General features: G+C 66.2%; 43 protein-coding genes. 21 read left to right on the plus strand and 22 right to left on the minus strand.

Features of this window, described 5'->3' with window-relative positions:
• A partial coding sequence (lepB, locus tag IFR14_RS20200; RefSeq protein ID WP_191942166.1) for a signal peptidase I occupies positions 1-285 on the minus strand: 285 nt, incomplete at its 3' end.
• Between the two features lie 29 nt (positions 286-314).
• Entirely contained in the window at positions 315-695 is a 381-nt protein-coding gene (locus IFR14_RS20205) for a hypothetical protein (RefSeq protein WP_191942167.1), read from the minus strand.
• A 157-nt stretch (positions 696-852) separates the two neighbouring features.
• Here IFR14_RS20205 and IFR14_RS20210 point away from each other — a divergent pair, with 157 nt between their 5' ends.
• From IFR14_RS20210 to IFR14_RS20225, 4 genes are all read left to right on the plus strand, one after another.
• The gene (locus tag IFR14_RS20210; protein ID WP_191942168.1) at positions 853-1,596 is read left to right on the plus strand and encodes a YfbU family protein; all 744 of its coding nucleotides are present in this window, start codon (positions 853-855) and stop codon (positions 1,594-1,596) included.
• Between the two features lie 284 nt (positions 1,597-1,880).
• On the plus strand, positions 1,881-2,402 hold the full coding sequence (locus IFR14_RS20215; RefSeq protein ID WP_191942169.1) for a hypothetical protein: 522 nt from the start codon (positions 1,881-1,883) through the stop codon (positions 2,400-2,402).
• 26 nt (positions 2,403-2,428) lie between these two features.
• Positions 2,429-7,438 (plus strand): helicase-related protein, encoded by a 5,010-nt coding sequence (locus tag IFR14_RS21535; protein ID WP_191942170.1) that lies wholly within the window; start codon positions 2,429-2,431, stop codon positions 7,436-7,438.
• A 140-nt stretch (positions 7,439-7,578) separates the two neighbouring features.
• Positions 7,579-8,253 (plus strand): hypothetical protein, encoded by a 675-nt coding sequence (locus IFR14_RS20225; RefSeq protein ID WP_191942171.1) that lies wholly within the window; start codon positions 7,579-7,581, stop codon positions 8,251-8,253.
• Between the two features lie 356 nt (positions 8,254-8,609).
• On the opposite strand, the gene IFR14_RS20230 is transcribed toward IFR14_RS20225, so the two are convergent.
• The 4 genes from IFR14_RS20230 to IFR14_RS20245 all read right to left on the minus strand — a co-directional run bounded on the left by IFR14_RS20230 (position 8,610) and on the right by IFR14_RS20245 (position 10,590).
• Positions 8,610-9,254 carry a hypothetical protein gene (locus IFR14_RS20230; protein ID WP_191942172.1) on the minus strand — a complete coding sequence of 215 codons (645 nt, stop codon included), beginning with the start codon at positions 9,252-9,254 and terminating at the stop codon, positions 8,610-8,612.
• Positions 9,251-9,763, minus strand: a complete 513-nt coding sequence (locus tag IFR14_RS20235; protein WP_191942173.1) for a hypothetical protein — start codon at positions 9,761-9,763, stop codon at positions 9,251-9,253. The genes IFR14_RS20230 and IFR14_RS20235 overlap by 4 nt, the downstream gene beginning before the upstream one ends.
• 201 nt (positions 9,764-9,964) lie before the next feature.
• Positions 9,965-10,186 (minus strand): hypothetical protein, encoded by a 222-nt coding sequence (locus tag IFR14_RS20240; protein WP_191942174.1) that lies wholly within the window; start codon positions 10,184-10,186, stop codon positions 9,965-9,967.
• A gap of 17 nt (positions 10,187-10,203) precedes the next feature.
• Positions 10,204-10,590: a hypothetical protein gene (locus IFR14_RS20245; RefSeq protein ID WP_191942175.1), complete on the minus strand. Its 387-nt coding sequence runs from the start codon at positions 10,588-10,590 to the stop codon at positions 10,204-10,206.
• A 519-nt stretch (positions 10,591-11,109) separates the two neighbouring features.
• Here IFR14_RS20245 and IFR14_RS20250 point away from each other — a divergent pair.
• From IFR14_RS20250 to IFR14_RS20290, 9 genes are all read left to right on the plus strand, one after another.
• A complete protein-coding gene (locus IFR14_RS20250) occupies positions 11,110-11,469 on the plus strand; it encodes a hypothetical protein (protein ID WP_191942176.1) in 360 nt (119 codons plus the stop codon).
• Between the two features lie 89 nt (positions 11,470-11,558).
• Positions 11,559-11,996: a hypothetical protein gene (locus IFR14_RS20255; RefSeq protein ID WP_191942177.1), complete on the plus strand. Its 438-nt coding sequence runs from the start codon at positions 11,559-11,561 to the stop codon at positions 11,994-11,996.
• A gap of 42 nt (positions 11,997-12,038) precedes the next feature.
• Positions 12,039-13,418 (plus strand): ParB/RepB/Spo0J family partition protein, encoded by a 1,380-nt coding sequence (locus tag IFR14_RS20260; RefSeq protein ID WP_191942178.1) that lies wholly within the window; start codon positions 12,039-12,041, stop codon positions 13,416-13,418.
• 107 nt (positions 13,419-13,525) lie between these two features.
• On the plus strand, positions 13,526-13,726 hold the full coding sequence (locus IFR14_RS20265; protein WP_191942179.1) for a type II toxin-antitoxin system HicA family toxin: 201 nt from the start codon (positions 13,526-13,528) through the stop codon (positions 13,724-13,726).
• A 5-nt stretch (positions 13,727-13,731) separates the two neighbouring features.
• Positions 13,732-14,133, plus strand: coding sequence for a hypothetical protein (locus tag IFR14_RS20270; RefSeq protein ID WP_191942180.1), 402 nt, complete (start codon positions 13,732-13,734; stop codon positions 14,131-14,133).
• 87 nt (positions 14,134-14,220) lie between these two features.
• Positions 14,221-14,451: a hypothetical protein gene (locus tag IFR14_RS20275; RefSeq protein WP_191942181.1), complete on the plus strand. Its 231-nt coding sequence runs from the start codon at positions 14,221-14,223 to the stop codon at positions 14,449-14,451.
• 3 nt (positions 14,452-14,454) lie between these two features.
• Positions 14,455-14,760, plus strand: a complete 306-nt coding sequence (locus IFR14_RS20280; RefSeq protein WP_191942182.1) for an ArsR/SmtB family transcription factor — start codon at positions 14,455-14,457, stop codon at positions 14,758-14,760.
• A gap of 89 nt (positions 14,761-14,849) precedes the next feature.
• Positions 14,850-15,914: a M23 family metallopeptidase gene (locus tag IFR14_RS20285; protein WP_191942183.1), complete on the plus strand. Its 1,065-nt coding sequence runs from the start codon at positions 14,850-14,852 to the stop codon at positions 15,912-15,914.
• Entirely contained in the window at positions 15,914-16,399 is a 486-nt protein-coding gene (locus IFR14_RS20290; RefSeq protein WP_191942184.1) for a hypothetical protein, read from the plus strand. The genes IFR14_RS20285 and IFR14_RS20290 overlap by 1 nt, the downstream gene beginning before the upstream one ends.
• A 2-nt stretch (positions 16,400-16,401) precedes the next feature.
• On the opposite strand, the gene IFR14_RS20295 is transcribed toward IFR14_RS20290, so the two are convergent.
• Together IFR14_RS20295 and IFR14_RS20300 are read right to left on the minus strand one after the other, a co-directional pair.
• Complete coding sequence (locus tag IFR14_RS20295; RefSeq protein ID WP_191942185.1) at positions 16,402-16,839, minus strand: hypothetical protein; 438 nt, start codon at positions 16,837-16,839, stop codon at positions 16,402-16,404.
• A gap of 25 nt (positions 16,840-16,864) precedes the next feature.
• Positions 16,865-17,341 carry a hypothetical protein gene (locus tag IFR14_RS20300; RefSeq protein WP_191942186.1) on the minus strand — a complete coding sequence of 159 codons (477 nt, stop codon included), beginning with the start codon at positions 17,339-17,341 and terminating at the stop codon, positions 16,865-16,867.
• Between the two features lie 774 nt (positions 17,342-18,115).
• Between IFR14_RS20300 and mobF the strand changes: the two genes are divergently transcribed.
• Together mobF and IFR14_RS20310 are read left to right on the plus strand one after the other, a co-directional pair.
• The gene (mobF, locus tag IFR14_RS20305; protein ID WP_274598673.1) at positions 18,116-22,045 is read left to right on the plus strand and encodes a MobF family relaxase; all 3,930 of its coding nucleotides are present in this window, start codon (positions 18,116-18,118) and stop codon (positions 22,043-22,045) included.
• 19 nt (positions 22,046-22,064) lie between these two features.
• The gene (locus IFR14_RS20310) at positions 22,065-22,340 is read left to right on the plus strand and encodes a hypothetical protein (protein ID WP_191942188.1); all 276 of its coding nucleotides are present in this window, start codon (positions 22,065-22,067) and stop codon (positions 22,338-22,340) included.
• A 102-nt stretch (positions 22,341-22,442) separates the two neighbouring features.
• Here the strand turns inward: IFR14_RS20310 and IFR14_RS20315 are convergent, their stop codons facing one another.
• From IFR14_RS20315 to IFR14_RS20380, 14 genes are all read right to left on the minus strand, one after another.
• Positions 22,443-23,372 (minus strand): TIR domain-containing protein, encoded by a 930-nt coding sequence (locus IFR14_RS20315; protein ID WP_191942189.1) that lies wholly within the window; start codon positions 23,370-23,372, stop codon positions 22,443-22,445.
• A gap of 70 nt (positions 23,373-23,442) precedes the next feature.
• A complete protein-coding gene (locus IFR14_RS20320; protein WP_249407132.1) occupies positions 23,443-24,678 on the minus strand; it encodes an MBL fold metallo-hydrolase in 1,236 nt (411 codons plus the stop codon).
• Positions 24,679-24,870: 192 nt separating this feature from the next.
• Positions 24,871-25,449 carry a hypothetical protein gene (locus tag IFR14_RS20325; RefSeq protein ID WP_191942191.1) on the minus strand — a complete coding sequence of 193 codons (579 nt, stop codon included), beginning with the start codon at positions 25,447-25,449 and terminating at the stop codon, positions 24,871-24,873.
• Positions 25,446-27,047 (minus strand): TraM recognition domain-containing protein, encoded by a 1,602-nt coding sequence (locus IFR14_RS20330; RefSeq protein ID WP_191942192.1) that lies wholly within the window; start codon positions 27,045-27,047, stop codon positions 25,446-25,448. Before IFR14_RS20330 ends, IFR14_RS20325 begins: the two co-directional genes overlap by 4 nt.
• A 65-nt stretch (positions 27,048-27,112) precedes the next feature.
• Positions 27,113-27,532 (minus strand): hypothetical protein, encoded by a 420-nt coding sequence (locus IFR14_RS20335; protein ID WP_191942193.1) that lies wholly within the window; start codon positions 27,530-27,532, stop codon positions 27,113-27,115.
• Entirely contained in the window at positions 27,510-28,628 is a 1,119-nt protein-coding gene (locus tag IFR14_RS20340; protein ID WP_191942194.1) for an ATP/GTP-binding protein, read from the minus strand. The genes IFR14_RS20335 and IFR14_RS20340 overlap by 23 nt, the downstream gene beginning before the upstream one ends.
• Positions 28,629-29,056: 428 nt before the next feature.
• Positions 29,057-30,562, minus strand: coding sequence for an SCO6880 family protein (locus IFR14_RS20345; protein ID WP_191942195.1), 1,506 nt, complete (start codon positions 30,560-30,562; stop codon positions 29,057-29,059).
• Positions 30,562-31,824: a hypothetical protein gene (locus IFR14_RS20350; RefSeq protein WP_191942196.1), complete on the minus strand. Its 1,263-nt coding sequence runs from the start codon at positions 31,822-31,824 to the stop codon at positions 30,562-30,564. The genes IFR14_RS20345 and IFR14_RS20350 overlap by 1 nt, the downstream gene beginning before the upstream one ends.
• Before the next feature lie 5 nt (positions 31,825-31,829).
• Complete coding sequence (locus IFR14_RS20355) at positions 31,830-32,219, minus strand: hypothetical protein (RefSeq protein WP_191942197.1); 390 nt, start codon at positions 32,217-32,219, stop codon at positions 31,830-31,832.
• Between the two features lie 398 nt (positions 32,220-32,617).
• A complete protein-coding gene (locus IFR14_RS20360) occupies positions 32,618-33,160 on the minus strand; it encodes a hypothetical protein (protein WP_191942198.1) in 543 nt (180 codons plus the stop codon).
• Positions 33,161-33,177: 17 nt separating this feature from the next.
• Positions 33,178-33,381 (minus strand): hypothetical protein, encoded by a 204-nt coding sequence (locus IFR14_RS20365; RefSeq protein WP_191942199.1) that lies wholly within the window; start codon positions 33,379-33,381, stop codon positions 33,178-33,180.
• A 272-nt stretch (positions 33,382-33,653) separates the two neighbouring features.
• Positions 33,654-34,250: a hypothetical protein gene (locus IFR14_RS20370; RefSeq protein WP_191942200.1), complete on the minus strand. Its 597-nt coding sequence runs from the start codon at positions 34,248-34,250 to the stop codon at positions 33,654-33,656.
• Between the two features lie 21 nt (positions 34,251-34,271).
• Positions 34,272-34,808, minus strand: a complete 537-nt coding sequence (locus IFR14_RS20375) for a hypothetical protein (RefSeq protein ID WP_191942201.1) — start codon at positions 34,806-34,808, stop codon at positions 34,272-34,274.
• Positions 34,809-34,862: 54 nt separating this feature from the next.
• Positions 34,863-35,765, minus strand: a complete 903-nt coding sequence (locus IFR14_RS20380; protein ID WP_191942202.1) for a hypothetical protein — start codon at positions 35,763-35,765, stop codon at positions 34,863-34,865.
• Between the two features lie 750 nt (positions 35,766-36,515).
• Between IFR14_RS20380 and IFR14_RS20385 the strand changes: the two genes are divergently transcribed.
• From IFR14_RS20385 to IFR14_RS20410, 6 genes are all read left to right on the plus strand, one after another.
• Positions 36,516-36,737, plus strand: coding sequence for a hypothetical protein (locus tag IFR14_RS20385; protein ID WP_191942203.1), 222 nt, complete (start codon positions 36,516-36,518; stop codon positions 36,735-36,737).
• Positions 36,738-36,896: 159 nt separating this feature from the next.
• Entirely contained in the window at positions 36,897-37,601 is a 705-nt protein-coding gene (locus IFR14_RS20390; protein ID WP_191942204.1) for a hypothetical protein, read from the plus strand.
• A gap of 8 nt (positions 37,602-37,609) precedes the next feature.
• The gene (locus IFR14_RS20395; RefSeq protein ID WP_191942205.1) at positions 37,610-38,128 is read left to right on the plus strand and encodes a thermonuclease family protein; all 519 of its coding nucleotides are present in this window, start codon (positions 37,610-37,612) and stop codon (positions 38,126-38,128) included.
• 328 nt (positions 38,129-38,456) lie between these two features.
• The gene (gene nrdH / locus IFR14_RS20400; RefSeq protein ID WP_191942206.1) at positions 38,457-38,684 is read left to right on the plus strand and encodes a glutaredoxin-like protein NrdH; all 228 of its coding nucleotides are present in this window, start codon (positions 38,457-38,459) and stop codon (positions 38,682-38,684) included.
• A 68-nt stretch (positions 38,685-38,752) separates the two neighbouring features.
• Complete coding sequence (locus IFR14_RS20405) at positions 38,753-39,322, plus strand: hypothetical protein (RefSeq protein ID WP_191942207.1); 570 nt, start codon at positions 38,753-38,755, stop codon at positions 39,320-39,322.
• A 305-nt stretch (positions 39,323-39,627) separates the two neighbouring features.
• Positions 39,628-40,842 carry a hypothetical protein gene (locus IFR14_RS20410; RefSeq protein ID WP_191942208.1) on the plus strand — a complete coding sequence of 405 codons (1,215 nt, stop codon included), beginning with the start codon at positions 39,628-39,630 and terminating at the stop codon, positions 40,840-40,842.
• Positions 40,843-40,869 lie beyond the last annotated feature (27 nt).

Genomic DNA, 40,869 nt, shown 5'->3' on the forward strand with positions numbered 1-40,869 from the left:
TTTCGGGGCTAGCCAGCCGCCAGGATCTGTGAAGACGACGATGTCTCCTCGCTCGATGGGTAGAAGCCGTGGCTCGAGCTGATTCACCAACACGCGGTCGTCCTTCTGCAGCGTGTTCTCCATCGAGCCTGAGGGGATATAGAACGAGCGCACGAGGAAGGACTTGATCAGGACCGATGCCAGGAGGGCGATCACGACGATGATCAGAAGATCACGGACAAACAACCATCCAGACTTCCTGTGTGGCCGGCTCGATGATGTTTCCGGCGTTGTCGTTTCGATCAATTGGTTCCCTCAGGGTCATCGCTCAGCTGTCAGAACAAGTTCACGGACCAGCCTTGCTCTTTCAGGAGCGGGGCAACGGTGCGCAGCTCACTTGGCGTCACGTGGGTCAAGCGGACGACCGCCATCACGAGTGCGGACCGCTCTCGGGCGCCCGGAACGCTCACATAGTGGTCGACTTGGTGGACTTCTGCATCGAGTCCGACCAGGCCGTGCACCGCGGTATCGAACGTCCCTCGACCGAAGCGCTCACCGATGCGAGGAGCGGCCGCGGCGCGAATGTCCTCGCGGATGACCGCCCCCAGGCAGGTGTGGCCATCGGGGCCGAAGAACTCGAACCGCACTCCAATGGGCACGCCCCCAGTTACTTCCGTTGCACGGGTACTGGTCGGGGTCTGGTCATCTGCACTCATGGCGACGACCGTAGTACCCGCTGCTGGCAACTGATGCACAGCTCACCCTCCACCTCACCCATGGCGAGTTCGGCCCGGGTGCTGGACGTCATGGTTGGCAATCACCCCGCTGTGTCGTACTGTGTACAAAATGAATACCGTAAGAACAGGAGTATCCATGCCCACCGTCACCATCCGCGTCGACCAGCGAACCAAGGACGACCTCGAAGCGCTCGCGAGCGGTCGCAATCAGACCATCTCCGATGTGGTCAGGCCGGCCCTGGATGCCCTCCTCGGCCGGGAAACGCGGACCGCCCCGGACCTTGCCCCGGTGAGCCTCAGTGCGTTCGAGCGCCGCCAACTGGCGCTCACGCACCGCATTCTCGCCATCCTGAACGGCGGTGTGGAGGAGTTCGCCACGGATGCCGACGAGGAGCTCGCCCGTGCGCACGTGCTCGAGGAGGGCTACACGGCTGAGTACTCGCGCGAGTTCGCCGGGATCTACCCAGAACTCTCGCGCGCCGAGAGCAAGCTCGTGATGGACATTCTCGACATGTTTAGCCTCATCAAGGCGGGACTTCGCGCGCCGGAGAATCAGCCCGTCGACGATGAGGTCGCCGCAAGGTTGCGGTTCCGTGGATTCGATCGGAACGATCCTCGTGAGTCTCGCTTGCTTGACTATGCCCGCTACTTGATCGCCGATGGGCGCTGGGTCGAGCTCGCGGACGTCTTCTCGTCGGAGAATGACAACGGCAACTCGCACATGCCCTTCCTGGATGCGTTCCAGCGCATGCTCCGCGCCTTCGTGCCGATCCGCGAGAGCTTGCGCAGCGGCCGCGGCGAGAGGGCTTGGGTGTTGAGCAACGATGACCTGCGCCAGCTTGCCGTCGCGGCCACGCACCCCTCGCAGCGCGGGGAGTAGGCGCGGGCGGGTCAGTTTCTGGCCACTCCGCTTGGATTGCCAATGGAAGGCATTCTGATGTTAAGTTCGGAGCCTCACCCATGGCTTCGGAGGAACAGTGGCGGCACGCAGCAAGAAGAAGGTCTCGTCGGATCAGGTCGAACTGGATCTGTGGGGTCTCTCAGAGTCCGAAGCCGACGCTCACCTCGAGCAGGGTCGGGTCGATGAGGCGTCACCGGTCGAGGCAGCACTGGTCTCGGGACAGCTGAGTTTTGATGATTTTTGGGCACAACAGGAGGGTGGGGATGATGAGCAAGTTCGAGGAGCAGGCCAGGGAGTATTGGGCGGCCGCGGCACCGGAGAGGTTCGCGGCGTTGGAGGATCCGGACGAGTTCTTCCGGGATCTGGGAGCACAGATCGACACCCGGGTGATGGAGCTGTCGGAGGTGTTGGAGCAGCAGCTGCCGAAGAACGAGCCGTATCTGGATCGAGTGGCGAGTCTGCAGGGCGTCAGACATCAGGCGGAGGAGATCGCGTTCGCGGAGTTGGCGGCGATCGAGTCGGAGACCGATCACGGTCGGGAGGAGTGGGACTCGGCGGTGAGAGCGGTCGACGACGCGTTGGAGGACTGGGCGTGGCGGGCGCAGGAGCACCCGCCGTTGACGGTGGAGGTCGAGGACCAGGCAGCGGAGTGGATGCTGCCGGTGACGTTCATCGAGCAGCTGATCGCGGCGCCGAGCCCGACGGCGTTCTTGGCCGATCACGCGACCGAGATGCAAGCGAGCGCGGATCGGCGCTACCAGCGGTACCTGCAGCAGCTCGAGTAGCGGAGCCGTTCGCCACCCCGACGTCGGTGTTCGTGCCGTCGGGGGCGAAGGCTCGGTTCGCGGCGAACCTCGCTGCGCTCGAGGTGCTGCACCAGGTGCAGGCCGATGGGCGGCCGGCGACCGCTGCCGAGCAGACGCTGCTGGCCGGATGGTCCAGTTGGGGTGCGATCCCGGAGGTGTTCGACGACACGAAGGAGAACTGGGCGGCCGAGCGCCAGCAGCTGCAGGCGGTACTGAGCGAGCGCGAGTACGCGCAGGCACGCCGCACCACCATCAACGCCCACTACACCGACCCCGCCTACGTCGCAGCGACCTGGGACGCGTTGTCCCGGCTCGGTTTCGACGGCGGCAAGGTCCTGGAACCGGGGGCCGGTTCCGGCACCTTCATCGGCCTCGCGCCGGCAGTGGCGCAGATGACCGGGGTGGAGCTGGACGAGGCATCAGCGGCGATCTCCGCTGCCCTGTATCCGCAGGCGCAGATCCGCGCTGAATCGTTCGCCGACACCCGGTTCCCGCGCGGCTACTTCGACGCCGCCATCGGGAACGTCCCGTTCGCCGACGTCCGACTGCACGACCCTGCACACAACGCCGGCCAGCACACGCTGCACAACCACTTCATCATCAAGTCCCTCGCCCTCACCCGCCCGGGCGGGCTCGTCGCCGTGCTCTCCAGCCACTACACACTCGACAGCCAGAACGGTGCCGCGCGACGGCAGATGAGCGAGCTCGCGGATCTCGTCGGCGCCGTCCGGTTGCCTGGCGGCGCGCACCGGCGCACAGCCGGAACCGAAGTCGTCACCGACCTTCTCGTGTTCCGACGTCGCGAAGAGGACCGGCCGCCGGCAGACGCCCTCTGGGAAAGCCTCACCACACGAGCCGTCAACGGCGGTACAGCGAAGATCAACGCGTACTTCGACCGCCGCCCGGAGAACATCCTCGGTGACCTTTCCCTCGCCACCGGCATGTACGGCAACGAGACCCTGCACGTCACCAGTGACCTCAGCACCGTGACGGTGCAGCTCGAGGAAGCGCTCGGCCGTGTCGTCGCCGACGCCCAGCAGACCGGGCTGTTCATGACCCCACGCAGCGCTGAGTCCGTCCAAGCCATGACCGAGTACCGGCCGGCGCCGGCGGATCGGTGGGACGGCACGATCGTCAGGGAACGGGACCGGAGCTTCTCGGTCGTCTCGAACGGCGCGTACCGGCCGTTCGCCGTGCCGAAGACAGCCCACAGCGAGCTCGCCACGATGCTCACCCTCCGCGACAGCGCCGTGCAGCTGCTGCAGGCTGAAGCGGCAGAGGTGCGGGACACCCCGGAGCTCGCCGCGTTGCGGTCCCAGTTGCATCGCCAGTACGACGCCTACCAGCGCCGGTACGGTGCCCTGAACCGGTACACGCTCCGCCCGACCGGGCGCACCAACCCGGAGACGGGTGAGGTGATCACCGCCCGCGTCCTTCCCGCCGCGGTCAGGCTGCTCCGTCAGGACCCGTTCGGTCCGACGGTGATGGCGTTGGAGATCTTCGACGACGAGTCCCAGCGCGCCGAACCGGCGGCTTTGTTGAAGCAGCGCGTTGTGATGCCTCGTCCACCCGTCACCCAGGCCGACAGCCCGGCCGAGGCCATCGCGGTCAGCCTTGACTGGGTGGGCCGGGTCGACCTCGACACCATCGCCGGCCTCCTCGACGTCGACCAGGTCGCCGCCCGTGAGCAGCTCGGCGAGATGGTCTACGACGACCCTGAGACGGGCGAGCTCATCCATGCCCCGGCCTACCTCAGTGGCGACGTGCGCATCAAGCTCGACCAGGCCCGCGCCGCTGCCACTGAACACCCGGACCGGTACACGGTCAACGTCACCGCGCTCGAGCGGGTGCTCCCGGAGCCGTTGACGATGGAACACATCCACGCGAGCCTCGGCGCGGTGTGGATCAGCGAACACGTCCACCAGGCGTTCCTGCAGGACATCCTGAAGGACGCCACCGTGCGGGTCGAGAACCCGGTCCCTGGCGGCTGGGAGGTCCGCAGCCAGCAACGGCGCTCGGTCCGCTCGGTCAGCGAATGGGGCACCGAACGCCGCCCCGCCCCCGACATCGCGGCCGCACTGATGGAGCAACGCGCCGTCATCGTCGAGGACGAGATCGAGTACAACGGTTCCGTCCGGCGGGTTCTGAACCCGTTGGAGACCACCGCGGCGCAGGAGAAGGCCGATCAGATGGCCGAACGGTTCTCCGAGTGGGTATGGGAGGACCCCGCGCGCGCCACCCAGCTCGCTGACGAATACAACCGCCGGTTCAACGCGATCGTGCTCCGCGACTACAGTGCCGAGGGCGAGTACCTCTCGTTGCCGGGCATCGCCGCGACGTTCAAGCTGCGCCCGCACCAGCGCGCGGCGATCGCCCGCGCGATCGCGGAACCCACCGCCGGTCTCTTCCACGGCGTCGGCGCCGGGAAGACCGCGGAGATGGTGGCATCCGCGATGGAACTGAAGCGGATGGGCCTCATCCGCAAACCCGCCATCGTCGTCCCCAACCACATGCTCGCGCAGTTCTCCCGCGAGTGGATGCAGATCTACCCGCAGGCGAGGATCCTCGCCGCTTCCAGTAAAGACCTCGCCGGCGACAAGCGGCGCCTGTTCGTCGCTCGCGCCGCAACCAACGACTGGGACGCGATCATCATGACTCGCACCGCGTTCGAGAAGGTCCCCCTCTCCCCAGCAGCGGAGGCCGAGTACATCACTGCCGAAGTCGACGCCGCCCGGGCCTCCCTTGCCCAGGCGCAGGGCGAGGACCGGATGTCGGTGAAACGCATCGAGCGCACCATCTTGACCATGGAGAACCAGCAGAAGAAGCTCCTCGACAAGCCCCGCGATCCGGGACTGACGTTCGAGTCCACGGGCATCGACTACCTCATCGTCGACGAGATGCACGACTACAAGAACCTCAACACCCCATCCAACATCCAGGACGCCGCGATCACCCCGGGAGCCCAGCGCGCCAGCGACCTGCACTCCAAGCTCCAGTACCTGCGCTCACAACCAGGCGAACACGTCGCGATCGGTGCAACTGCCACCCCGATCGCGAACAGCATCACCGAGGCCTACGTCATGCAACGGTTCCTACGTCCCGACCTGCTCCGCAACGCCGGTATCGACAGCTTCGACGCGTGGGCGGCGACGTTCGGGAAGACCGTCACCGAGATGGAGATGTCCCCCACCGGGTCCTTCCGGCTGAAGACCAGGTTCGCGAAGTTCCAGAACGTCCCCGAGATGCTGCGCATGTGGCACGTGTTCGCGGACGTGAAGACCCCGGAACAGTTGAACCTGCCCGTCCCCCTCATCCGTGTCCGGGAGGACGGGCAACGCCGTCCTGAGATCGTCACGATCCCCCCGACCCCGGAGCTGCAGCGGTACGTCACGCAGCTCGGCGAACGCGCCGACGACGTCGCCGCCCGGAAGGTCAGGCCGGAGGAGGACAACATGTTGAAGATCTCCACCGACGGCCGTAAGGGCGCTCTCGACATGCGCATGGTCGACGAGCACGCGATCCCCAGCGGCCCCACCAAGATCCGCACCGTCGCCCAGAAGGTCATGACCGAGTGGCGCAACACCCGCGACCTCACCTTCGTCGACGACGAAGGCACCATCTCCCCAGCCCGAGGCGGCCTGCAACTCGTGTTCTCCGACCTCGGCACACCCTCGCAACGGTGGAACGCCTACGATGAGATCAAGCTCACCCTGATCGAGCTCGGCATGCCGGCTGACCGGATCCGGTTCATCCACGAAGCCAAGAACGACACCGAGAAGGCTCGCCTGTTCGCGGCAGCGAAGGCCGGCCACGTCGACGTGCTCCTCGGCTCCACCTCCAAGATGGGCGTCGGCACCAACATCCAAGCGCGCATGACCGCGATGCACGACGTCGACTGCCCCTGGCGTCCCGCCGACGTCGAGCAACGCCATGGTCGCGGCATCCGTCAAGGGAACCAGAACCCCGAGATCGGTGTGTATCAGTACGTCGTCGAGGGAAGCTTCGACGCCTACATGTGGCAGACCGTGGAACGGAAAGCGAAGTTCATCGGACAGATCATGCGCGGCACCCTCGACGCCCGCGAGATCGACGACATCGGCGACGCCGCCCTCAGCGCCGCAGAGACCAAAGCGCTCGCCTCGGGAAACCCACTCATCCTGGAACAGTCCGTCGCGAGCAACGACGTCGCCCGCTTCGAGCGCCTGCAGCGCGTTTGGCACCGCAACCAGTCCAACCTCGTGGCCATCAAAGCGCAAGCCATCCGCACGATGGAGAACCTCGAAGGCGCGATCACCGGCATCGAGGCAGCGCTTCCACGGATCATCGACACCAGCGGTGACGCATTCGCCATGGCCGTGCGCGACCTCCCCTACCGCAGCCGTACCGACGCTGCAGCAGCGATCCAAGACTGGGCCAGAACCCGCACCGGCGACTATCTCGCACCCAACAGCGAACGCGCCATCGGCGAGCTCGGACACCTCGGCGGCTTCACCCTCGACGCCCGCATCACGAAACAGCTCGGCACCACCATGATCGGCGTGCAGCTGCGCGACGTCCCAGGCGCCGGAGTATCCATCCCCCGCGGCGACCTCCTCGAGAGCGGCATGGGCTTCATCCGAATGCTCGAGAACCGCATCGCCACCCTCCCCCGGCTCCTGCAACAGACAACCGAGCAGCACCAAGCAGCGTGCTCGAACCTCGCCGACGCCGAAGCGAACCTCGGCACCCCCTTCAAGCACGCGAACGACCTCACTGAGGCCAAACAACGCCTGGCCAGCGTCGAGGCTCAGATCACCGACAGCGCAACCAATCACGGACCGGCCGCAGCCCCGGCGACCGCCGCCACCGCACCAACCGCCGCCAATCCACGCGTGGTCGACAGCGAACTCGTCGAACGTGTGAGGCGGATCAACACCGCTACACCAGCTGCGAACGAGGAAACAGCACCTACGAGCACACCACCAAGGAGGGGCTGGCCGAGCGAGCCACAACGAGAACGTGGACGACAGCTGTAGCTCGAGCAGAAAGACGTGTGGCCCGCCGGAGTGGGCCACACGGTGCTACTTCGAAATCCGAATGGGGCCTAACGCAGAAGGGCCGGCAATGGACCCAATCTCTCATCGGGCGACTGCGCCGCGCATCGATAGGCTGAACTGTGCCATTCGACCTCACTGACCGCCGACTGAAGAAGCTCTACGGTCGATCACCTGAGAGCATTGCCTTCGTCGACGAGGCCTACCGCGTCGATGGCCACGGGGAACCCTTTTACATCGTCAGCGCCGTCGTCGTCGACGGCCCCGCCATCGACGCCCTCCGCGACACCCTGCTCGAGATCGTCGGTAGTGACTACTGGCACACGACCAAAGCCTTCCAGAAGGACGGCGAAGCGCTGAAGGAAACGCTCCGAGGCCTCGCGCAGCATCTCGCGCACGACGGCTCAGTGTCGCTCTGTACCGTCGATACTGACCCCGCGCACTTCGCGAATGTGGAGCAAGTCAGGTGGTTCACGATGTGCTCCATGGCGTCCCTCCTCGTTGAACAGCACGGTGTCGACCTGTGCGTCTACGAACGACGCCGAGAAGGTGCTGAGGAGACCGCGGACCGTCACATCGAACGCACCATCCAGGAGCGCCCCGCTACCCGTAACCTCCGCATGCACGGCGGCACCCCGTACAGCGAACCCCTGCTCTGGGCACCCGATGTCGTCGCGTCAACACTACGTCGACGTATCGCCTTCCGAGAGGGCGAGTGGTTCGAGCCATTGCGCGAGAAAACCACGATCTTCAAGGCGGGAACCGCGGACACTGTCAAAATGTCGCCGCTTAACTGAAACAACCCCCGAGGGCCGCAGCAAACTCAAAGGGGTCCGACTGGCTGGAGGGGTAAACCCGACGCACCAGGCGTTGTTTCATGAAATAGTCTAGATGCCGCTATTGACGTCGTCAACCACATCTAAGCCACAGTGGCTGACTCACAGCCGGGTTTCAGCCCTGGCAACGAGTCTCGCGCCCGAGAGCGGTAGAGGTGCCGGGCCGCCTGCCAGCGGCGCTGTGTTGGCCCGTGCCGGGTCTGGGGCATTTCCGCGGGACTGCGATCATATGGTCCCACTCCCCCGCGACCAACACGGCCGGCGCTGCCGACCCCTGCACGCTGGAAACTTCTGAGCCACGGTCGCAGCTCCGCTGTCTAACGCGACTCGGAGGCGTGGCTAGTCGCGTGTTTGGTTGCTGCGTCGACGACCAGCGAGGTGAATAGCTCGGTGACGGTCATGGGGTTGCTGTCGTCGGTGGGGTAGAAGGCGAGTTTCCCGTCGACGATCGGTAAGTGGTTGAGCTGCGTGGTGAACGGTCGAATGGTCAGAACACCTCGTGCGGAAGCGGTTGCGGTTGCCAGTCCCGCGGCGATGGCGTCGGTGACAGGCGCGAGGATCATGATTTTGTGCCGTCCCAGCGCGCGTGTGAAGGCGCGAGTCTTTGCGAGATCGGTCCATCCCTCTGAGGCCGGGCCGATTGCCGCCGCATCATGCGCAGTGCTGGGGCGATCGCTGAGGAGCGTGCCGTCTGTGCGCAGGCTTCCGTTCCCGAATGGCCATGCCTGCCCGACGATACGGCAGCGGTGCCCGGTCAGACGCCGTTGATGGTGCTCGAGGATTGGGATGGTCGGCACACCTCGTGCGGAGAGCTCTGCGGCCGCCGCTGTCGCCAGGTGGCGGACCTCATCTGCGGCACGCCGATGAGTGAGCCTGAGCTGAGCTGCTACGGCTGCGGCAGAGCGGTCCGCAGCTGCTTGAGCTTCGAACGCGGCATTGACACTTGAACTGAAGTCACTCATTCCGTCACCGTATCCGCAGCCCCTGACGGGGTCACTGGCGCCGACGGTGCTGTTGGCGAGGCTCCCTGCGACTGCACTGACGTTTGCGCGGGCACATCGGTCCAGATCCAAACCTTGTCCTTGTCTCTGACCTCTGCGAATACCACGCTGGCCACAGCGAGAAGGAGTGCGAAAGTTCCTGCCCTTGGTATACCCATGACTCCCATCCACCAGGCGCCTAGCAAGAGAATCCAACCAATCCATCCGATGATGAACTTTGAGTCGCTATAGCGGCCCAGCGCGAGAAATACGTACGTGAGAAGAAGCACGGACAAATCACCGAATTTCGCGGCGTTGCTCGCGACGAAGACCGGGGCTCCCGTTGAATACAGCGCATTCATGATGTCCGGAGACAGTGCGGCTGCAAGCGCAACGAGTGCTCCGGCCCCCGCCAGGACAACAACAATCAAACGAACTCTTTGCTGGCCCCTGGGCAGCTTGCCCGGACTCACTTCTCCACGATTCCCCATGAGCGAATACTACTGAAGCAGCCGGATTACTCAGGTGCCGGCTCTGCCAGCGCTGTGTTGACCCGTGCCGGGTCTGGGGCGTTTCCCGAGACTCCGTCACATGCCAGTGCGGGCGACAATCGTAGCTCGAGCAGAAACGCGTGTGGCCCGCCAGAGCGGGCCACACGGTGCTTCGGTGCCGTCAGTCTTGACGCAGTCCGGTCACGGCGCAGATGCGGCTGGTTCGCCGTTGTTCGGCGGTGAGGAAGATCGCCGGATGATCTGGCTCGTGATCGCTGCGACGCCTACTGATGCAACGGCTGCGATGAGGAGCACGGTCAGGTTGGGCATGACACCGAACAGGGCGAGCACGCCGACGATTGCCACGAAGAGAGCCAGCGCTAGGAGCGTGGCCATACGCTTCAGGTTTCTCTTTCCACTCACGTCATCACCCTATTCCTCTAGGAGCTCGGCGCAAGCAGCGGACTGACGATGGCGATGCCGATGCCAGTGACGACAGTGCACGTGAGGACGTTGTCAGCGCACCAATCGTTCGCAGCCTCATAGCCGCCCTTGACTGCAGCCCAGGCGCCGGCCTGGCGTGCGGCGTAGTTCGTGTTGTCGACTTGGAAGATGATCTTCCCTCCATGCTGAGAGGAACTGAGGTCGTAGAGCCGGTAGATGCCATCACAGGTGTCCGGATCCTTCCCATCCCAGACGGTGCTGTTCCCGCACAACGCGCGGGTCGGTGTCGCGGCCGCTGCTGGTGTCGCCACGGCAACGGAGCCGCCGATTCCGAGGATCGCGGTGAGGGCGAGTGCGCTGGTGGTCTTCGTAAACTTCATCATTTCCGTGTTCCTTTCAGTCGCGTTCGTACAGCCATTCCGGTCTACTCTCGAACGCACCCAAAATTCCCAGGAAACACTCCGGATCGTGTCGGCGATGCCGCAAGATGACCGTCATGACGGTGAAGCACAGGGAACCTGGCAAAAACCTGAGTCGAGGATGAAGGAAGAACCCAGGTCGCTCGAGTCGCGACTCGGAAGCATGCCAGTGCCTGCAGCGAGCATCGTCCTGGGATAGAGAGAACAACGGTGCCGCCTGCCGGCGGCGCTGTGTTGACCCGTGCCGGGTCTGGGGCGTTTCCCCGAGACTCCGATCATATGGCGGCTCTCCCCCGTGACCAACGCGGCCGGCGTTGCCGGCCCCTGCGTGCCGGAAACTTCTGAGCCGCGGTCGCAAGCTCCCTGATTTCGGCTCAGAACTTTCCGCCCCTTGGGGTGCCCGCTGATGGTCCCTCCTCCGCTCCACCATCTGCTCTGCGTATCGGGGAAACGCCCCGATGCGGAAAACAGAAGGGGGCAGCAATGCTCAACGGACTCAAGATCACGACCGGCGCGGTCATCGAAGCGGTCGGGATCCAGGACGGCGTCGACGTCGTCGGCATCAACGCCGCGCTCGGCTCGGACTGGTACGACCTGATCCCGGTCACCGACACCCTCGACCTGTTCGTCGACCGGGACCAGGGCCAGGACGTGAACGCGGCGCTGACCGCGATCATGCAGGCCAACGGCTACGCCGGGGCGATCCACGGCACCGGGATGTTCTTCGGCGCTGACCCGGAAACCGGTGCGACGGGCAGCCTCACCGACACCCAGCTCGCCGCCCTCGTGACGTCCTACACGACCGTCACGCACTACTGGTCGCCCGCGCTCACCGCGCACTAACCCACCCCAGCAGCACCCAAAAGGCCGGGGTCGGTGACAAGAGAAGTGTCACCGTTCCCGGCCTGCCACCAGCCTACAAGGAGCACCACATGACCACCACCGCCACCGCCGTCGACGAGGCCGCGCAGATGATCCGCCACTGGACCCACGGCGACGTCCTCGGCTCACTCTCCGTCACCGAGGGCTACATCCTCGCCATCCTGTTCGAGCAGCTCGACCAGGTCGACGTCGCAGACCACATCGTCCGCCAGGTGTGGGACGGCGAGGCAGCGGATTCCCGTGACCCGCTGCCCTGGGTCAACGCACACGGCTCCCGCCTCAGCGACGACGACCACGCGACGGCCGAACCCGGTGAGGGCGACGAGCGCTTCCGCTTCCGCCCGCGCGCGAGCTTCGCAGATGAACCCGACGTGATCGCGTACCGGGCGGCACGCGAGTGCGCCGACTGCGGAGCCTATGAAGGCCCCCTCCACACCACCGGCGGCATCACCCGCTGCGCCGCCTGCACCCCCACCGCTGCCGCGTAGACACCCACCACACCCTGTCGAACCCCACACCTAGGAGCCACCATGAACACCACCATCACTGCACCCGCCGCGACCACCTCTGTGACCGTCGAACTGATCGACCCGGCCACCGCCGTCCTGGACGAGAACATCCGCACCAACCCGACCCTGTCCAACGAGTTCCTTGCGCAGATCCGCACCGAAGGCGTCCGTGTGCCGGTCCTCGCCCGCCGAGGCGACGACGGCACCATCTACGTGTGGGACGGGCAGCGCCGCCTGCTCGCCGCCCGCGAAGCAGGACTGTCGGGGATCCTCGCGATCTTCGGCACTTCCGACGCCAGCAAGGTCGCTCGGATCACCGACCAGCTCACCTCCTTCAATCGCGACGACATGAGCAACACCGACCGGGTCGCAGCGTTCGAGCAGCTCGCGCTCGAGGGCATCAGCGTCGCCCGGATCGCGAAGACCACCGGCACCAGCAAGGCCACCGTGAACGCCGCCCTCACCGTCAGCGCCAGCGCGACCGCGAAGGGAGCGTTGGAGAGCCACCCGATCACTCTCGACGTCGCGATGCGCCTGGCCGAGTTCGACGGCAACGATGACGCGGCCGCACGCATCCTCGAAGCCGTCGAGAACGGCTACAACCTTGACCACATCGTCCAGCGCATCCGCGACGACATCGCCATCAACGCCATCCGCGACCGCATCACTGCCGAGCACACTCAGCAGGGCATCCGCGCCTTCTCCTCCAACGACTACGGCCAGTACACGACGCTCACCCAGCTCACCGACGCCCCAGCCGACGCCGAACACCGCCCAGTGATCAGCATCGAGGAACACACCAGCTGCCCGGGCCACGCGCTCGCCATCGCCGTTCACGGCCTCAAAGACAGCGATATCCGCATCTACGGGGTCTGCACCGAACCCCAGCACCACCACAACCGATGGGGCGGCAACACGCAATCCAAGGTGAAGCTGTCCGAGCTGCCCGACGACGAAGCCGAAGCGCGCCGGGCGGAGCGCCGCACCCTCATCGCCAACAACAAAGCCTGGGACTCCGCGGAGACCACGAGGCGGACCTGGCTGTCGGAGTTCATCAACCGCAAGACGCTCCCCAAGGACGCCGACACGTTCGCAGCGCTGACGTTCACGCAGCACGCGTTCCTCGTCAGCAGCGACAACCGCTCCATCGCGGACGAAATCACCGGGGTCAGCTACCCCTACGGACTCCAGAAGCTCGTCGAGGCCACCCCGACGAAGGCCGCGCACGTGACCCTCGCCGTCGCGATCTCCGCACGCGAACACCACACCAGTCGCGACTCCTGGCGCACCACCAACGCCGCCGACATCGACTACCTCCTCCAGCTCGAACGCTGGGGCTACACCCTCTCCCCCGTCGAACGCATCGCCGCCGGATACATCGAGACGGTGACGCCCGAGTAACCATCCACGGTCGGGGCGAGGCGCACCCTCGCCTCCGACCCCTCGGCACTCGAAGGCGTATACCCCAGGCTTGACATTGACTGTATAGACGGGGGTATAATAGAATCATGAAGGAAGCGAAACGGACCGAGGTTGAACGGTTCTTGCGAGAGCAGGGATACCTGGTTGGTCGGGAGACCGGACCGCACACCTGGTGGACCAAGCCCGGAGCGCGGTCGATTCCACTCCCCCGCCACAAGCGCACATCACCGGGCGTGCTGCGCGATATCGAGAAGACCATCGGGTTCGTCCCGACCGAATGGAAGTGATGAGCATGAGCCGCAAGACCTACCAACTCAACGTGACCCGCGAGGGCTCCTGGTGGATGGTCGACGCCGTCGATGTCGACTACCGCACCCAGGCGCGCACCCTCTCTGAAGTGGACGAAATGGGCCGCGACCTGATCGCGGGCGCGCTCGACATCCCCGCCGACTCGTTCGACCTCGACGTCCAGGTGCAGCAGCCCGCCGACGTGGCCGCACGCCTCGCTGAAGCAGCCGAGCTTGAACGCGAGGCACAAGCCGCCGTCAGTCGCGCCGCTTCCGACCGCCGCGCTGCCGCCCGCACCCTCCGCGACGCCTACGGCCTCAGTGCCATCGACGCCGCCCGTGTCCTCGGCGTCACCCGCGCCCGCGTCTACCAGCTCCTCGACGACCGAGACAAAGTCTCCGCGTAGCCGCCCTCGCTGCACTGGGGTGGCCCGCACCGCTCACAGCATCAGCAGATTCATCCACCGCATCAGCAAATCCGAGAGGCACCGTCCATGCTGACCCTCACGCTCCCCGACCAGACCGCTCTCGAGGCGGAGACCTTCGTCTACCTCGCCGCGAAACTCGCCGACCATCGCAACGGCCGCGGCTGGGAGGCTGGAGTGACGCCGTTCGAAGAACACGACGACATGTACGGGATCCTCGAAGAACTCGCACTCATCGACGACGGTTCGATCCCCGGCTACGTGCTCACGGGCACCTCCGCCTACGACTCGGAGAACTGAGGGATGACCGAAGCCGACTCCGACATCCTGGACCTGTTCGCCATACGGACGGCACGCATCCGCATCCTGCAGCTCGCCCTCACGCGAGATGAGGTGACGGCCGCCGAACTCATGGACGAACTCGAGCTGACGCGCAACGGCGTCGGACGCAACCTCGGCGCCCTCACGCGCGCCGGACTCCTCATCGAGCGCCGCGCCACCCACCCACGCGGCACTGGCAACATCATCTACTGGCGAGCAGACCCGGACGCGATCACCGCTGCGACCAACGAGCTTGCCGCCGCAATCCTCCGCCCCACGCTCGACTGATTGCCCACAGAAGGCAAACCGGGTTAGGGTGCGAGCATGCCCTCACCGCTCGCCCGACTCTCTCGCGCCGTCCCGAGCGGCGTGCGCCGATGAAGCTGCTATTCGGTGCTGCGTTCGGCGGTGTCTTCTCGCTCATCCTCGGCATCGTTCTCGCGGTCGGCCTCAGTGCCGCCGGCACCGGATGCGGCACCGCGGCCGGCGCGATCGACATCGCGAAGATCCCCGCCGACAAGAACATCGCCGGCTACAACGCCGAGCAGCTCATCAACGCCGCCTACATCATGAACGCCGCCACCGCGATGGGCTTGTCGGTGCGCGCCCAGCAGGTCGCCGTCATGACCGCGATGGGCGAATCGAGCCTGCGAAACATCGACCACGGTGACGACGCGATCAACCCAGACGGCACGATGAACACCTCCAAGTGCCTCTTCCAGCAACAGGACGGCTGGGGTTCCCTAGCCGACCGATGCGACCCGCAACGCTCGGCGACGCTGTTCCTCGAGCGCCTCGTGACCGTGCCCGGTTGGGAGACGATGGACCCCTCCACGGCTGCCCACACCGTGCAGGTCAACGCGGACCCGAACCACTATACGAAGTGGTGGAAGGACGCCGTCGACGTCGTCGACACCCTCAACGGAGCAGCCGCCCCTGGAAGCTCCGGCAAGGGGTGCACGGCGGGCGAAGCCGCCTACCCACTGGACCAGCCCTACGCGATGACCGATGACTTCGGACCCCGTGCGGACACCGGCACGGGAGCTTCCACCTGGCACCCTGCCGTCGACCTCAACGGACACTGCGGCGACCCGATCTACGCCGTGCTCCCTGGCACGGTCACGGTCTCCGACCGGCTCTACCTCTCCATCCAATCCCCCGACGGATTCACCATCTCCTACCTCCACTCCCACAAGAGCGAGCGCCTCGTGAACGTCGGCGACACCATCACCCTCGGGCAGCACATCGCCGTCGTCGGCAACGAGGCACCCTCAACGGGATGCCACCTCGATCTCCGCATCAACGTCACCGGCAACACCAACCCGAAGGTCGCCGCCCTGCCTACCGACCCCAACGCACCAGGATGGGTCGACCCAGAGAAGTTCATGGCCCTCTTCGGCGTCGAGCTGTGTCCCGCCGACTGGTGCAGCCGGAACTACTGATGCCCCGCACCGAGGGTGAACGCTTCTGGTCCCACGTCATCCAAGGCCCAACCGTCCGCGACTGTTGGTTCTGGGTCGGTGCGATCAGCGGCGACGGCTACGGCCGCTTCTGGATCCGCCGCGACGGCTCCCAGCGCGCCGTCCGCCCACACCACTACGCCTACGAACTCGCCCACGGCATCGTCCTGGAGCGCGGCACCTTGCTCGAGCACTCCTGCGACGCACCCCTCTGCGTCAAAGCCCTCGCCGACCCCGAGCTGTCCCACCTCGCACCCGGCACACAACGCAGCAACATGATCGACCGCGCCCGGAAGGGCAGGCACGAAAATGCCGCGACAACCCTCCGGTTGCGCGGCACTTCCCGCAAGGTTCTCGCCGAACGCTCACGTGCACTCCGCACGCTCCTGCTCACCGAAGGATGGAACACCGACGCGATCGCAGCGATCCTCGCTGGCGTCGAAGCGTCCCACCCGCGACTGTTCTGAAACTACGCCGCAGCAGACCCCAGTGACTCCTCGGAGCTGTCCGACGTCTCCACCTCGGACGGCTCGCTCGCTGGCTCCGCCACCGCCGCTGCACGGGCGTCCAACACTCGACGCACCTCAACTGACGAGCACCCGAGCCGACTCGCGACCTCGCTCCGAGACGTCCCCTGATCCAGCATCCCGAGAATCGCGAGATCCCCAGCCGCCCGCGCAACCTCAACACCCCGCTGCGCCCGTTGCTCAGCCTGCTCGACCTCCCGATCACGAACCGCCAGCACCCGCTCGACCTCATCGGCGCTCGTGAAGTACTGCACCGCCAGCTCCTCCAACCGGTCCTCCCGCTCACGGAACGTCGCCGCCATGGCGCGCGCCCGCGCGCGCGCCGCCGTCGCCTTCGCCGCCTTCGTCAACTCAGCCATCCTGGCCCCTTTCGTCACCACCAGTATGCCCTTGAAAGGCAATCCGTCAGGAACGGCGGCGTGGCCCACCTCGTCGCGCGAAGAGGCGGGCCGCAATGGAAACGAGTCCGATCGTGGCGGCCCCGCCGCTTAAGGAGGCTATCAACGCGGCAATGAATGTGTCGCCGATGTCTGAACTGCCAGAAGCTGGCGGCGGGGCGAACCAAGTGATGATGGCGCCACCGATGGTCGCGAGGATGAGTCCGACCGCCACGCTAAGGAACCCGGATCGCGCTGCCGTCAAGCGCTGCCACCACGCCGGACTCGTCAGTGTGGCGGCAAGATCCTGGGCTATCTTCACTCGCGCTGTACGCAGCTCGGCGCGGCCTTGGTCGTCGACGTCGTACTTCTCGAGCGCATCATTCAGAATGCGCAGCGTCTTCAGTTTCGCGGGTTCGCCGCGGCTCAGAAGTACCTGGGTGGCGACAACACCGATCACACCCAGGATCGCGGCGACGACGATCGACCAGTCAAAGTTCTCCATCGGCGCGCTCCTGCTCTGCTGTGAGAATCGGCGTCAGTCTATGGGGCGCGGCCGCCACGCGGACGGAGCGGGCCGCGTGGCACGCTCCGCGCACCACGCGAGGGGGCTGGCCCCCTCGCGCTCCCCCGCCCCCGAGGCGCCACCGGGCTGCCCACAATGGGCACAGCTCGGCAAGTCGACCTGGCACCCAAGGGGGACAGCCCTCGACGTTCCCTTGGCTCGCGTTGGGGTGCCGCTCGCCCACAATGTGCACAGCCGAGCTAACGCTCGGGCTCGCCTGCACACAGTGTGGGCGACCACCGGCGAATGCGAATCCGGGCACGACCATGCGCGCGTGGTCGCGAAGGCCGGCCCGCCGTCTCCGCGCGGACGTGGCGCGCGTGCGCACCACGCGAGGGGGACGGAGCCCCCTCACGCTCCCCCAACACCGCGGACCCGGCGGGTGCGCGACGACGCGCCCCCGCCGGGGCTGTTCTGTGCGGGCGCGGCCCTCGACTCCCAAGGGAGTCTTCGAACCACCCCCGCTGACTCAAGACCTAACGGTCAGAGCCATGCCTGGTCTCTTCCGACTTGCTCCCTTCCTCACTTCGTTCGTCCTTCCGCATTTCTCGTTGCACTCGAAAACGTCTCCCAGAGATCGTCACACCTCTGGCATTAGTAATGAACGAGGTACAGTGTCGCTATGCCCTCCCAGTGCAAACCGATCGTGAGTGTCGCGTGCAGTCGCTCAACGACGCGGTTCCGTGCGGCCGTGAGCGGGTGCTGCACCGCATGATGAGCCTCCACGTGATGAGCGCCGGCGACGGTTACACCTACTACACGAGCTCCGTCGCCACCGGCGATATCGAACGCACCCCCGGCACGGAGCTCACCGACTACTACACCGCCGACGGCAACCCACCCGGGGTCTGGATCGGCGGGGGCCGCGGCCTCCTCGGCGCCACAGGTGAGGTCACCGAGGCACAGATGCACGCGCTGTTCGGTGAGGGACTGCACCCGAACGCTGACGCGATCACCGCAGACATGCGAGCCGCCGGCGCGAAGGAGTCCGAGATCGCGGCCGCGATCAGGCTCGGGCGCCGCTACTACGCCTACGAGGTCAAAGGCGGCAAGCTCAACACCGCAGTGCAGGCCGGCTACGCCGAGTTCGAGCGCCTCAACGGGCGCGAACCTGACCGGGACGAGCGCCGCCAGGTGCGCATGCGGGAAGGCGCGATCGCGTTCCGCGATCACTACGGCCGCCAGCCCGCCGACGTCGAAGAGCTCGGCCGATTCGTCACGGCCGCCATGAAGCCCGGACAGCACGCCGTCGCCGGGTTCGACCTCACCTTCTCAGCCCCGAAGTCCGTGTCGATCCTGTGGGCACTCGGCGACAAGACGACCGCGGCCGCCGTCGAGCGCGCCCACGAAGCCGCCCGCGACGACGCCCTCGCCTACCTCGAGGGCAATGCCCTCATGACCCGTGTCGGCGTCAACGGTGTCGCCCAAATGGAGACCGAAGGCGGACTCATCGCAGCAGCGTTCCGCCACTACGACTCCCGCACAGGCGACCCCCAACTCCACGACCATGTCACCGTGGCCAACAAGGTCAAAGGCGTCGACGGGAAGTGGCGCACCATCGACTCCAGGCTCCTGCACCGCATGGCGGTCGTCGGCAGCGAGGAGTACAACGCCCGCCTGTTCGACCATCTCGCCACCGAACTCGGCATCGAAGCTGCCGCTCGCATCGCCACCGAAGGCAAGCGCCCCGTCATGGAAATCGCCGGCATCCCCGGCACCTTGATCGACCAGTTCTCCGGCCGCCGCACGTCCATCAAGCGCGCCGTCAAGCAGCTCGAGAAGGCGTACCGAAAAGAACATGGCCGCGCCCCCGACGCCGCCGCCCGCATCAAGCTCGCCCAGCAAGCCACCCTCGACACCCGGCCCGTGAAGAAGCCCGCACGGGCGCTCTCCGAACTGCGCAAGCTGTGGCGCGCCGACACCATCCGCAGCCTCGGCTACGACGAACTCCAACGCCTCCTCCCGGACGCGATCACCGCCAGCAAAGACCTCACCCAGGGCGCAGCCACCGAACTCCCACGGGACCTCGACGGCGTTGTGGCCGAGATCATGGGCGGCGTCGAAGCCGCCCGAGGCGTCTGGGGGCCACACCACGTGCGCGCTGCCGCCCGCGCCTGGACCGGAGCCAACCGCCTCGTCGACGTCACCGCCAGCCCTGACGCTCAGCCGATCGCCCGTACTGAGCTCACCGACCGCATCACCAGCCGCGCCCTCGACATCGACAGCGTGAAGCTCACCCCCGACCACGTGCACGGCACCTTCGCACCCCTCACCCACAGCACCGGCGAGAGCATCTTCACCGAGAAGAAGCGCGAGCTCTACACCTCCACCCGCGTCCTCACCGCCGAAGCACGCCTCCTCGCCGCCGCCCGCACCGACCACCTCGCACCGCTGAACCAGGCACAGTTCGAGGCCGGCATCGACCTCGCCCACGAGACCGCCCGAGCCGACGGCCGCGACTTCATCGCAGCCCCCGGACAGCTCGCCCTCGCTCGAGCATTCGCGACCTCCCCCCGCCGACTCGTCGTCGGCATCGGCCCTGCCGGCACCGGCAAGACCACCTCCATGCAACTCGTCGCCGCCGCCACCCGAGCGGCCGGCACCCGCATGATCGGCCTCTCCACCGCAGCCTCAGCAGCAGCCGTGTTCCGCGAAGAAGTCGGCGTCGACGCCTTCACCATCGACAGCTTCCTGCTCCGCCACGAACACCGCCACGGCACCCCACCACCCACCAACCCCGCCATCGGGTCAGGCGACATCATCATCGTCGACGAAGCCGGCATGGCCTCCACCCGCCACCTCGAACGCATCCTCGACATCGCCGAAGAACACGGCGCCCTCGTCCGCCTCCTCGGCGACGACAAACAACTCTCAGCCGTCGGCGGCGGAGGCGCATTCAAGCTCATCGCCGCCGAAGCCGGAGCCGTCGAACTCGACCAGGTCTGGCGCTTCACCAACCATCACGAACGCGACGCCTCCCTGCAGCTGCGCAACCCCGAACCCGGCACCGACCCCTTCGCCTGGTACAAAGCCAACGACCGCATCATCGCCGGCACCCCAGAACGCATGGCCGACCTGATCTTCGAACGCTGGCAACACACCACCACCGACGGCCACGAAGCCGTCATGATGGCCCCCACCAACGACGTCGTCGCCACCCTCAACGCCCGCGCCCAAGCCCACGCCATCAGCACCGGAGCCGTCAACGGCCGCCGCACAGCCGCCCTCTCCGACGGCCACAACGCCCACCTCGGCGACCGCATCCTCACCCGCAAAAACGACGCCCAGCTTCGCATGAACCAAGGCCGCGACCGAGTCCTCAACGGCGACCTCTTCACCGTCACCAAGGTCCACCGCGACGGATCCCTCACCGCCACCCACCTCAGCCACGGCGGCACCATCACCCTCCCCACCACCTACGTGCAAACCTCCGTCGAACTCGGCTACGCCTCCTCCATCAACCGCGCCCAAGGCATCACCGTCGACATCGGCATGGCCGGTGCCGACGCCACCACCACGATGAACGCCATCTACCCCGCCCTCACCCGAGGCAAGAACGAGAACACCCTGTTCCTCTTCCTCGACGAAGGCCAGCACATGGACACCGTCCTCGAGCAGATCGCCGGGAACACCGACCGCAACCTCACCGCCCACGAACTCATCGGCACCGAACACGACCGCATCACCAACCTCACCACCCTCGTCGACGAGCACACCGAGGTCGCAGGCCGCGCCCACCAGATGCGATTCGCGACCCTCGCCACCAACACCCTCGGCGACACCCTCGGCGACACCCACGGCAGCACCCTCACCCGCTCCGCCGGCTGGGGCGCAGCGGCCGCCGAACTCGCCCGCGCAGAACGCCACAACCTCGACCTCGCCGAGATCCTCACCACCACCTGGAACGACCGTGGCTTCGGCGACGCAGACGACGTCGGCGCCGTCATGCACTTCCGCATCAAGGCACACCTCGACCAGCTCGAACTGGACCCCGACACCACCCCGCAGACCCTGGTGCCTGATGCCTCGGACACGGGACGGTTCGAATGGGCCGTCGACCGCACCGCGGCCGCCGACCCCAACCTCCCCGACGCCTGGCGCGACCACCTGGCCGAACGCGCCACCTACATCGACACCCGCATGACCGAACGAGGACTCCTCCTCGCCGCAGACCCACCCGCGTGGACGGCGGATCTCGGACCCGTCCCGGAACGCCCCGACCGGCAGAAACGCTGGATGCGCCTCGCCGCCGAAGTCGACCTCTACCGCAACCTCTACAACATCACCGGGGACGCAGCGATCCCCGCCGACCACCAAGACCAGCCAGTCGGGCAGCAGCTCCAAACGCGCATCACCGCCATGCACAAATCCACAGCCCTCGCCCACGCCCACGGCAACACCGCCACCATCAACCCCGACGACCACGCCGCCCGCATCGCCGCCCTCACCGCCCGCGTCCGCGCCCTGAACCCCACCTCGGAAGCCGCGCAGATCGCAGACACCCTGGCCGATCCCGACACCACAGGCGACCTCGCGGCCAGGATCGCGAAACTCAAGCGCCCTGCCGCCCCTACAGAACCTTCTCCAGGCTGGTCCGGCCCCACCGACAACGCAACCCCAACCTACGGCCCACGCCTCCGCTGACACAGACAAGGACCAGCCCATGACCCAGACCCCTCTCAACGAAACACGCAGTCAAGAACGACGGCCCCGTGCCGCTCAGCAAGCGGTCCACACAAAGCAGCGCCGCACCATCAACACGCACCAGGTCGCCGAAGAGCACCTACAAGCCCGCGAGATCGCATTCCTGCAGACACGCGTCGACAGCGTCCAGGAACGGACGGAAATGGCCTTACAGCAACAGAGCGAAACAACTGTCCGAGCCACGTACCGTCAGCACGATCACGAGTCGATCACCGATCACCCCATCCAGCACTGATGCATCACGAACACAGTCAGGTCCCAGTCGCCTTCTCTACGGGCGTCTCCGCACCCCGCTAAGTTCGCCAATCAAGAACACCCAGGGCTGACGTTCGTCACATCATTGGTGTGAATCTGCCTCATCGTCCGCTTCGTGCTCCCGACGCCGGAGATCGTCAAAGTCGGTAGGCATAGAAGCAAACGACGTCGCTGTAACTAACTCGGGTGAGAAGTCTGAGATGGAGAGCGAGTACCCACGTTGATGCATCTCGTCCGTCCATGCGAGTTTCATATCGCTCGTGATGTCGTTGTCCACCGGCAGCTTCAGGTAGAACCGATTACCTGCGAAACTGATTTGAAAATCGCTGCGGCCAAGGCCGCCCTGACGAGCTAACCGACGGAGCTCGCCCAGAGCCTCCCGCGTCCCATCACCCATCGGGTCCCTGAATTGCTTCTGGGGCTGAAGGTTCAAAACCTGGCGTTGGAGAGCGCGCGTCATCGAGACGAGTTCTTCGAGCATCTCCTCGGACGTCCGCGTCACTGGCGCTGCCGCGGGATCGCTCGCGATGACCTCGTCGACCGTGTTGGCAAAAGCAGGCCAGTTGATCTCGAAGAGACCATCCACGGAAACCTGCGGCAGTGGGTCGTCGAGTAGCGCATTCACGCGTCGGACGAGATCCAGAACGGCTGCCTTGTCGGCGGCTACCCTGTTCTGGAATTGCTTGAGTGGTCCCGTGACGTCGGGATCGGTCATCCCCACGAGCAGCGGCACAACGGCATCTCTCGCAAACGCGTTGCTGAGCGCTCCTGCTTCGAAGTTCACCCAAGGTGAGTCAGCGTTCTCAGGGGTGATGACGAGAATGCCGAACTTCGCATCGACAAGAGCCTCGGCGATCCGGGACAGTCCTCGTTCTCCGGGGCTGATGTCTTCGGACGAAACGAAGAGTTCCACCTTCTCGGCGAGCACGAGCGGTAGCAATGCTCGAGCGGCGATCGCAACCTTGTGTGACCGGACACCGGACCAGCTGATGAAAACCTTCAGTTTCGGCACGATTCTCCGTTCTCCGCACTCGCATCGCGAGCTTAGCGGTCAGACCACCGTGCACGTCCCGTCCGTTCGCTCAGAAGTAGTGACTGCCTGCCTCTGTGGACCTCGATGCCGGCGTACCCGTCACCAGCACCACGGAACCGCCTTGTGAGGCGACGTCCATCAGTACAGTGTTGGAAGGATGGTCGTACTGGTTACCCACACCTGCTGAGACGACGCAGGTGGGCTTTTGACCAGGGAACATCTCTAGAAGACCCGGCGTGTAACTCGATTTCGCACCGTGATGAGGAAGCGCCAAGACACCCACCCTCCACATAGTCTCGCCATATTCACGAGCCACTTCCTTGCAGCGCCGTTTGCCCATCTTCTGGTCACCGGTTCCGAGCCAGCCAGGAAGGACGCCCCAAGCGCCGATTTCTCTTCCGTCAACGTGGTCGCTGCGCCTACGAAACGTACGGCCCATGTGGGGGCGATCCGCCGGCGGCCCGCTGTACAGCAACAGCGAACTGAGGTTCACATCAGGGAAGCTCGCGGCGAAGGCGTTTGAGATCTCCGTGTGATACTTCGCCACGAAGGCGCGGAAGGCGGCTGGCGTCTTCATCGCCGCTTCGATGAGCTGGTCACTGAGGCCCTTTTGCGCGGCGAGGTGCGCTTTCAGCTTCGCGCGCCGATTCCAGGCCAGCTGTGTTGCGTACGACTTCCACTGCCAGAGAACGACAGCGTTTCCGTTGGTGTCTACACCTTCGAGCGACGAGGTCCGTCCAGTTCGTAGCTGCACACCAGTCGGGTCAGCTAGCGCCTCGGAACCACCAATCCCAGTGGCGATTACGTCAATGGCCCCATCATCGGTCGGATCATCATCGAAGTCGTCTCCATCTCGTGTGACCGGGGCAACTTCGATGACCTCTGCGTTTGGAGCGATGTCCCTGAGTGCCGTTCTGGGATCTGCGGCAAAATTTACTGCCCACGAACTGACAGCGTTCGCCGGTATCGATGCTCCAAGAGCGGCAAGGCGCTCGAGCGGTTCGATGAGCGGAATAATCACGGTGCCCACATCGCAGCTGGTGAGCAATTTCTCAAGACCACTGACATGGTCATAGTGGTAGTGCGAAACGTAGAGCAAATCGATCTTCACGGTTTTGTGCCGACGGAGAAAAACTGCTATCTCTCGATCCAAAGACGCGGGATCGAGGGATCCGCAGTCATACACGTACCGGACTGTCTTGCGAGCTCCTCTAACTTCGCCGGAATGGAAAAACCCCTGCCCTACTGCCCACTGTGTTCGGGTGAACACGACTCTAGATCCCATAACTTCCCCCCCCACTATCGTTCGACTGTCTCACAGCTGCATGGGATTACGGGAACACCGCCGAGAAACGCGACGTGGTGAACGCGTGCTCGCCGGAGTAATAACAGCAGGCTCCGCCCCGGCGCTCGCACCAGAACACACGGCAACGGCCAGCTCCCCCCTGGGTGGTCACTCTGGTCGCCGCTCTGTCTCCTACTCGTCGTCGGTCTCCGTCGGGATCTCGTCGACGAACGCCGTGAAGCGTTCCTGGTCCCGTTTCGTCGGCCGAAGCTCCGGCCCGTCCCAGCGCGGCAGCTGTTGGACGTCCTGCGGGAACAGGTTGAGCTGGATCAGTCGCTCCAGTGTCGGGAACAGGCACCGTTCGTGCCATTCCACGAGCCCGAACGACGCCGCTGACGCCTTCACCCGGTACACCGAGTGGTGCGCAACCATCAGCGCGGTCAGCAGCTCGACCGCGATCGGATGCCGGTACCAGTCCGCGATCAGGACCGCTTTCTGGTTCCCGAGGTACCGCAGGTACCGGTCCTCCAACCACGTCACCCATTCGTACAGTTCGGTGAACAGCTTCTGCTGCTGCTCTCCGTTCAGCGATGCCCAGGTCCACGGGCCATCTGGCTGGGCCAGCAACAGCTTCTCGACTGCCTCAACGCGTGACCCGAGCCCCTCTAACCCCTCAACGACATGCAGCAGCAGCTCCGACGTCGGATCGCCTTCCGCCGCCCCGGCATCAGCACCGTCTGTTCCCCACGGATCCTCGACGTCGTCGCTCATGTCAGCGCTCCCGCGTTACGCCGATCTCTGATGGGGGCCTCCTGCTCGGCCGCCCACTCGAGAGCGTCCTCGTACTCCTGCCTCTCCGCTGTCTGCCACCAGGCCCGCAGCGTGAGGATGGCGGGCTTCATGGTGCGGTAGAACAGCACCGCGTCACCGTCCTTCACCGTGCGGATCTCGCCGACCGACAGCGCACGCTTCTCTCGCGTCTGCGCGGTCCCGCGCTGCCGCGTCTCGACGTCACCGGCGAGGTCGGAGAGGTCCTTCAGGAGCGGCACATCGGTCAGGCCGCCGAGCGCGATGATCTCCGTGGCGTTGTTCAAGATCGTGCCGGCGGACTTCGCGTAGCGCTGCTCGAGCTGCGGGCGGTCCTGGATCACCACGGTCGTGATCACCCCTTCGCCGCGGCCGGCGGACATGCGCGTCGGCAATGACGGGATCGGGCACACGTTTGCAGCCTCATCCAGTACCGCGTTCAACGGCGGGTCCAGATACCCCGTCACCGACCGGGTGGCCGCATCGGACGCGGACGATAGCAATGATTCCACCAACGCTGTGAACACGGACGCGACTGGGGAACTCTCCCCCTTGCACAGCAGGTAGAGGGTGTCCGTGGACGTGTGGAACGCGCCCAGGTCGAGCATGTGCCCGGGCCCTGGGCACACGGCGTCGAGGATCTTCTCCACCGCGAACGCGTTCAGGATCCCGGACGCGGACATGTCCATCGACGACACCGTCTCGTCGGCCTTGCCGCGGCAGTACTTCACCAGCAGTGCCTGCCACGCGTGGATCGCTGCCGGGTGGTCGCTGAGAACGTTGTACGGGGTCTCGTTGGAGAAGTCGTTCATCCACGTCATCACGTCCCGCATCGTGTACACGCCGACCGCGGCCGCGTGCAGCATGCACTGCAGCACGATCGTGACCGCTTGAGAGAAGAACCCGCTGTTCGTTGAATCCCCCGTCAACGGGCGGGCGGCGACGATCGCCTTCGCCCGCTCCATCGCGACCGACCCGTCCTGGCAGCCGGCGACGATGTCCCACCGAACCGTGTCCGGCCAGCTCGTCATCTCCTCCGGATCGAACACGATCACCCGAGACTTCGGGAACCGCTGCATGCGAATGCCGGCGGTCAGCCGCAACACGTCGGGCTTCGTCGACGTCGTCACCACCGGCCCAGTCGCGCGCCTGATGAGACGCACCACCAGTCGCACCGTCTTGCCTGCACCGGTCGGGGCGATGATGATCCGCAGATCCTCCAACATGTCCGTGAACGGGCGCCGTCCCACCCAGCCCAGCGGCGCATCCGACAGTCCCGTCAACGGTGCCCGGTCGGGGCTGGAGCGCCTGCGCACGTACCGGCGCAGCTCCCCCACCGATGCCAGCCCGGCCTCTTTCCCGGACCGGCCGAAGCCATTCGGCGGCCAGGTGATGAGCACCAACCCGGCCACCACACCCAGACCCAGCAGCACTAGCAGCACCGGTGCCGCCGGCGGAAGAGCAGTACCAGTCGACAGCACGGTGATCAGCGGGGGCAACAGCCACGGATACACCTGGCCGGTCGGTGTGAACACGTTCGCGAGATTCACACCGACCGGCACCCCGACGAACCCGGAGCCGATGACCAGTGCCCACCGCGCCATGCCCCGCAATGGGTTGTACGGCTTCACAGCGATCCCGGAGAACGGCGGGCCATGCGCCTCACCGCCAGAGCGACGGTGCCGATCCCCGCAAGCCAGGCGAACCCGGTGAGCACGGCATCGGTCGCGAGCGAACTGTCGCCCGCATCGATCGCGTACGCAACGCTCGCTTCCGCGTAGAACACGACACCTACTGCGACGATTGCCAGCGGCTGCATGGTGGTCACCGCAACGGCCTCAGCTGGTGTCGCGTCCTTCGTTTTGTCAGTGGTCGAGAGCAGAGTGCATCTGATCATCACCGAGATGAGAGCAGCGACGATGGTGGTGGACAAGATGAGCCAGAGGTTCCAGGAGGTGGCGTCCGTGAAGGGTGTCATGAGAGTGGTCCTTTCGTGATGTGGTTGATGGTGATCAAGCGACGGGTCACCAGCGTTGGTTGGTGTCATGGAGGGCATGCTCGGCCGCGGTGAGCACGATCTTCGTGGCGATACCCGGCGCACCGCCGAGCTTCAGCAGCACCTTTCCCGCGCCGGGCGGCGGGAGCGGTTTCTGAGACTGGCGCCGCCGGGCGCGCATCGACCGGGGGCTACGCCAGGAGGTGACCGTGTCGATCTCGTTCTGCGACAGCTCCACCGAGGTGCCGTTCAATGCCTCCAGGTCCTGCCGGGACAACCCGAACAGGGCGACCATGCCGGCGCGCTCAGCGAAGCCCGCGGCGGTGATCCGGTCGACCTCGTTCGGCAACGCCTGCGCGTCCTTCGGGCTGTGACTGATCTTCACATCGCCGACCCCATCGGCACGGTTCGTGCGTGTGAGCTGGTCGATCAGCTCCACCAGCCCGGGAGCGACGCCCATCGCCTTCCACAGCTCGTCGAGCACGATCAAGAAGCCCCGCCACTCGGCGAGACCGGCCTGGGCGAGTTCCCAGTGGGCATCGACAGACAGGAACCCGTGCGTCCAGGTGGCGACGAGGACCGCAGCGAGCAGCTTCTTCGGGGCCTTGCTCAACGCCGAGATGTCCACGCACACCCCACCTGGGGTATCGAGCGGGAACGCGGTGGTGGTGTCCGCACCGAACACCTCCCCCATCGGCCCTTCCAACATCGACCGCAGGGTACGCATCAGGGTGCGGGTGTCCCGCAGGTAGCCCGCTTCGCTGTCAGAGACCGCCGCCTGCAGCAGCTCCGGACGGCCTGACTGGAGCACGTCGACGAGGGTGTGCAGGTTCGGCTTCGGCGTCAGCGTGTACGTCAGCGCGATCGCGACGGCGAGGAGGGTTTCCTCGTAGTCCTCCAACGGCTTCCCACGGGTGATCGTCGCGAGCACGATCATCAGATCGACAGCCTTCGAGGTCGCGAGCGCCAGGAGCTCGACGCCGACCTGTCCGCCGATCCGGTCAGCAGCATCACGCAGCGCGCCAAGGTCGAGCGGATTGAAGGTACCGGCGCCCGGGCCGACGGATAGCACGACGCCGCCCAGGCCGCCATCCTCTTCGGAGGTGCCGATGAGTTCGCGGAAGTCGGGTTTCAGGTCGCCGAGCACGAGCGACGGTGTTCCACGGTCGGCGAGACCGAGGATCCACCGGCCGGCGAGGGAGGACTTCCCGTGGCCGGGGAGACCGTAGACGAACGCGGATGGGTTGGAGATCAGGCCGAGCTTGAACCAGGTGATCGGGTCGCAGCACACTTGTGAGGAGGAGTCGAGATCGACGCCTAACGGCACGCCGCTGGCTGGTCGTGGCGCACCGACGGGGAAGGGCCACAGCCCACACACCTGCACGCTCGAGCTGACATGCACGGCCGGTGCGGGCATGATGCCCCATCGCCCACCGCCGACACCGGCATATCCACGTGAGGTGCGCCGCAACCGAGCCGGCGCCCGGTACGTCCGGCGTCGGCGAGCCCGCCCGGACGAGGCCGTGTGCCGGAGCTGGCCCGCGGCGGCATGGTCGAGGTCGTGGCGGTTCGGGGTCATGTGCTCTGCTTCCAGAGCGGGCTACCGGTGAACTCCCACGGGATCAGCCCGAACGGGAGCGTGAGGTGGAACGCGGCCGCCTGCAGCCCGGCCGTGTTGCGCACCTTCATCCGGGAGTCCGTCATCAGCGCCGTGAGGGTGTTCTTCGCCCGCCGTTCCATGTCAGGGTCGTCGGAGAACGTCGCCGTGGCCATGAGCGCGAACGGGACGAGTGTCGCCCCTGCAGCGATCTCCTGGTCAAGCTTCTCCGCCTGCGCCCGGCGACGCCCGGTGCTGGCCGTGCGTCGGCCCTTCTGCTGAGAGTTGTTGAAGTCCTCCGCTTTCACCGCGCGCTCCGCGATGACCTGCCCGTGACCGATATCGGTGGGTTGGTAGAACACCGTGACGCGTTTGCGCAGGAACGCTTCGTGTGGCGACACCAGCCGCCTCAGGTGCCGCGACCGGATCGTGCCGCGCGGGGGGATGCGTTGCTCGACGGTGAACGACGCGCCACCGTCGTGCCGGAACACCCCGCGAGACTCGGACCCGAACGACGGGCCGGCGTCCGACCAGCCGAGCTCGACCGGTTCGTCGCGTTCACGCAGCAGATCGAACGCTTCCGCGGTCGCTGGCTCGTACGCGGTCCGGGCGACTTCCACCAGGTCCGCCTCGAGCATCATCGCGGGATCCCCGGCACCGCCTGCGGCAAGGTTCGCGCGGTGAGCGGGCAGCCGCTTCGCGATCTCGACCAGCACATCATCGGTGCCCGTCGACGCTTCGTTCATCGAGCTTCCTCGCCACACCAACGTCACATACGCGGCGATGTCGTGGCTGTTGGTTGGCAACGTTGCCGCGAGCTCATCCATCACCCGCACCGCGAGCTTCGGAGCAGTCGCCTCGTGACGCTCACGCAGCACCGCCGCCTGCAACGCCACCCCGGTCGAGGGAGCCGAGTCGATCGTGACCGTCGCTCCAACCAACCCGGCGTCCTCGGACAGCGACGCCAACCACGCCCCGTAGTAGGCGACGGTCGTGTCGATGAAATCCTGATCATTCATCCCGGTGCCGTCCGGGAAGCCACGCAGCACCACCGCGAACAAGCCCCGGTGCCGGTAGTGGATGACGTCGAACGCGATCCCGTACCCGTCGACGCCGTGCAGGATCTCGGTGTTGGCAAGAATCCCCGGCAACGGATGCCCGCCGACTTCACCCTCGAGCGTGGCGAGGACCCCGGTGACGTAGTCCGACTCACCTCGCCGGGAACGCTGCTTCGCGTCCCGCCGCTCGCCCTGATGGCGGGCCATGGTCTTCCCGTCGAACTTGACCCCGAAGAACAGCTCCAACGCCACGAACACGATGATCTGGGCGACCACGATGCCGATGTTCTGCGACAGCGTGACCGTGAGGATGATCACCAACAGACCGACCATCCCGCCGAGCGTGCCGGCCGTGGTCAACCCGAACAGCCCAGCCCCCTTGCGTTCAAACCATCCGCCGTAGTCGATCAGGTCTGGCTGTGCCATCAGTTGCCTCCAATTGCTTCGTCAAGGTCCTGCACGGCCCCACGTGCTGTAGCGCCCGCAGCCGAGCCAAGGTGCTGTGCCGCCTGCTGCGCTGCGAGTGCCCGAGAACTGCGCTGCGCGTCCCCAGCACCGGCCGGTGCTGCGATTGGTTCGGGGGCGGGTTGCGTCGGCGCGGACTGCCGTGCACCACCAGGTGCAGCGGGTGTCGCCGCCGGGGTCGCAGCACCCGTCGCCGGCGCACCGCCAGTGGCCCGGGTGCTGGTTTGGGCTGCACCACCTCGAGCGGCGGCCGCGCCGGCCGCGCCGCCGGCGGCACCCGCCGTCAACACGACAGCGCCAACAGCGACAGCGGTCTCGGCGGCCTGGATCGCTCCGCGCAATGCGATAGCGCCGCCGTACGCCTTCCCGAGCGCCTGCGTCGACGGGGCGATGATCCGGAACAATGCCGGCAGGGCGAGGATCGCGATGACGATCAGGATCATGCCGTTCACGGCCCCGCCGATCCCGTCCGCGCCCGCCTTCTGCTTGTACGCGAACGCGTACACGATCGACGCCGCGAACGGATACAGCAGGAACGCCGCCAGCCACGCGGTGATCCTCCCGAACGCTTCTGACGCCTTTTCTCCGAGCGCGGTCGCAGCGGCCGCGAGCGGCCATACCGCCAGCAACAGCGGAACCACGGCCCCTCGGAACAGCATCACCCCCCACTGCACGATCGTGCCGAGGATGCCCAGAACGCCCAGGATGATGTAGATCCCCGGTTGGATGGTCGCGAGCGTCGCCTCGTACAGCGTCGACGATGCCGTCAACCCGACCTCCCCGAGCATCCACGTTGACGCGGTCTGCATCGCCGTGGCCAGCGACGCGAAGATGGCCGTGCCTGCCGAATTGATGATGAGCATCCGCACCAACGAGATCCCGAGCTGCTTGGCCCGGTCTCCGCGCAACGCGATCAGTGTCCAGAGCGCTGAGATCATCGCCCCGGCGATCGCGAGCAGCACCGCGATGTTTGCCAGCAGGCCCTGCATCCATGCGACCGACCCATTCGGGTTGGTCACGTCGACGAGCTGCGGGGTGTACAACCAGGACGTCAGGAACGCGAACTGGAGATCCTGCCAGCCCGCCATGAAGCTCTCCCCGACGGGCCCCAATGACGACTTGATGCCGGCATCGATGAGGGTTGTCGGGGTGTTGGCGATCGCTTTGATCGCCGCCGCCACACACTCCGGGTTCGCCGAGTTGTACCACTGGGTGCAGTCCACCGCCATCAGAAGGACCAGGGAATGTAGGAGCCGGGATCGACGGTGATGGTGCCGTAGGCGGTGAGCTTGCCGTCGTCTTCAACCTGCATCCGCCAGTCACCATCGACCCACACCACGGTGATCGTCTCACCGGTGTACTGGGGTGCGTTCGGCAATGCCTCCACACACACGATGCGGGCCTCGTCCGCACTGTACGACACGATCGTGAACCCCAGCATGCGGGTCGCGACGCGCTGCTCTGGCGGACTGTTCGGGAAGGACGCAGAAACACCATCACGGACCACCTGCTTGCCCGGGGTGTCAGCGAACTGCGCGTCGATGATCGCCAGAGCCATGTCCAGGCCGGACACGCGCACGCCCTCCCAAATGTTGACCGCCGCCAACGCTGCACCCATCGGTGAGTGCTCGAAACACCGCGGCACCCCATCGACGACCGCTGTCGGGCCGACCGAGGGCGAAACCGGCCAGGTCGCCCCGTAGGCTGCCTCCCAATCAATATCCTCAGGTGCTGCCGTCGGACGGGTATCGGAGCTCGCGGCGACCGGGCACCCGCCCCGTTCTCCGTCGCCATCCCCGGCTGACGGGGTCGATGGGGCCGGCGCGCTGCTTGATGTCGCTGCAGGCGCCGGTCCTGGGGTGCCGGTCGGCCAGAGCGCGACCGCTGCGAGGATGACGAGGATACCGACGAGCGTCCACGAGCCGACGAGTGTCCATGTCTTCCCAGGCCCGCCGGCGAACGTAGTGTTCTTCCAAGCGGCCGCGAGACGGCCGCGAGGTTTCTTCGTCCCCGGCATCAGAGGATCGCCAGGTTCGGGAAGAACTGCGTGGCGATCGGCACCGCGAAGGACACCAAGACCGAGCCGATGGCCCAGTACTTCGTCTTCTCGATGAACTGCTCACCCTGGTTGTGCTTGAACGCGTTGAACCCCAGGGCCGCGATCGCGAGGAGCGCGACGATCGCGGCGATGCAGAGGATCCACAGCACGTAGCCGAGGAGGTCCGTGATGACACCACCGACCCCGGGGATCTCGACCGCCGCGATCTTGATCGGGCGCAGGCCCGGGAAGAACAGCAGCACCAACTGCGGGGCGAAGGAGCCAAGCACGGACCCGAGCAGCCACCACTTCGACGACTCGACCATCTCCTCGGCCTGGTTGTGCTTGTACGCCTCGTATCCCTTGCCGCCGATGACGAACAAGCCAACGATCGACGCGATCGAGATCGCCCACAGGATGTACCCGAGGATGGTGTTCACAATGGTCCCGATCCCGGGAATCTCTTTCGGCTCCAGCGCCGGCAACAGGCCGGCCTGAATGATGTCGAGGAACAGATGCATGGTGTGATTCGCTTTCTCTAGTGGTCGAGCAGCTGCTCGCGCAGCTGCTCGTTCAGCGCGCTGTAGAACGCGGCAACTGGTTTGGTGATCTCCGCTCCTGGCGCATACCGCCAGGACTCAACCCACGGCGACACGGTGACCGGCACAACACCGGACACGATGTTGATCTGGTCTCGTAATTGCTTCGGGAGCTTCCCCGGCGCATCGGGGACCAACAGCACCCGTGCGATCCCGGACCGGCCGACCCCAAGGGCATCTCGGACGAACGCGAGCCCGGCCACGTGCGTCCGGCCGACCAGCAACCGGATCGCAGGGGGATCCGCTGGCGCACTACTCGGAGGCCCGTCGTGGTAACCGGTCATCGCCGCCAGCGCGCTGACGCCAGCGCCCGGGTGGGCTCCGAGCAGTGTGGGGACCGGGGTGCCACATCCGCCGCAGTACAACGACTCGTAAGCGGAGCGTTCACGCCCGCACGAAAAACAGGTGCGCATGGTCACTGCCCCGGCAACGCGCAGGGGGTCCAGGTGTAGCTCACCCGGCGCCCGCCGAGCAGCACCGGCGACGACACGCGGAATCCAGTGCTGAACGGAGCGAACTCGTCCAGCTCGACCTTCCGTGGGAACACCCCCATCACCGCATGCACTTCAGCTCGGATCGAACCGTCGGCGTAGCCATCACCGGACACATACACGTCGGCATCCACCGTGCCGCCGAGGCGGGTGATACCTGACATGAGCGCGCCAAGGACCATCCGTCCTCGTTCCCGTCGATGCAACCGCACCTGCAGGATCAGCGTCGAGGACGGGACACCGGTCCACTCTTGTCCGAGCCCCGCCGTCCGAAACAACACCGGGCTCGGCACATCGAGCGCCGCACTGATGTGGCCATCGGCCAGTGCGATCAGCCAGGAGGGCACCGGTGCATCCGCCGCGAGCCGCATCTGCCACTCAGGTCCTGAGAGCGCTGCATGCACCGCGGCCGCCTGGTTCCAGAGCTCTGGGGACCACCGCTGCACATCCGACTTCCGCAATCCCTCCTTCTGCGTCAGATACCAGAGCGTCTCGTCCCCGAGCGCGGCCTGCTCGAGCACCGCTGCCTCCCCAGCCATCGCCTACAACTGCTTCCGGGTGCGGGCTTGGCGGATCGCAAGCACCGCCGAGCCGAGACCACCGGCGAGCAGCAACCCGGCCGCGCCCATCAGGCCCGGCACTTCAGCGCCGGTCTCCGCCAAGCGCGGCGCCGACGGCACCGAGTCGGCATCACGCCACGATTCCGAACCGTCGTCTCCGTCCGACGAACCACCCTCGGCCGGCAGCGTCGGTGTCTCCGGGTCCAGCGACCCCGGGTCGGTTGGGTCGGTGGGGTCGGTTGGGTCGGTGGGGTCGGTTGGGTCGGTTGGGTCGGTTGGGTCGGTTGGGTCGGTCGGGTCGGTCGGATCGGTGGGGTCGGTGGGGTCGGTCGGATCGGTGGGGTCGGTCGGATCGGTGGGGTCGGTGGGGTCGGTCGGGTTCGTCGGGTCGACGAGAGTGTGGGCGGATCTCGGAACGGACGTCGTTGAATCCGCGGTGGCGGCCAACGCTGGACCAGCGATGGTGAGCGCCGCGATCGCCGCCGCTGTGACACCGGCTCGCAGGGTGGTTTGCATCAAGGGTGATTCCTTTCGATAGGCGCGGCCCAATCGCCTTGGGCCGCTATGGGCCAGCTAGTGCGCTGGAGCTTTCGGGAAGATCGACAACGACCCCAGCGATGTCGCCAGCAGCTTCCCCGCAGACGTGACACCGAGAGGAGTGAACGTCGGTGCATGTTTCGCGACCGCGACGTTGGCGCCGTCCAGCACGGCAGCATCGGCGCCCATCGAGCCGAAGAACGACTCACCGAGCGCAGTCGCCGCCGAGAATCCCTCGGCAGGGACGTCCAGAAGCCCCGTGGCGAGATCGACACGGCAGTCACCAAGCATCGCCGTCGTTCGAGAATCAGAAAGTACGAGACGTCCCTCTGCTGTCGTCGCATCAACGGCCGTCGAGGCGAGCAAGGAGCCGTCGACGTCTGCGTGCGTGGCCAACGTTGCGGTTCCGTCTGGAAGAGTCCAGACGAGCAGGATTGTCGACCCTCCAGAGAGCCACCGGCTGACAGTCGCGCCCGCGCTCGGCTGGGCCATCGCGGTCTGTCGCAGCACCGTCCCGACAGCTGCCGCCGTGAGTACCTCGCCACGAGCCGACGCCCACTGCAACGCCCCATCGGAAGTCACCGCAAGCGGTGCTGCCCCAACGCGCGGTGTCGTGAACGGGGCGAGCCCGCTGTTCGTGACAACGAACACCTGACCGTCGGCACCTGAGACCACGACACCGTCGCCCAGCACCGACACTCGCGCATCCGTGGGAATGTCCCACACTGCCGCGACCGTCATATCTCCGGACCAGACCAGTAAGCGCGCGCCGGCCACCGCCAGCAACGCGGCAGACCCATCGACTCTGCCAGCGAGAAGAATCGGCGTCGCACCCACCTCTTGCGAGGTCACCTGAACGCCGTCAGCATCTCGGATCGTGACCGTTCCAGAAGCCGCCGTCGCGAACCGCTCCCCACCCTCCGCCACCACGGCCGTCATCGACCGAACCGCATCACTCCACACCGCCGACGTCCCCCAGCCCGGAACCCCCGCGACCTCATGTGGGGAAGACGAAGGCAACGAAGACGCCGACTCGACTGGTCCAGGTGCAGCCTGGACGACGACACCGCCCGCGACCGCACACACGGCCAGAGCACCAGCAACGCAACCCGTGATCAACCACAACCTGCGCTTAGCAGGCGTGCGCGTCGGTCGAACAGACGACGTGGTCTCTCCGGCATCGTCAGGGTCGATCGTGGGGGTCAGACCGTCGAGCACCGGCACATCGACCTGCTCGAGTGAAGCTGCGCGGTCTGTTGCGGCACTTTCGCCAGCGGTAGCTGCGTCCGCGGTGGCCAAGGGCGATCGACAGAAGCCGCAGAACCGCAGCTCGGCGGGCATCGGTTTGTCGCACACAGGGCATGTTGTCGTCTCAGTCATCCGGCGATCAGCCAGCCAGGCTCGGACCGCTCACACGTCGCAGTAGTCGTCCACATACGGCCTCCTCATCAGGCTCTTGGCGAGGAGTTCAGTCGGTGTGGGGATGAGGCCCACACCGACTGAACCCCTCGTTATGTAGATGCCGCTGCCGTGCAGCACGGGGCTGCACGGCAGCGGCATCTACATAACGAGGTCCGCAGTTGAGTGCTGACCCGCTCGACCAGAGGAGTTCTGTTGATGCTCACACCGTCTGTTCCGCACCTTTCCCGGCATGAGACGCAGCGGGGACCGGACGAACCACTGCCAGTCGTGCCAGAGATCATGCGCTGCTCGGAGCTGATTCCGCTCGAGCCGGAGCTACCGCTGCTGGTCAAGCGGGAACAGAAGCTACTCGCTGCGTGGGAGAGCGAGGTTGCGCAGCTCCAGGCCGAGGGTTGGCGGGTCATCCGTCGGAGCAGAACCGAGTCGCCGCTGATGGCCACGTACCGGTTGTTCTACCAGTTCGCGCGCACCCAGACAGCGGCCGGCTGAGATGTGGCAGAGCGTCTTCCAGTCCCCTGCCATCTGGTGTGGGTTCGGTGCGACCCTCGTCGTGCTCTGGATGCTGGGTGTGGTCTTGGACCGTCGAGCGCGACGGTTACGTCGGGCGGCGCGCCCATACTCGGAGCGCCGTGCGGCCCGGCCCACAACATGAACGGTTCCGACATCACCGCAGTCCTCTCCTCGGCCGTTGCGACGGAACATCTCGACTTCCGTGACCCGTTAGGCATCCTGGACAGCGTCGATGACGCGATGGTGATGAGTGAGCTCGTCCGGGTGCAGTGGATGATCCACGACCTGACGCCGGCGCTGTTGCTCGCCGCCGGGTTCCGGGACGCTGCCGCCATGGTGCAGGGGATCCCCCGGATTGAGCAACGTCATCTCGACGTTGGCCGGTTCCCGCCTGGTTCGGTGAGGATTATGCAGGACGTCGCCGCGGAGGTGTCGTCCGAGATCCCTGGCCGGTGGAATGTGCAGTTGCGGGAGCGCCCGTATGACGTGCCTTATTGGAACAGGCCACTCAACGCGTTCGGCGCCGCGTTCAGGGAACGGATGCACGAGCCCCGATCGGAGCTCTACCAGCACATCCGCGCCCTCGGAGCCGCCACCAGGTGGGCGACCGAACGGTCCACGCTCGGCCAGGCAGCGTTCTCCGTGTGCTGCGAGGCGCAGGGACTGCTTGAGATCGAAGCGGGCGGCCGCGTCGACGCCGCACACGAAGACCTGCTCCGCGACGTGTGGCGGTCACTGCTCTGGAAGGTCGCCCGGGAACACGCCGCGACGCACGACCGGGCACTCATCCTCGACCTGGACCGCGGCATGCTGCGCGTGGAGCCGAAGCAGGACCAGCCGTGAAGGCGCGGATGGTGTTCGCGATCACCGTGATCGTGCTCCTCGGTGCCGGCGCGCTGTTCAACGCTGTGATGTCGCTCGGCACCCCACCACAGCCAGGGTCTGAACCGCTGGTGTGGTCGAAGCCGATTGCGGTGGTCCGGGTGGTCGACGGTGACACGGTGGTGGTCGCCACGGAGGTCGGTGAGGAGACGGTCCGGCTGATCGGGGTGGACACTCCGGAGACCGTGCGACCGAACACCCCGGTGGAGTGTTTCGGGCCGGAAGCGTCTGATCACACTCATCAGCTGCTCGATGGCCAGCAGGTGTTGTTGGCGGCCGATCCGTCACAGGAGGACCGCGATCGGTACGGGCGGCTCCTGCGCTACGTGCAGACCGTGTCCGGTGTCGATGTGGGCGCAGACCTCATCACCGGCGGGTTCGCCCGCGAGTACACCTTCCAGCGTTCCGCCTACGCCCAGCAGGCGTCGTTCCGTGCGCTCGAGCTGGACGCCCGACAGAACGGCCGGGGCCTCTGGGCCTCGTGCTGAACCGCACCCCCATGCCCGGCAAGCCGTGCGGAAACGGAGCCGCCACGGAGGGCGGCACTGTTCTTGACCCTGCGGGTGGGGATCTTCCTGAATTGCCGATCATATGGCTGCGCTCCTCCGCGACCAACGCCGGCAGCCTGCGGCTGCCCCGCCGCCCGGAGAACTTCTGGCCCGCGGTCGCAAGCTCCCTGATTTCGGCCCAGAACTTCTCCGGTCGTCGGGGTTCCCGGCTTATGGTCCCTCCCCCGCTACGCCATCAGCTCTGCGTATCAGGAAGATCCCCGACCTGCCAGCACACCCCTGAGAGTCACTGAGAGAGCGGAACACCATGAGCATCGTCGTCTACAGCAAGCCCAACTGCGTCCAGTGCAATTCCACGTACCGGTTCCTCGACGGGAAGGTGCCGTACACGGTGGTGGACCTGTCCAACGATCCCGAGGCGTTGGAGACCGTGAAAGCGCTCGGCTACCTGCAGGCGCCCGTCGTGGTCACCGATGACGACCATTGGTCCGGGTTCCGCCCCGACAAGCTCGCCGACCTCGTTCCGGGTCGATGAGACCGTATACGCCGGCAGAGATCCTCCAGGCCGGCGCCGATGACACGCGGCGGGCGTCGACGCACCTGATGATCGAGCTCGAGGGACTGCACGCGGCGATCTGCTGGCACTGGCACCGCATCAACGTCGACGAGCACGTCCCGCTGCTCGAGGGCGAGGAACGACTCCCCCGCCACCCCGCACCCACAGACTTCGGCGGCACCACCCTCGCCGTCCTCGCCCGCCCGGTCCGGCTGGAGGCGCTCACTGCCGCAGGCCGGCGACTGTACGAGCTCGGCGGGCGGGCCGCACGGCTCGAGCACGAACGACTCATCCTCAGGGTCCTCACCGCCCGACGCGAGCTCGACGACGCCCGGGCCGCCATGACGCGCATCGAACGGGCAGCGCTGGTCACCGCCGCGCTCCAAGCCGCTGAGGCCGCCAAGCATCGTGACGCCCGGGAATCCGTGACCCCAGTGAGCTCCGACGCCTGGCCAGTACGCACCCCAGGGCGACCACACCGCGCCGAGTCGGAACAGACGAGCCCGCGAAGCCCCGCAGAAAGCGGGCAACGGGAGGGCGAGAAACGGGTGAGATCCACCACCGGTTCCGTCCGGGGGCGGTGCCTGAAGCTCACGATGAACGGGTGGAAGCGCTGACCGGGACACCGGCACAGCCAGGACAACTGCCCGATGGGCACAGCACGAAACGGAGCAAACGATCAAACAGCGAGGCAAGCACGTGGCCGATCAGTCACCGATAGGGCGTGCGCAACAGCAACCCCCGCCGCCACCGGACGACCCCTACCTCGCCTACCAGGCCTGGGTCGCCACCCGAGCGGGTGAAGTCCGGGATGAGCCCGTCACGGATCGACCCACCCGGCGTCTCTCTGACAGACGGAGGCGATGACCACAGCACCGATCACGACCACCGCACCAGCGTCTCCACACAGCAAGGAACCAGCATGACCATCTACCGACCAAGCCAGCCCGACACCCCTGACCCCGAACCACCGACCACGACACCGTCTGATTCCGTGCGGAAGCGATCGCGCCGGCGCATCAAGGTGGCTGTGCTCGCCAGCATCACGGCGGGCATCCTGTCGACCGGGTTCGCGTTCGGTCTCAACGCCATGTCCGCCCACTCCCTGCAGCAGGACGCGATCGCGACCACGAAAGCTGCCGTGCACACGCTGGCCATGGCGGAGATCTCCAACCAGGCCGCGAAGGTCGACCTCGACCAAGCGATCACGGACGCCCAGGCGTACAGCGCGAGCATCGTCCCGGTCGTCGCCGCGGCGCCCGCCTATCTCGACGCCGCCGGAACGGCTGTCCTCGAGCAGGCACGTCTCGTCCTGGACGCCACCGTCGTAGTCGTGAAGACCCCAGACCCGGAACACCCGGATATCCCGGCCGCTTCGACCACCTATGAGACACCGAAGGTCGACCGGATCCTGCCGAAGGCTCTCACGACCGTTCAGGCGAAGCAGATGACCCGGGAGCTCACGGCGGCCGCGGTCGACGTCGACCAGGACACCGCCGCGAAGCAGTTCGCGATCGACACCCTCGCCGCCGCCCACGAACCAGTGGACACGGCGCTGCGCGACGTCGGCAACCTGGTCGTGACGACGAACGCGCCCGCGGTCCGGGCAGCGACGCCGAACATCGACAAGGCCGCGCTCGAGCAGGCCGTCACGACCCTGCAGGTCACGCTCGATGACGCCGACCCGCTCGTCCCAGCGATCAGCGGCTACATCGTGGCCGCGAAGACGATCCTCGACGCCCAGGCCGCGTTCGACACCCAGGCAGCGATCGACGCCGCGAACGCTGCCGGCAACGACACCTTTGTCGACCCCTCCACCGGCGAGTCCAAACCCAACCCCAACTACAACGGCGGCAACTCAGACGGCGGATCCGGTGGTGGCAGCGGCGGAGGCAGTGACAGCGGCGGCTCCGGCGGTGGCGGTGACAGCGGCGGCTCCGGTGGAGGCGGCGGTGCGCCTGCCGCCCCCACTCCCCCACGCATCGTCTACAGCTCCTACGCGTGTGGTGGGGATGGAGGGTATGCCGAGTCGAGCTACAACAATCGAGGCATCACGGTGCCGGGTTCAGGTGTCGCCAGTATCAACGGCCCGTATGACACTGGTTCTGGTTGGCGTGTCGATTGGACCTGCGCTTAGCCTGAGCTGTTGAACGTCGAACGGGCC

Source organism: Plantibacter sp. CFBP 8775 (assembly GCF_014839505.1).
Lineage (GTDB): Bacteria > Actinomycetota > Actinomycetes > Actinomycetales > Microbacteriaceae > Plantibacter > Plantibacter auratus.

Excerpts from the sequence above, each read along its gene's own strand:
- nrdH (WP_191942206.1), top strand. The coding sequence starts at position 38,457 with ATGAGCATCGTCGTCTACAGCAAGCCCAACTGCGTCCAGTGCAATTCC.
- IFR14_RS20250 (WP_191942176.1), top strand. The coding sequence starts at position 11,110 with ATGCTCAACGGACTCAAGATCACGACCGGCGCGGTCATCGAAGCGGTC.
- IFR14_RS20205 (WP_191942167.1), bottom strand. The coding sequence starts at position 695 with ATGAGTGCAGATGACCAGACCCCGACCAGTACCCGTGCAACGGAAGTA.
- IFR14_RS20255 (WP_191942177.1), top strand. The coding sequence starts at position 11,559 with ATGACCACCACCGCCACCGCCGTCGACGAGGCCGCGCAGATGATCCGC.
- IFR14_RS20270 (WP_191942180.1), top strand. The coding sequence starts at position 13,732 with ATGAGCCGCAAGACCTACCAACTCAACGTGACCCGCGAGGGCTCCTGG.
- IFR14_RS20235 (WP_191942173.1), bottom strand. The coding sequence starts at position 9,763 with ATGGGGAATCGTGGAGAAGTGAGTCCGGGCAAGCTGCCCAGGGGCCAG.
- mobF (WP_274598673.1), top strand. The coding sequence starts at position 18,116 with ATGAGCCTCCACGTGATGAGCGCCGGCGACGGTTACACCTACTACACG.
- IFR14_RS20300 (WP_191942186.1), bottom strand. The coding sequence starts at position 17,341 with ATGGAGAACTTTGACTGGTCGATCGTCGTCGCCGCGATCCTGGGTGTG.
- IFR14_RS20260 (WP_191942178.1), top strand. The coding sequence starts at position 12,039 with ATGAACACCACCATCACTGCACCCGCCGCGACCACCTCTGTGACCGTC.
- IFR14_RS20245 (WP_191942175.1), bottom strand. The coding sequence starts at position 10,590 with ATGATGAAGTTTACGAAGACCACCAGCGCACTCGCCCTCACCGCGATC.
- IFR14_RS20410 (WP_191942208.1), top strand. The coding sequence starts at position 39,628 with ATGACCATCTACCGACCAAGCCAGCCCGACACCCCTGACCCCGAACCA.
- IFR14_RS20285 (WP_191942183.1), top strand. The coding sequence starts at position 14,850 with ATGAAGCTGCTATTCGGTGCTGCGTTCGGCGGTGTCTTCTCGCTCATC.
- IFR14_RS20390 (WP_191942204.1), top strand. The coding sequence starts at position 36,897 with ATGAACGGTTCCGACATCACCGCAGTCCTCTCCTCGGCCGTTGCGACG.
- IFR14_RS20395 (WP_191942205.1), top strand. The coding sequence starts at position 37,610 with ATGGTGTTCGCGATCACCGTGATCGTGCTCCTCGGTGCCGGCGCGCTG.
- IFR14_RS20215 (WP_191942169.1), top strand. The coding sequence starts at position 1,881 with ATGATGAGCAAGTTCGAGGAGCAGGCCAGGGAGTATTGGGCGGCCGCG.
- IFR14_RS20380 (WP_191942202.1), bottom strand. The coding sequence starts at position 35,765 with ATGACGGCCGTGGTGGCGGAGGGTGGGGAGCGGTTCGCGACGGCGGCT.
- IFR14_RS20325 (WP_191942191.1), bottom strand. The coding sequence starts at position 25,449 with ATGAGCGACGACGTCGAGGATCCGTGGGGAACAGACGGTGCTGATGCC.
- IFR14_RS20355 (WP_191942197.1), bottom strand. The coding sequence starts at position 32,219 with ATGGGTGCAGCGTTGGCGGCGGTCAACATTTGGGAGGGCGTGCGCGTG.
- IFR14_RS20405 (WP_191942207.1), top strand. The coding sequence starts at position 38,753 with ATGATCGAGCTCGAGGGACTGCACGCGGCGATCTGCTGGCACTGGCAC.
- IFR14_RS20290 (WP_191942184.1), top strand. The coding sequence starts at position 15,914 with ATGCCCCGCACCGAGGGTGAACGCTTCTGGTCCCACGTCATCCAAGGC.
- IFR14_RS20210 (WP_191942168.1), top strand. The coding sequence starts at position 853 with ATGCCCACCGTCACCATCCGCGTCGACCAGCGAACCAAGGACGACCTC.
- IFR14_RS20280 (WP_191942182.1), top strand. The coding sequence starts at position 14,455 with ATGACCGAAGCCGACTCCGACATCCTGGACCTGTTCGCCATACGGACG.
- IFR14_RS20345 (WP_191942195.1), bottom strand. The coding sequence starts at position 30,562 with ATGGCACAGCCAGACCTGATCGACTACGGCGGATGGTTTGAACGCAAG.
- IFR14_RS20320 (WP_249407132.1), bottom strand. The coding sequence starts at position 24,678 with ATGGGATCTAGAGTCGTGTTCACCCGAACACAGTGGGCAGTAGGGCAG.
- IFR14_RS20265 (WP_191942179.1), top strand. The coding sequence starts at position 13,526 with ATGAAGGAAGCGAAACGGACCGAGGTTGAACGGTTCTTGCGAGAGCAG.
- IFR14_RS20230 (WP_191942172.1), bottom strand. The coding sequence starts at position 9,254 with ATGAGTGACTTCAGTTCAAGTGTCAATGCCGCGTTCGAAGCTCAAGCA.
- IFR14_RS20335 (WP_191942193.1), bottom strand. The coding sequence starts at position 27,532 with ATGACACCAACCAACGCTGGTGACCCGTCGCTTGATCACCATCAACCA.
- IFR14_RS20275 (WP_191942181.1), top strand. The coding sequence starts at position 14,221 with ATGCTGACCCTCACGCTCCCCGACCAGACCGCTCTCGAGGCGGAGACC.
- IFR14_RS20360 (WP_191942198.1), bottom strand. The coding sequence starts at position 33,160 with ATGCATCTGTTCCTCGACATCATTCAGGCCGGCCTGTTGCCGGCGCTG.
- IFR14_RS20310 (WP_191942188.1), top strand. The coding sequence starts at position 22,065 with ATGACCCAGACCCCTCTCAACGAAACACGCAGTCAAGAACGACGGCCC.